51 protein-coding genes and 1 tRNA gene are annotated in these 57,671 nt (G+C 71.6%); 19 read left to right on the top strand and 33 right to left on the bottom strand.

Annotated features, from left to right (window positions below):
* Positions 1 to 945 precede the first annotated feature (945 nt).
* The gene (locus AB0K07_RS29510; protein WP_363760472.1) at positions 946 to 1,326 is read left to right on the top strand and encodes a VOC family protein; all 381 of its coding nucleotides are present in this window, start codon (positions 946 to 948) and stop codon (positions 1,324 to 1,326) included.
* Between the two features lie 839 nt (positions 1,327 to 2,165).
* Here AB0K07_RS29510 and AB0K07_RS29505 read toward each other — a convergent pair.
* On the bottom strand, positions 2,166 to 2,720 hold the full coding sequence (locus AB0K07_RS29505; protein ID WP_363760469.1) for a DUF4241 domain-containing protein: 555 nt from the start codon (positions 2,718 to 2,720) through the stop codon (positions 2,166 to 2,168).
* Positions 2,721 to 3,193: 473 nt separating this feature from the next.
* Between AB0K07_RS29505 and AB0K07_RS29500 the strand changes: the two genes are divergently transcribed.
* The 3 genes from AB0K07_RS29500 (at position 3,194) to AB0K07_RS29490 (ending at position 5,712) form a co-directional block, all read left to right on the top strand.
* Entirely contained in the window at positions 3,194 to 3,820 is a 627-nt protein-coding gene (locus tag AB0K07_RS29500) for a DUF2625 family protein (protein ID WP_363760466.1), read from the top strand.
* Positions 3,821 to 3,874: 54 nt separating this feature from the next.
* Positions 3,875 to 4,165 carry a tyrosine-type recombinase/integrase gene (locus AB0K07_RS29495; protein ID WP_363760463.1) on the top strand — a complete coding sequence of 97 codons (291 nt, stop codon included), beginning with the start codon at positions 3,875 to 3,877 and terminating at the stop codon, positions 4,163 to 4,165.
* Between the two features lie 818 nt (positions 4,166 to 4,983).
* The gene (locus tag AB0K07_RS29490) at positions 4,984 to 5,712 is read left to right on the top strand and encodes a hypothetical protein (protein WP_363760460.1); all 729 of its coding nucleotides are present in this window, start codon (positions 4,984 to 4,986) and stop codon (positions 5,710 to 5,712) included.
* Positions 5,713 to 7,311: 1,599 nt separating this feature from the next.
* On the opposite strand, the gene AB0K07_RS29485 is transcribed toward AB0K07_RS29490, so the two are convergent.
* The 6 genes from AB0K07_RS29485 to AB0K07_RS29460 form a co-directional block, all read right to left on the bottom strand.
* A complete protein-coding gene (locus AB0K07_RS29485) occupies positions 7,312 to 8,097 on the bottom strand; it encodes a hypothetical protein (protein ID WP_363760457.1) in 786 nt (261 codons plus the stop codon).
* A gap of 484 nt (positions 8,098 to 8,581) precedes the next feature.
* On the bottom strand, positions 8,582 to 10,447 hold the full coding sequence (locus AB0K07_RS29480) for a hypothetical protein (protein WP_363760454.1): 1,866 nt from the start codon (positions 10,445 to 10,447) through the stop codon (positions 8,582 to 8,584).
* A gap of 50 nt (positions 10,448 to 10,497) precedes the next feature.
* Positions 10,498 to 11,073, bottom strand: a complete 576-nt coding sequence (locus tag AB0K07_RS29475) for a hypothetical protein (protein WP_363760451.1) — start codon at positions 11,071 to 11,073, stop codon at positions 10,498 to 10,500.
* A complete protein-coding gene (locus AB0K07_RS29470) occupies positions 11,063 to 12,154 on the bottom strand; it encodes a dsDNA nuclease domain-containing protein (protein ID WP_363760448.1) in 1,092 nt (363 codons plus the stop codon). Before AB0K07_RS29470 ends, AB0K07_RS29475 begins: the two co-directional genes overlap by 11 nt.
* A 419-nt stretch (positions 12,155 to 12,573) precedes the next feature.
* Positions 12,574 to 13,065, bottom strand: coding sequence for a hypothetical protein (locus tag AB0K07_RS29465; RefSeq protein WP_363760445.1), 492 nt, complete (start codon positions 13,063 to 13,065; stop codon positions 12,574 to 12,576).
* Positions 13,062 to 13,667: a hypothetical protein gene (locus AB0K07_RS29460; RefSeq protein ID WP_363760443.1), complete on the bottom strand. Its 606-nt coding sequence runs from the start codon at positions 13,665 to 13,667 to the stop codon at positions 13,062 to 13,064. The genes AB0K07_RS29465 and AB0K07_RS29460 overlap by 4 nt, the downstream gene beginning before the upstream one ends.
* 437 nt (positions 13,668 to 14,104) lie before the next feature.
* Here AB0K07_RS29460 and cutA point away from each other — a divergent pair, with 437 nt between their 5' ends.
* A complete protein-coding gene (gene cutA / locus AB0K07_RS29455) occupies positions 14,105 to 14,452 on the top strand; it encodes a divalent-cation tolerance protein CutA (protein WP_363760554.1) in 348 nt (115 codons plus the stop codon).
* Between the two features lie 3 nt (positions 14,453 to 14,455).
* On the opposite strand, the gene AB0K07_RS29450 is transcribed toward cutA, so the two are convergent.
* Positions 14,456 to 15,760, bottom strand: a complete 1,305-nt coding sequence (locus AB0K07_RS29450) for an XRE family transcriptional regulator (RefSeq protein ID WP_363760440.1) — start codon at positions 15,758 to 15,760, stop codon at positions 14,456 to 14,458.
* Positions 15,761 to 15,985: 225 nt separating this feature from the next.
* Here AB0K07_RS29450 and AB0K07_RS29445 point away from each other — a divergent pair, with 225 nt between their 5' ends.
* The 10 genes from AB0K07_RS29445 to AB0K07_RS29400 all read left to right on the top strand — a co-directional run bounded on the left by AB0K07_RS29445 (position 15,986) and on the right by AB0K07_RS29400 (position 23,868).
* The gene (locus tag AB0K07_RS29445) at positions 15,986 to 16,837 is read left to right on the top strand and encodes a hypothetical protein (protein WP_363760437.1); all 852 of its coding nucleotides are present in this window, start codon (positions 15,986 to 15,988) and stop codon (positions 16,835 to 16,837) included.
* 87 nt (positions 16,838 to 16,924) lie between these two features.
* Positions 16,925 to 17,365 (top strand): single-stranded DNA-binding protein, encoded by a 441-nt coding sequence (locus tag AB0K07_RS29440; protein ID WP_363760434.1) that lies wholly within the window; start codon positions 16,925 to 16,927, stop codon positions 17,363 to 17,365.
* Between the two features lie 14 nt (positions 17,366 to 17,379).
* Positions 17,380 to 18,219, top strand: a complete 840-nt coding sequence (locus tag AB0K07_RS29435) for an FtsK/SpoIIIE domain-containing protein (RefSeq protein WP_363760431.1) — start codon at positions 17,380 to 17,382, stop codon at positions 18,217 to 18,219.
* Positions 18,216 to 18,545 carry a hypothetical protein gene (locus tag AB0K07_RS29430; protein WP_363760428.1) on the top strand — a complete coding sequence of 110 codons (330 nt, stop codon included), beginning with the start codon at positions 18,216 to 18,218 and terminating at the stop codon, positions 18,543 to 18,545. Before AB0K07_RS29435 ends, AB0K07_RS29430 begins: the two co-directional genes overlap by 4 nt.
* Positions 18,546 to 18,634: 89 nt before the next feature.
* Positions 18,635 to 19,051, top strand: a complete 417-nt coding sequence (locus AB0K07_RS29425; protein ID WP_363760425.1) for a hypothetical protein — start codon at positions 18,635 to 18,637, stop codon at positions 19,049 to 19,051.
* Positions 19,048 to 19,728 carry a hypothetical protein gene (locus tag AB0K07_RS29420; RefSeq protein WP_363760422.1) on the top strand — a complete coding sequence of 227 codons (681 nt, stop codon included), beginning with the start codon at positions 19,048 to 19,050 and terminating at the stop codon, positions 19,726 to 19,728. The genes AB0K07_RS29425 and AB0K07_RS29420 overlap by 4 nt, the downstream gene beginning before the upstream one ends.
* Positions 19,725 to 20,822, top strand: a complete 1,098-nt coding sequence (locus AB0K07_RS29415; protein WP_363760419.1) for a hypothetical protein — start codon at positions 19,725 to 19,727, stop codon at positions 20,820 to 20,822. Before AB0K07_RS29420 ends, AB0K07_RS29415 begins: the two co-directional genes overlap by 4 nt.
* A complete protein-coding gene (locus AB0K07_RS29410; protein ID WP_363760416.1) occupies positions 20,819 to 22,387 on the top strand; it encodes a replication initiator in 1,569 nt (522 codons plus the stop codon). Before AB0K07_RS29415 ends, AB0K07_RS29410 begins: the two co-directional genes overlap by 4 nt.
* Before the next feature lie 57 nt (positions 22,388 to 22,444).
* Positions 22,445 to 22,669 (top strand): helix-turn-helix domain-containing protein, encoded by a 225-nt coding sequence (locus AB0K07_RS29405; RefSeq protein WP_363760413.1) that lies wholly within the window; start codon positions 22,445 to 22,447, stop codon positions 22,667 to 22,669.
* Between the two features lie 173 nt (positions 22,670 to 22,842).
* Positions 22,843 to 23,868, top strand: a complete 1,026-nt coding sequence (locus AB0K07_RS29400) for a site-specific integrase (protein WP_363760551.1) — start codon at positions 22,843 to 22,845, stop codon at positions 23,866 to 23,868.
* Between the two features lie 26 nt (positions 23,869 to 23,894).
* Here AB0K07_RS29400 and AB0K07_RS29395 read toward each other — a convergent pair.
* From AB0K07_RS29395 to ald, 9 genes are all read right to left on the bottom strand, one after another.
* A tRNA-Pro gene (locus AB0K07_RS29395) sits at positions 23,895 to 23,968 on the bottom strand.
* Between the two features lie 194 nt (positions 23,969 to 24,162).
* Positions 24,163 to 25,566: a ribosome biogenesis GTPase Der gene (der, locus tag AB0K07_RS29390; RefSeq protein ID WP_363760410.1), complete on the bottom strand. Its 1,404-nt coding sequence runs from the start codon at positions 25,564 to 25,566 to the stop codon at positions 24,163 to 24,165.
* Entirely contained in the window at positions 25,563 to 26,243 is a 681-nt protein-coding gene (gene cmk, locus AB0K07_RS29385) for a (d)CMP kinase (RefSeq protein ID WP_363760548.1), read from the bottom strand. The genes der and cmk overlap by 4 nt, the downstream gene beginning before the upstream one ends.
* Positions 26,244 to 26,435: 192 nt before the next feature.
* Positions 26,436 to 27,206 (bottom strand): pseudouridine synthase, encoded by a 771-nt coding sequence (locus AB0K07_RS29380; RefSeq protein WP_363760407.1) that lies wholly within the window; start codon positions 27,204 to 27,206, stop codon positions 26,436 to 26,438.
* Complete coding sequence (gene scpB, locus AB0K07_RS29375; RefSeq protein WP_363760404.1) at positions 27,193 to 28,143, bottom strand: SMC-Scp complex subunit ScpB; 951 nt, start codon at positions 28,141 to 28,143, stop codon at positions 27,193 to 27,195. Before scpB ends, AB0K07_RS29380 begins: the two co-directional genes overlap by 14 nt.
* On the bottom strand, positions 28,136 to 29,116 hold the full coding sequence (locus AB0K07_RS29370; RefSeq protein WP_363760401.1) for a segregation/condensation protein A: 981 nt from the start codon (positions 29,114 to 29,116) through the stop codon (positions 28,136 to 28,138). The genes scpB and AB0K07_RS29370 overlap by 8 nt, the downstream gene beginning before the upstream one ends.
* A 41-nt stretch (positions 29,117 to 29,157) precedes the next feature.
* Entirely contained in the window at positions 29,158 to 30,081 is a 924-nt protein-coding gene (locus tag AB0K07_RS29365) for an AAA family ATPase (protein ID WP_334559639.1), read from the bottom strand.
* A 180-nt stretch (positions 30,082 to 30,261) separates the two neighbouring features.
* Positions 30,262 to 31,254 carry a site-specific tyrosine recombinase XerD gene (locus AB0K07_RS29360; RefSeq protein ID WP_363760545.1) on the bottom strand — a complete coding sequence of 331 codons (993 nt, stop codon included), beginning with the start codon at positions 31,252 to 31,254 and terminating at the stop codon, positions 30,262 to 30,264.
* A 12-nt stretch (positions 31,255 to 31,266) separates the two neighbouring features.
* On the bottom strand, positions 31,267 to 32,382 hold the full coding sequence (gene ald, locus AB0K07_RS29355) for an alanine dehydrogenase (protein WP_363760398.1): 1,116 nt from the start codon (positions 32,380 to 32,382) through the stop codon (positions 31,267 to 31,269).
* A gap of 292 nt (positions 32,383 to 32,674) precedes the next feature.
* Between ald and AB0K07_RS29350 the strand changes: the two genes are divergently transcribed.
* Positions 32,675 to 32,932: a TM2 domain-containing protein gene (locus tag AB0K07_RS29350; protein ID WP_089016518.1), complete on the top strand. Its 258-nt coding sequence runs from the start codon at positions 32,675 to 32,677 to the stop codon at positions 32,930 to 32,932.
* 89 nt (positions 32,933 to 33,021) lie between these two features.
* On the opposite strand, the gene AB0K07_RS29345 is transcribed toward AB0K07_RS29350, so the two are convergent.
* The 9 genes from AB0K07_RS29345 to recN form a co-directional block, all read right to left on the bottom strand.
* Positions 33,022 to 33,627, bottom strand: coding sequence for an NUDIX hydrolase (locus tag AB0K07_RS29345; protein ID WP_363760394.1), 606 nt, complete (start codon positions 33,625 to 33,627; stop codon positions 33,022 to 33,024).
* A 34-nt stretch (positions 33,628 to 33,661) separates the two neighbouring features.
* Positions 33,662 to 35,413 (bottom strand): CTP synthase, encoded by a 1,752-nt coding sequence (locus AB0K07_RS29340; protein ID WP_363760391.1) that lies wholly within the window; start codon positions 35,411 to 35,413, stop codon positions 33,662 to 33,664.
* Positions 35,414 to 35,576: 163 nt separating this feature from the next.
* A complete protein-coding gene (locus AB0K07_RS29335) occupies positions 35,577 to 38,030 on the bottom strand; it encodes a hypothetical protein (RefSeq protein WP_363760388.1) in 2,454 nt (817 codons plus the stop codon).
* Complete coding sequence (locus AB0K07_RS29330; RefSeq protein WP_363760542.1) at positions 38,030 to 39,184, bottom strand: glycosyltransferase family 4 protein; 1,155 nt, start codon at positions 39,182 to 39,184, stop codon at positions 38,030 to 38,032. Before AB0K07_RS29330 ends, AB0K07_RS29335 begins: the two co-directional genes overlap by 1 nt.
* Positions 39,185 to 39,210: 26 nt before the next feature.
* A complete protein-coding gene (locus AB0K07_RS29325; RefSeq protein ID WP_363760385.1) occupies positions 39,211 to 40,917 on the bottom strand; it encodes a lipid II flippase MurJ in 1,707 nt (568 codons plus the stop codon).
* A 1-nt stretch (position 40,918) separates the two neighbouring features.
* Positions 40,919 to 41,785, bottom strand: a complete 867-nt coding sequence (locus tag AB0K07_RS29320) for a hypothetical protein (protein ID WP_363760382.1) — start codon at positions 41,783 to 41,785, stop codon at positions 40,919 to 40,921.
* A gap of 121 nt (positions 41,786 to 41,906) precedes the next feature.
* A complete protein-coding gene (locus tag AB0K07_RS29315) occupies positions 41,907 to 42,848 on the bottom strand; it encodes a copper transporter (protein ID WP_363760379.1) in 942 nt (313 codons plus the stop codon).
* A gap of 27 nt (positions 42,849 to 42,875) precedes the next feature.
* The gene (gene steA, locus AB0K07_RS29310; protein ID WP_363760376.1) at positions 42,876 to 44,054 is read right to left on the bottom strand and encodes a putative cytokinetic ring protein SteA; all 1,179 of its coding nucleotides are present in this window, start codon (positions 44,052 to 44,054) and stop codon (positions 42,876 to 42,878) included.
* Positions 44,055 to 44,173: 119 nt separating this feature from the next.
* A complete protein-coding gene (gene recN / locus AB0K07_RS29305) occupies positions 44,174 to 45,931 on the bottom strand; it encodes a DNA repair protein RecN (protein ID WP_363760373.1) in 1,758 nt (585 codons plus the stop codon).
* A 101-nt stretch (positions 45,932 to 46,032) separates the two neighbouring features.
* On the opposite strand from recN, the gene AB0K07_RS29300 reads away from it, so the two are divergent.
* Positions 46,033 to 47,052, top strand: a complete 1,020-nt coding sequence (locus AB0K07_RS29300) for a helix-turn-helix domain-containing protein (RefSeq protein ID WP_363760370.1) — start codon at positions 46,033 to 46,035, stop codon at positions 47,050 to 47,052.
* Between the two features lie 45 nt (positions 47,053 to 47,097).
* Here AB0K07_RS29300 and AB0K07_RS29295 read toward each other — a convergent pair whose 3' ends face one another.
* The 5 genes from AB0K07_RS29295 to AB0K07_RS29275 all read right to left on the bottom strand — a co-directional run bounded on the left by AB0K07_RS29295 (position 47,098) and on the right by AB0K07_RS29275 (position 53,812).
* Positions 47,098 to 50,820 (bottom strand): S8 family serine peptidase, encoded by a 3,723-nt coding sequence (locus tag AB0K07_RS29295; RefSeq protein ID WP_363760367.1) that lies wholly within the window; start codon positions 50,818 to 50,820, stop codon positions 47,098 to 47,100.
* Between the two features lie 225 nt (positions 50,821 to 51,045).
* Positions 51,046 to 51,930, bottom strand: a complete 885-nt coding sequence (locus AB0K07_RS29290; protein ID WP_363760364.1) for an NAD kinase — start codon at positions 51,928 to 51,930, stop codon at positions 51,046 to 51,048.
* A 103-nt stretch (positions 51,931 to 52,033) separates the two neighbouring features.
* Positions 52,034 to 52,894 (bottom strand): TlyA family RNA methyltransferase, encoded by an 861-nt coding sequence (locus tag AB0K07_RS29285; protein ID WP_363760361.1) that lies wholly within the window; start codon positions 52,892 to 52,894, stop codon positions 52,034 to 52,036.
* Between the two features lie 38 nt (positions 52,895 to 52,932).
* Positions 52,933 to 53,169, bottom strand: a complete 237-nt coding sequence (locus AB0K07_RS29280; RefSeq protein ID WP_363760358.1) for a hypothetical protein — start codon at positions 53,167 to 53,169, stop codon at positions 52,933 to 52,935.
* Between the two features lie 28 nt (positions 53,170 to 53,197).
* Complete coding sequence (locus AB0K07_RS29275) at positions 53,198 to 53,812, bottom strand: hypothetical protein (protein WP_363760355.1); 615 nt, start codon at positions 53,810 to 53,812, stop codon at positions 53,198 to 53,200.
* A 110-nt stretch (positions 53,813 to 53,922) separates the two neighbouring features.
* Between AB0K07_RS29275 and AB0K07_RS29270 the strand changes: the two genes are divergently transcribed.
* Positions 53,923 to 54,261 (top strand): SCP2 sterol-binding domain-containing protein, encoded by a 339-nt coding sequence (locus tag AB0K07_RS29270; protein ID WP_363760352.1) that lies wholly within the window; start codon positions 53,923 to 53,925, stop codon positions 54,259 to 54,261.
* Between the two features lie 34 nt (positions 54,262 to 54,295).
* On the opposite strand, the gene AB0K07_RS29265 is transcribed toward AB0K07_RS29270, so the two are convergent.
* Both AB0K07_RS29265 and AB0K07_RS29260 read right to left on the bottom strand, forming a co-directional pair.
* The gene (locus AB0K07_RS29265; protein WP_363760349.1) at positions 54,296 to 55,321 is read right to left on the bottom strand and encodes an HAD-IIA family hydrolase; all 1,026 of its coding nucleotides are present in this window, start codon (positions 55,319 to 55,321) and stop codon (positions 54,296 to 54,298) included.
* The gene (locus AB0K07_RS29260) at positions 55,318 to 56,319 is read right to left on the bottom strand and encodes a hypothetical protein (RefSeq protein ID WP_363760539.1); all 1,002 of its coding nucleotides are present in this window, start codon (positions 56,317 to 56,319) and stop codon (positions 55,318 to 55,320) included. Before AB0K07_RS29260 ends, AB0K07_RS29265 begins: the two co-directional genes overlap by 4 nt.
* Here AB0K07_RS29260 and AB0K07_RS29255 point away from each other — a divergent pair.
* The coding region (locus AB0K07_RS29255) for a hypothetical protein (protein WP_363760346.1) at positions 56,308 to 57,671 on the top strand (1,364 nt) is incomplete at its 3' end. The genes AB0K07_RS29260 and AB0K07_RS29255 overlap by 12 nt on opposite strands.

Genomic DNA, 57,671 nt, shown 5'->3' with positions numbered 1-57,671 from the left:
GCGGGGCCGGCTGCCGCAGTGGACGACGTGGTGGGACGAGGACGACGTCGCACTGCTGTTCCTGGATCCGCAGACCAGGTGGGCCGTCTCGGCCGAGCAGCCCCGGCTCCCATTCAGCTACCACGAGCAGCAGATTCCTGTCCCCGCCGGCTGGGACCATCGGCCATGCGGGTATCTGCTGTTTGGGTCGCCGTACGACCGCATGGCGCAGGAGTCGTGCATGCGCGGCTGGGGCGTAGCCGAGGTGCCCGGCGGACATCTGCACCAACTCGTCGATCCAGACGCGGTGACCACGCGTGTCGCTGCCATGACCGCGAGGTGGGGATCCCCAGCCGGCTGAGCCGACACCCACTCATGCCGCCAATCGTGCGCGCGGGGCGGCAGTGCTCTGATCGTGTTGAAGGCGAGGAGTTGTTGGCCGCGTGTGCTGGGCGGCTGCTAGCGGTTACCTTGGCGCGCGGGGCCGCCGTAAAGATGGACACGGTTGTCGACATCGCGGTCCGGCTCGCCGGTCAGAAACCGGTCGTGTACAACATTGCCGTTGCTGACATGCACCGTCCAATCCTCGTAGTACCAGCTGGGGTCGCACGCGCAGTCGGTGAACCGGAACCGGAAGTTGGCTTTATACCGGCCGACCTGCCCGTGCGTGAGGATGACCAGCCGAGTAAAGGCGGCTCCACACAGTTGATGCTTACTGATCAATGCCGACGACTGGTGTTGTCGTCGGGGACTTTGCTGTGCCGTACCAACGGTTGACGGCTGTTGTCGCGCGTCTCGCTGACTTCCTGCTGACTGACGACCGTCAGGGCTCAGCCCGACGGGCACCCTCGTCCAGCCCCGCTCGCCTCGCCCAGTACGATCGCGAGCTTGTTCGCACTGCAGGGAGCCCATGAGATCCGCGTGCGGCCGCCCCGCCAGTTACCATGCTGAGAGTAGGTTTCGTCAATGGCATGCCGTATCAGTGAGCTCGTGCTCAAGTGCCGCGACCCCGAGGTGCTGGCGCGGTTCTGGTGCGAGGTCTTGGACTTCATAGAGCTCGATCGCGAAGAGGGGGTCTACATCGAGATAGGTCCGCGCGAAGGGTTCGGCGGCCCGCAGCCGACGATCTTCCTCATCCGCAACGACGAGCCGAAGAACGGGCATGCCCGGCTGCACATCGACGTCAACCCCACCGACCGCGATCAGGACGCCGAGCTCGAGCGCCTCCTGGCCGCCGGGGCCAAACTCGTCGACATCGGTCAGCCTGCGGATGCGTCCTGGCACGTCCTCGCCGATCCAGAAGGCAACGAGTTCTGCCTGCTCAAGCGCCGCCTCGACCCACTCTGACGGCCCTCGCCCAAACGATCGACGCAGCCGCCACCCCCGCAGCCGCCGACAAGATCTGGCGACCCCATCAATAGCTGGGGGGCCGGGTGGATGCTCGACCCGCCCCGTGTCGCATGCGTGTTGGTGAGGCATTGACCCAGCCAGCGGAACCTCGCCATCCCGTCGCCGTCGACCCAGCCCTTGTGGGAGCGGGCCGCCGTCGGGGCCGCCACGTCAAGACGGCCTTGACGCACGGACGGACGCTGGCGGTCCCGGCGGCGGTCTGCTCGGCTCGCCCCGGGTCTTCGGCGGTGGGATGGCGCTACCGCAACCACCCACGGACCGCGACCCGCCGACGGAGCCCCGGCCATCCTGGAGCCGGAGCGCCCCCGCCGGAGGCGCACTAGCCGCAACCCCGCGACCGCCGCCAGCTCGCCGACGCGGCCGGCGTGCGCTCCCTTACGCCGCGGGCACGTGGCCGCGCGGCCCGGCCGGCTGCCGGCCCACCCCTCACTCGTCAACGATCTGTCGTTCTGCGGCGGCCCCCGGGCTTCCCGCTGTCCGCGCCAGCCGCCGGGCGTCAGGCGTGACGGCCGCAGAGCGATAGCGGCAGCGGCCGGCGCGCGCCCAGGCGGCGGCGCGTGCGGCCCGTTGCGGGCCGCCTTGAAGACGTATAGAAAATTTGAACCGCTTCGCCGGCAGCCGGCTGTCGGGCTCCGCTTGATGGGTGACGGATCGATGTCAGATGTTGGGTGACACTTCCCTCGCATCACGGGCCTTCACTGCTACGCAGCGTCGCCGCGCTTCCAGGTCGGCCAGGGCCCCTAGGGACGACTGTGAGGCAACGCGGGTTGGCGGGCTTATCCGACGCGCATGTCGACGACGAAGCAGGCGATGTGTCGGTCTGCGGTGCGTCCGATCCACACGGGGTAGTGACCGTCGCCGAGGCCACTCTGGAACGCGATGAGGTTGGCCTTCGATTCGGTGTCAGCGACCTCAACGGGCTGATCAGCCTGCCATACCTCGAAGATCTGAGGCTGATCGTCGGCCTTGCGGGCCATCGTGGTGAGCACCGTCGCGTCGAAGAGGCAGACGGTGGCGACGTCGACGCCGACGCCGAAGAACTCATCTTCGGCCAAAGTTGCCGGGTTTTCACCAGGGCGTAGCGCTAACTCCCAGGTGGAGACGGGCGCATCACGAATCGTCAGCTTGGCCGCGGTGACCATCGCGGCCGGGCGCATTTGGTCGGTCTGAAACCTGACGAGTGCCAGGGTAACCGGGTAGGCCCCGGCGGGCACCGTGGTGGTGTAGGGCGCGATGCCCAAACGCTGCCAGCTTGGCAGCCAGCTGGGATCAGCAGCGATGAGACGTCCCGTAGGTAGACGCAGCACTCCTGCTCGGTGGATGTCGGTCATCCCTTGAACCCCGTCTGGCAAGACGAACTCGGAAGCTGGACGAAATAGAACATCGAGGTCCGACCGCAACGCCCGCCGACCCGATGGTTCAGCAGGGTCCGGCCGACGACGATTGCCCCCGCCTCGGGTTACTGCCACCAAGGCTGCACCAGCCGATCCGGCTGCGACGATCCCGGCCAGGAGCAGCATGCGGCGGTTCATCGGCATGGTCTACAGCATCCCGGACGCCCAGGACAGACGTCAGGCGGGGCAGCGAGGAGCGAGAGCGATGTTCGCCTTCACGCCACGTAGTCAACGAACCTCACCCCCACCTGTCACCCTTCAAATGAAGCCACGACGTAACGCATCAAGCGGAGTCTGACATCGCCGGCAGCCGGCTGTCGGGCTCCACTTGATGCGTGACGGATTGCGCTCAGTTGATCCGTGACAAGGCCGGCTAGACGATCATGCCTGTGTTCAGGCAAGCTACGGCCGTGGAGCAGTCGGCATGGATTGAGTTGTCCGCGGCGGTGACGGAGGCCCCGTACCCGGTTGAGGTGCTGCCCGCCGAGCCTGCGCGTGCGGAAGCCTGCCTGGCGGCGCTGGGAATCACGACTCGTTCGTGGCTTGGTGCGGTTGTCGCAAACACAGGCGGACTGCTGGTGGACCATGGTTGGCTACGCGTCCTCGGTAGCGGCCACGATGGGCTGCCGGACGTAGCAACGGAGTCGGACCCGACAGGCCCCTGGGTCGTCGTCGGTTACGACGTCATGGGCGGCCAGTACCTGTGGGTGCCGGCACAGCCTGGCGGTAAGCCGACCGTCCATTACTTCGGTCCAGATGATCTTGAGTGGCTGGACCTCGACCAGGGGTACGCCGACTGGCTGTATGCGGTCCTCGCTGGTTCGCTGACCGAGTTCTACGACACTTTGCGGTGGCCGGGGTGGGAAGCGGAAGTCGATGCGCTCGCCGCCGATCAGGGGATCAGCGCATGGCCGCCGCCGTGGTCAGAGGAGGGAAAGGATCTCTCCACAGCGTCCCGGAAGGCGGTTCCATTGCCGCAGCTGGTGTCGTTCTACCAGGACACAGCGCGCCAGATGGCGTCGGGAGAAGAGCGTTAGCGGCGCCCATCCGCTTCCCCGGGCATCCTCGTCTGTTCCACCAGCTCCCCGTCAGTGTCACCCATCAAGTGGAGCCACCGCGTAACGCATCAAGCGAAGTACGACACACTTGCTGGCGCGGATGCAGCCAAAGCGGGCCTCGACCCACGCGACTGGACTCCCCGCGAACTGCGGCACAGCTTCGTGTCCCTACTGTCGGACAGCGGCATGAGCCTCGAACAGATTGCGGACCTCTGCGGCCACTCCGGTACGACGGTCACCGAAAGCGTCTACCGGCACCAACTACGGCCGGTGCTTCTGGGCGGCGCAGTCGCGATGGACCGGATCTTCGACCCCGAGGCGTAGTCACTCAGTTAGTCACCCAGGTGCGACAAAGGGGCCGTCTCAATCTTCCGAGATGGCCCCTCACCTGCGTCGGGACGGCCGGATTCGAACCGACGACCCCTTGACTCCCAGGACGCTTCGCCACACCTCCACGCACGTCACACACGCTATCCCAAAGATCAGGCCGCGCGGTCGACGTCGTGCCGCGCACCATCGCGCAGGCCGTGTGGTCCCTACGTGGTCCCCGGGACGCTGACACGCTCAATGACCGCAGCGCACGGTTTAGGAAGTGTGGACACGGGCGGAAGCTGGTCGGCAATGGTCTGGCTTGACCTGCGTCGCCATGCTGGCTCGCACGTCCAGGAGCTGACCGCCATTAGCCCTCGACACCCGCCCCATCGGGCACGGAACGGGCACGCCACGCTCCCCTGCTTTGCAAAGATCGCGACTGCTCTCGGCCAGCGTCGACCAACGCCGCTGACCTGCTTGACTCGTCGGCTACGGTCGCTCACAACCTGTGCATGTCGGCCGACTTGGCTGTACGGATGGCTGTACAGGGCCCACAGTGACGACTGTCATGATGGCCCGCGTGGGCTCGGAGGACGTCACCATCGATCCGCAGTTCAACGGGTTTCGGCAAGTCTGGAGCCAGCATCCGAATGGGGCGGGCCCTATGCCGTCTACTGGGAAAGCGGCCCGATCCTCTGCATGAAGGGCCAGTACGTCGATGGCTCCCAAGAAGGACTCTGGACCTACTGGGACCGCGATGGGCGCATCGCATCAAGCAACCTTTGAGAACGACGCAGAGGCCGAGGTGCGGAACGCCCGACCTTGGCTCGGTGGGATGGCTGATCAGCGGTCCGCACACCGCCAGTTTGGAAGAGCGTGCTCAACCGGCCGTGATGCCAGAAACGCCTGCGGCCGGCGGGCGATCTGGTTGCATCTCGTGCCCGCTCGTGACCATCCAGGGACACCGTTACTGGCCCGTGGATGGCCCGCCGACCCTGGGCGGTACCGTCGCTGACGTGCAATCCGATCGCGCTCTGCTGGATCAAATCCGCGCTACGCCGTGGATCGAGGCCCTGTTGGCGCGGTTGTTCGACTTCGATGTCTCGCGGGCGGCATACGGACCGGTTGAGCCGGTCCACCTAGCCAATGGCGAATCCCTTGAGATGATCGCCGGGGATGCCTCGGGCGGAGCGTTCATGTTGGTCGGCTCAGGTAGTCAACGACCAGTTGTGTACGTCGGGTCAGAAGGCGAGGGCGGGTTAATCGCCGCGTCCCTGCGTGATGCGCTGGCACTCGTCGTTGGTCTGTCCAGTCTCCACGACGCGACCGCAAGACCGTTCGGGGATGATGGCAGCCAGCTACGGGACTGGCTGGCCCAAGCAAACCACTACATTCGCGCCGACTGGCCGCAGCTCGACATGGAACGGGACCGGCTCCGGGAAGCCCTCGATCTGCCGGCCGCAGACGAGCTCCTGGCCGCACTGCACGCAGCGGCAACCGACGAGCACTACCGCCCGATCAGCGACGCTGGCGACCGCTACAGGTCAATGCTTGAGTAGCCATGCGGGCCTGGCTGGAAAGCGGCGGATCTCCTCGTCGGGCAGTCGTAGACCGCCCAGCCTCCCCGGACGGGGACAAGGTGGAGCGCCTTACCAGCCGAACGACCTTGGCCCCGTCCGGGGAGGCTGGTAGCCCTGGGGGGGCCGGGGGGGTTTCCCCGCCGGGCAATAGGTGTGGGGGGCGGGGGGGGGGGGCGCCCCCCCCAGGTCTTCAAAGGTCTTCTCGTCCGCAGCGTGGCCGGCCGGCCCGGCCGCTGCCGGCCGGAGGTCGCCAGCAGGCCGGGGCCGGGCCGGCGCCGCCCGCTTTGCGGGCCGCCTTGATCCAGAGAACGAACAATTCGACAAATGACCCGGGTAGCCACCTGAAACTTGACCAGCGGTCAAGCAGCGCTAGACACGCTCCAACTTGACTGATCTTGGTCCCCAGAACGGCGAAGGGCTGACCCGATTTCCGGATCAGCCCTCTGACCTGCGTCGGGACGGCCGGATTCGAACCGACGACCCCTTGACCCCCAGGACGTCGCGTTAGACAACCCCGCACGTCGGCCACGGTGGGACGGTTCGCGCGACGTACGCAGCAATGCCAGTCGTGGGCGTCGGTTCCTGACGTGTGGTCCCCATCTGGTCCCCATAGGGTTGGGCCGGATCATTAGGGCCGCTGGCCGTGAACCAACGACCTCTTCGTCCCAAACTAGGTCAAGGTCGGCCGCTCGCTTGGCCACTTCGGATTGGGCGCTGGTCAAGCTGTTGGTTGCTGTCAGCATGAGGGAGTGCCAGTGGCGACGGACTGAAAGATCATCTCCCAGATTTCGCCTAGGTTTGCTATCCCGCCTCGGCGCCTGGCTCGTCCTCCTCCGGGTCCGCCTTTCCACTCGCAGGGCCTGTGTAGCCCAAGGCGAGAAGGTGGCTGTCGAGGATCTCGTAGAGGAAGTGACTTTCGCCCACCCAAAGCCGGCGTGTGCTCCCATCGGCGCGCCTCACGATGAAGTGGATGCGGCCCGGTTGGTTCTTGTGCCGCCATGCCCTCAGCACAACTCGGTCGGCGATTACAGGCACTATGGACCCCTCTCGAACAGCGGCGGACAGGCTTTCACGGCACCACATTTGATCGGCATCGTCCACAGGGACATCGCCGCGTGGCCGGACAGCGGGACGTGCTCCGGACCTCGTCGGCCGCGCAGTGGTACATCTCGAGCCAAGCGGGGCAGCGCCCGGGCCTCCGGCGATGGCCGGAAACTTGACATCGAGCAGGACATATCGTTCGGGTTCGTTGTCATCGTTCTTCGGCTCTTTGTGGCGGCGGTTGCGCCCTCGTTGGGCCGCGTGATCTTAAAGGGTGTTCGGCTCTTGATTGTCAAGACGGCGGGTGGCTCGTGTGCCGGTGTGGCATCCCGTCGCGCAAGCTTCGCTCGGCCGGGCCGCGCCTGCCCGGTCAAGGTGGAGCGCCCCACCGGACGAACGACCTTGACCGGGCAGGCGCGGGCTGGCTGCCTCCGGTGTGCGATGGGCCGCCGGGGATCGGACATCCCAGAGCCGCCCAGGGTCCGGGGGCGGAGCCCCGGCCGCCGGAGGCCCTCCCGGGTTGTAGGGCCGGAGGCCCTACCCGCCGGAGGCTGCGGGACGTTCTGGCGATTCGTCGGCCAAGGAGGCCCGGGGTTCGTCCAGATCAGTACCGAGTTTGGCAAGCCACCAGCACACGACGAAACCAAGGTCGGTCATCTTGTATGTGGCAGTTCCGCGATCCCGCAACTCGGCTTCCTTGAGAAATCCTTGGTCGCGAAGATCACGCCACAAGAGGACTGCGGAAGGTCCGATTCTCTTGTCGACTTCGAGAACCCCCTGAGTAGTGGTAGCGGTACGAGCGCCCTTTGGGTCGGGCCCGGTGAAGATCTTGTGAGCAGCCGCGAGGAAGCGCGCGTGAGGGACTTCAATGTTCCGGGTCGCTGCTATGAACATCTCCGTCTCATCGATGAGGTCGCCGTCTATTGCGCCTCTAACGAACGCGCGAGCGAGCACGCGCGTCTTCCAGTCGGATTGTGCTGCTGTCGCAGCGTCCACTACGCGACCCAAGAACTCGCGTTCTCTTGCACTTGTGACGTGCTTGTCGATGAAGTCCTCGATGGGTTCCGCAGCCTCTTCGTTTACGGCGTCTGCGAACTGCCCGACGCGCTCTGCAGGGTTCAGGAGCGTCCTCGTGACGAGAAGGATGCCCTGCTCCGTCATCGCGTCGGCCAGTGCGCCAGCTGGTACGGACAGCGCGACCAAGTCGGGGTTATGCGTCACTGCGGCCGCGGTCGCCATCAGCGCTGTCACCGTCGGTCCCACCGTTCCGCCTGCTGCACTTGCAGCAACATCGATCGCAGTCCGCTTCGTAAGATCGCTCACGGCGTCCATTGTGACCGCGTCCTCCAATGAGTGTCGGCCTTGGCGGGCATACGAGACGTAAGGGCGTTCCGGAGGGGCCGTAGACGGGAAGGTTGAAGCCCTGGCTGCCGCCGGTGACGGTCGGCCGGGGCTTCGGCGTGTCCGCCGGGACTCGCAGTATCCACTGCCAGCCCGCGCCGGGAGCGAAGCGGCAAGGCGCGGGCGGCCGGCGAGTGGCCCGCGCGGCGGCCCGCAGGGCCGCCCTTGAAGACGTATGGAAAGTTCTCACCGGCAGGAGATCGGTCCTTGTCGTACTCCGCTTGATGCGTTACACGGTGACTTCAATTGTCGGGTTACACGGGCCTTGAGCATGCCGGATACGGGCCGTGACGCCGACTGTCCACGACGGCTGGTGTGCCAGGCATCCGCTTCTGCCGATGTCGGTGCACTTGATCATACCCGCGCAAACTTTGAGGACGCGCCGCAATGTAACTGTGACTGTCAATTAGGTGGCGTATTCCTGCGGCATCTGGATTGAGGCATGCGGTGCGGTGATGCCTGAGACCGGCCGGGCTTGGGTGAGAATGACTTGGCCGCCCACCTGGTCTGCGGCTGTACCGATGCGGCCAATGGCGTGTACGACGACGTCGGCCGGTAGCCCTTGTTGGTATGGGTTGTCCAGTAGCAAGATGCCAGGTGGGCAGGTGCGCCGGTCCTCGGCGTCGGTGAGCCTTAGGATGGCGTAGCTGTAGGCGAGAAAGAAGAGAACCCTAGCTTCAGCGCCGAGGCTGTGGTCCCACGGTCTGGTGCCGACATAAAAGGCGAGTTCATCGCCAGAGATTGTGACCTGACCGGCGACCCAGCCCCGGTCGCGGAAGTGCCGCAGAAAGCTGTTCATGTGATCGGCGAGGACGCCACAGCGGTCCGGGATGTCTGCGGATGCGTCAGCGTCGAGAGCGGCTAGGCGAGTGAGCCGCGCCACTTCCTGCCGGGCAGTCTCCACCGCATGCTCAGCTTGCTGCCGACGGGCCAGAATGATCTCCAGTGCGGGCAGGGCGTTGCGCTGCTGTTCGATAAGCCCGATCTCTCGGGCGGCATCCTCGAGGGCAGCGACGAACGGTGCCAGTTGGGTCACCCGTTCGTCGTGGAGGCGCCCGGCTAACCGGACTCGGCGTTCGGATGCCTCCGCCTCGTTCTGCCGCGCCTGTCGCAGGTCGCTGGCTGCTCGCGCGAGGGCGTCGGCCAGGTCGGACTGCTCCGCGGCGAGTGCCTGTTGCTCTCGCTCGGCCCGGCGTCGCCGAGCATCTCCGACAACTGACTGGCTACAGAGGTAGCAGCTGGCTTCGTCATGCACGCGGCGAGGGTCGACGTCTTGTTCGCAGGCAGGGCAGATGCGCACCGGAACCGCATCAAAGGCGTCGACTGCATCGGTCAGGCGATTGAATCGCTCTAGGTCGGCGGCAACGAGCCTCATCGACCGCTGGTGCTCGTCGATAACCTGCAGGAGGGACGCGACGCGTCCGGCGGCGTCGGCGGCCTGCGCGGAAGCCTCCTGGAGTTGTGCTGGCAGCCCCGGGTCCAGGCCGGGGGCGGTTTCGTCGGCCTGGCGTGCCCGCGCGGCTGCACCCGCCAGCGCGTCGCGTTCGCTCTGGGCGGCCGTGAGGCGACGGTCGATCTCGTCGCGAACGCCTTGCAGACTGTCGGCGTTGACGACGGGCGGCAGGCCCAGCTGGTGCACGACAGCCCGGGTCGCCTCATCTGTGCTGGCCAGTACATCGCGGAGTACCGCTTCAGCGGCGGCCAGCTGTCGTTGCGCTCTGCCGAGCTCGTACTCGGTCGTTTCATAACGTTGCGGGGCGAAGCCAAGGAAGAGGCTTACCACCGCCCGGCGTAGATACTCCTGTTCCTTAGACGCAAACTCTGTCCAAGAGTCCTCGCGTCTGTAGATGTGCCGTAGTGCGCTGCGAAAGCTCAGCGGTGTCTGCTGGGTGGCGGTACCTGCGTTGCGACCCAGCGGAATGGTCAGCCGGGGCCAGCCGAGTTTACCGAGCAGCCAGTCGGACATTTGGACGACGGGGACGGCGGTGTCATCGTCGATCTGGACGACTCCGCGTTGCCCGAACCCAAATTCGCGGGTCAGCCAATGCGGCTGTCCGTTGATGGCGATCTGGATGGACAGTGCGGCGTACTTTTCGTCGATGGGGGCGCCGAGGTCCTCGGCGACGCTGCCACGGCCGCCGAGGCAGTAGTCGATAACTTTCAGCGTGGTGGTCTTCGAGCTGTTGCGAGGCCCGGTGAGGATCGTCATGGCGGACTGGCTGAGGTCGAAGCGTTCGAGTTCGCCGGTTCTCTGCACCAGCTCGACGTTCATCACCCTGAGGCCGCGTCCCAGACGCAGTGGCTGGGGCGGAGTCGATTCGGTCACTGCCTGATCTCCGCTCGCATCTCAGCCTCACCGACTTCGCCGGGGAAAAGGTCATAGACCAAGTCCTTGAGTTCTGTGCCTGTCAGAACTGCAAGATTGCCGACCATGGCGTCGCATCGTTCCACGATGGGCCTGAAGGATGGCTTGGTGGCCAACTGCTCAGCGAGCCGGCGTCCGGCTGCGGTGAGCGATACCCGCTCCGGCTTAGTAACTGTGATCCTGATCAGCTGGCGAGCCTCGAGGAAGGCCAGGTACTGCCGGTATCGCGGGTCCCAAGGGCCGAAGCGATACCGGATCATCGGCGCTTCGGTCTCGGCGCCATGAGCGTGCCACACCGATGTGGTGCGGCCTTCGGCGTGCAGGACCTGCATTGCCCGCTGCAGGAATAGCGGGTAGCGGACAAAGAAGTCGAGTTTCGCGAGTTTCGTGCGGCCCTCGATCTGATACCGGGGTTGGCTTCCACAACGCCTGAACAGGATAAGTAGCCTTGCCGCGTGGAAGTCGACACTGTCGTCCGGGTCCCACGGCCGGTGCAACGGCGGGACCACAGAGCGCCCGAGTTCACGTGCCATCCGTGTAGCGATTCTGGCACCGTGCCGTCACATCAGCGAGCGCGGCGAGACGATCGTGCAGCGGCAGCGATGGCGAGGGTAGGAAGGGCTCTCGGGTGACTGCGTGAACTGTGGCGGCGTACGCGGCCGGGCCCGGTTCGATGTGCCCCGCCCGCCGCCGTGCCGACACCTCGCTGCAGAGGGCGAAAACGTGGTCGTTCAGATCGTCCAGCAGCCGCCGCTCACCGCCGACGGCCGAGCGATAGCGCCGCCGATAGCGCAGCAGCAGGTCCAGATGACCCTCCGCCTCCTCGGCGGTCAGCCCAGCCGGTTGCAGCTTGCTCCGTAGCCGCTGCAGCGGCTCCGTGCTGCCGTCGGACCGACGCCCCGTCGACGCTGCGATGGCTTGAAGCAGCGACGCCTCAAATGTCGCTGCATCCCAATGACGGCTGATCTTCTGCGATGCTTCGCGGGCTAGCAGTATGGATAGCCGAATAAGGACGTCCTCAAGCTCTCGCCACAGGGCCGGCTGGCCGAGGACCGCTGCGACTGGGCCGTCGAGGCGACGCAGGATGGCGTCCTCCACCTGCTCGATGGTGCGCGCCTCGACCAGCACCTCGAAACGGTCGATGAGAAGGTCGATGGACCGACCTGGGGCGACCGGCAGGTCTTTTAGACGCTGGGCGAGGTCATCGCGATGCTTCTGCGGTACTGGACCTCGGGTGGCGCCTCGTTCGGTCCGGAAGCTGTCGAGATCGGCCTGCGGCGTCTCGTTCACCACGAGACAGAACCGTGATTCGGCGGTGCAAGGCTTGCCGGAGAACAATCGTCCGAGGATGCTGGTCTCGACGCGGTCCTTCAGTTCTGGCCGGCATACGGATGCGAGGGTATGTCGTGTCGCGTCTTCCTTCGTTTTCACCTGCCGGTACGTCGTCCCGTCACGTGCTGTGCAGACGATGTCGTCGAGGTCTTCAAACCCAACCGAGTCGTACGCTCCGGCATACATGTCCAGGCAGTCGAGCAAGGTTACTGCGTCTTGATATTGGAAACCGCGGCGGCTGCGGCGGCCGCCGTCCAGCGCTGACGAATCCACCCAGGCCACTCCAATACAGGCCACCTTGCCTCGGACCACACAGCGTTTCGGAACGTACGCGCTCCGTCAGTACGGTACTGGTTGCCGGCGCGGTGATCAATACCCTTGGTGCGTCGCTGGCCATGTCGGCGAATGCAATCCGCGATAGTTGATAGGCAACGATCCACCTGTCGCCGAGGGATGACCGTACAGCGGTGCGCGCTCATGCCGCTGACCGGCGTCTTGACCGGCATCGAGGATCGCATGCCCCAGCCATAGACGGCACGCCAGTTACGCAGCGTGACAGCCGAGCCCGGAGAGAGCCGGCCAACTGTCACCCTTCAAGTGAAGTCGATGTGGAACGGATCAAGTGGAGCCCGACAAGGAGATCGGTCCTGAGTGCCCAGTTCGGAGCCCCAGTCCCGGGCTGATCCGACGAGCTGTTGGGTTCAGTCCCGGCCGAGGGTATACGCGTAGAGGAACAATCCAATTGCGAATGGAATCGTGAAGATGATGAAGTTCTTCCAAGTGTAGTCGTCTGAAATGGCAACGTTGCCCAGATATCCCAGCGCTGCACCGACGAGCAAGGTGCCCATCTCGGATAGTCTTCGATCCCGCTTCGATCCGGATGTCCCCAGCGACTCTGCCGCAAGCCTTACGTGGTGTGCGGACACGTCATCGGACTGCTTTTGATCGGCGATCGCTCTGCTGATCAGTTCGAGGCTGGAGATGTACTTGGCGATGGCGGCAGCGTGCTCGGCGGCTGCTTCCGGGCTGAACCTGAGCGAAGCCGTGGCGACCAGTGGTGCGCTGACGGGGGCAGTCGGAGCATTTGCCGGCCGTCGATCGCCGCTACGAGGAGAGCCTTGTGCCGCAGGTGAAGCTGCCTTCTCAGGGGCCTCACTCGCCGCCGGGCGAGGGCGCATACGGCCGGTGGTCACAGCCCGCCCCCGCTGCGACGGTCCTGCTGCATCGCCTGCACTTGGCGGTTAAATTCCTCCAGCCGGCGGCGCAGCATGTCCATCTCGCTCTCGACCCGCCTTCGATCGGCATATTCGCGGTCCCGCACGGTCTCCAAGCGCGCCACGATGTCGGATTCTTTCTCCTCCAGGGCCCCGAGATAGTCATGCAAGACGTGCGCGGCCCCCTCGATCACTCGCGCCCTCGCCCGCGCTTCCGATTGTCTGAGGGTGAGCCCGATGAGCCCTGAGAACAGACCCACCAGGCCTGCCGCGACAGCAGCCAGTGGCGCGCCCAATAGCGGCACTTTTGTTCCCGACGTCAAAAGGAACACGAAAACGAAGACGAGAGCCAGCAGACCCATGAGGAATATCAATGTGCGACGACGGCCAAAGCGGGCGCGGCGGCCCTCCTCAGGTTGAACGGCCGCCTCCATCCGTAGGATGGCGTCCCTCGCCGCGTCATGCTCGGACTGGAGTTGGACGAGTTCGCGGAGGAGCTGTTCTTGCTCCGATACCGCCCTCTCGTCGCCCGCCCGCAACTTCGAGGTCCCCGGTGGCGGTTCGCCTGCTTCTAGCGACACAGGTCAACGATACGGGCCTATGAGCGGCAACGGCTAGCGCCGGGCAGGGCGGACAGAGCGTCGGAAGTCTTAGTCCTCATCGGACGCGACGCCGTCGATCGGCCAGGTCTTCATCGCCGACATCGCGCGTCATGTCGCCGGACGAAGGACAACCTGCCGGCGAGCGCTCGACGGGGCGAGGGCATGCATAGGTGCGTTGATAGCCCAACGCAGGCAGAATGACGTACGTGACGAGCCCTGATCCAGGCGCGGAGTGGTGGACGACGTCGGAGGTCGCCGAGTACCTCGGCGTCCAGGTCGGCACCGTGAGTTCCTACCGGAACCGCGGCCAGATGCCGGAACCTGACAAGACCCTCGGCCGCACCCACCTGTGGCGCCCGCAGACGATCACGTCCTGGCATGAGGGTCGGCCCCGGCTCGGAAGTCGCGCCGCTGACGTGAGCAATGATCGGCCCTGGACGGTCTTGCAGGTCTCGACGGCGGTGGAGACGCGGGACGCAGCCGTCGAGCTGGCGCGCCTTGTCGTTGAGGCGAGGCTCGCGGCCGGCGCGCAGATCGTCGGGCCGGTCATCTCGGCCTTCTGGCACCAGGGCGAGTTCGGCACCGGCGAAGAGTGGCAGCTCCTCTTGAAGACGCATGCACAGCGCTTCGAGGACCTGCGGGCCTTCCTCCAGGACCACCACCCGTGGCAGAACCCCGAGATTGCGGCCGTGCCGATCGTGATGAGTTCGGACGAGTACGCCGCCTGGGTCAGCAGGACGCTCCTGCTCGACGTGGAGCCGTAGCAGCTACGCCCTGGCGCGCTCCAACACCTCTCGTACTCCCGGCACGGCGGCATGGTCCGTGAGCCGTTGTAGGACCGGGTTGAGACGTTGGCGTGGTCGCACGGACGCGACGCCTTCGGAGAGGTCGAGCACGCGACCGGCGACCCGGGCAGCCTCCTCCGGCTCCCCCGCCGTGGCGTAGGCGTCAGCCAGCCAGCATGAGTACAGGGCCTTGTCTCGGGCGTGGGCGTCGTCGAAGCCTGCTAGTACGTCCTCCAAGAGAGGAACAGCGCGCAGCGGCCGGCCAAGCTCCGCCCAGCAGCGGCCCGTCATGATGGTCACCTCCTGGTCGTCAACCCACGTCGACCAATCGGGTTCCTCGGTCGCGTTGCGGCGCTGCAAGGCAGCGCGCGCCGTCGCCAGTGCCGCATCAGTCTCACGGGCGTTTCCGACGACAGCGTGTGCCCAGGCTCGACGCTCGTGCAGCAGAGCCGTGACGGTGGCCGGGGCTTCGTCGCCTGCTGCGGCGCAGGAAGCCTCCGCGATCGCCACGGCTTCGCGGGGATCGCCGCCAACTGTCTGGTACGCCAGGAACGCCAGAGCGTTTCCGGCCAGGTGAGGTGCGTGCGCTTGATTGGCTATCCCGTGGCTTTCGCCGTACAGCCGCTTCGATAGGTCCAGATTCCCTGCGTCGAATGCAGCCCACCCAGCTTGTTGCGCCTGTTCTGCGAGAATTGCGAGCAGTCGCTGTTGGACCTTCTCGGTGTAAGTGCCGCCCTGAACGAGTTTCTTGGTCATGTCGTATTCGGACAGGTAAAGGCGAACAGTGTCGCCTCCGCCCAGGATGTCATCGAGTCGACGGAGCCGCGCAGTCCGTCGCGCGAGAACCTTCGGCAGCTCCTCGCCGAGGCGTCGCCCGGAGGAGAGGTCAGCGACGTCAACGGCACCGAGCAGGGTGCCGGCACCGACGGCCGATACGCGCAGGAAATCACGCCGATTCACGGTCTCACCTCTGGCATCTTGGGCCACCGCTTGGCTGGCCTCCCAGTCTCGGGGAGCCAAGCCCAGCATATGACCCGGAATTCGCATCGCATCTGCGATTAGGCTGATCTTTTCGTATGTTGCGATACTGCCCTGCCCACGGGCAAGCGCTCCGACTCTTTCAGGCTTTATTGAGCACGCATCCGCAATTCGCGAATAGCTGATGCCAGCCCATTTCCGAGCCAGCATGAACACTGTCCCGAAGTCATGCCGCGCGAGTGCGGCGCGCATGTCCTCGCGCTCCAGGACATGGCGCGGGATAGCGATACCGCTGACTCGCTGCGACATGTACGCCTCCACCCCGTCGGTCGCTCCTCATCCACATCCGTCAGTGGCCTACCCATCATGGGTACCCCCAGCGGAGGGTCGAAAGAGCACTTGCCAGCCTCGCACTCTTACACCCAGGGATCAACACAGCGCGATGCGTCACCGCCTTGACGTGTACTGAGTCAGTCAGTACGGTCGAGTGAGTACTGAGTCGCGCGGCTGTCCCACAACAAGGGGAGGTTGGGCATGGCGAAGTCAGGGATGTTCGGTGAACGCCCGGTGGGCGCGGTGACGCTGGTGGAGACGCCGGTGTCGCGGTCGTACGCGCAGAAGGCTCGGGTGGCGTTCCTCGTCGTGGCGGCGTCGATCGCCTTGGTGGTGGCCGCCACCGCGTCGGTGGCGCTGCCGCTGGTGCTTGCGGTGGTGGTCGGGCTGTTGTCCGGCGGGGCGTGCGGCTTGGTGGTTGCGTGCGTGGTCCGGGTGTGGCCGGTACTGCGGGTGCTGTGGTGGTGGGCGTTCGAGATCGTCGCTGCGGTCACGCTCTTCGTGGGCATGGCGTACCTGTCTCGGGCGACGCATCCGGCGGTGCCGCTGGTGCTCCTGGCCGTGGTGCTCGGCGTGGTCTTCGGCGTCGGCCGGGTCCGTCGCCGCGTGTCGGCGTGGGTGTGGTGCGTGGTGGTGCGACACCGGCTGCGGCTCTGCTTCGCGGAGTTCATCCGGTCCGCGTCGCGGCTGCACCCGGGTCGGTTGCCGCTAATCCTGTGGGCGCGGCCGACGCCGGCCGGGGAGCGGGTGTGGGTGTGGCTGCGGCCAGGCCTGGAACTGACGGACCTCGACGGGAAGGCGGACAAGCTCGCGGTGGCCTGCTGGGCGGGCGAGGCGCGGATGGTCCGCGCGTCCGCCCGGCACGCCGCGCTGGTGCGGGTGGACATCACCCGTCGTGACCCGCTGACCGGCCTGGTGGCCTCGCCGCTGTCGGCCTGGGTGGCGTGGATGCGCGACGAGGACGCCCCGGTGTCGCCGGCCATGCCGCCGCTGGGCCTGGACCTGCTCGACGTGCCGGAACCGGCACCGGAGCAGCGCAACCCGCGCCGCTGAAACCAAGACTCACACGCCCTGACCGGGGTGTGTGCGGTGACCGCCAGCAGGGCGGTGCACCTCCAACAAAGCTCAAAGGAGATCGCAATGGCAAACGACACGACCGTGACGGTGGTCGGCAACCTGACCGCCGACCCGGAGCTGCGGTTCACCCCGGCCGGGGTGGCGCTGGTGAAGTTCACCGTGGCGTCCACGCCTCGGGTGTTCGACCGCAACTCGGGTGAGTACCGCGACGGGGACCCGCTGTTCCTGACCTGCACCGCGTGGCGGGACCTGGCCGAGCACATCGCCGAGTCCCTGGCCAAGGGCACCCGCGTGGTGGTGGCCGGGCGGCTGCGGCTGTCACGGTGGGAGAACGAGGAGGGCGAGAAGCGCTCCGCGTACGGCTTGGACGTCGACGAGGTCGGCCCGTCGCTGCGGTTCGCCACCGCGACGGTGAAGAAGATGGCCCGCAGCCGCAACGGGGACGGGTTCACTCCGGAGACGCCGGCGGATGACCCGTGGTCGACCGCCGCGCCGGCGGCCTGAGCGGAGGATCGCTGATGTCGACGCTGATCGCCTCCGCCGTACCGGGTGGCATGCCCGCCGACCCGCCTGTGTCGATCTTCGACCCGGTGCATGTCGGGGTGGACGAGTTCGGCCACCCGGTGCGGGTCCCGCTGATCTACCGCAACTTGTTGATCGGTGGGGAGCCGGGCGGCGGCAAGTCGACCCTGCTGAACCTGATCGTGGCTCACGCCGCCCTGTCGCTCGACTGCCGGCTGTGCCTGCTCGACGGCAAGCAGGTCGAGTTGGGCCAGTGGAAGAGCTGCGCCGACGTGTTCGTCGGCCCGGATATCGCGCATGCCCTGGCCACGCTGCGGCGGATGCAGATCGTGATGGACAACCGGTACGCCTACCTGGAAGTCGCTGGCCGCCGGAAGACCCAACGCGATGACGTATTCAGCCCGATCCTCGTCGCCATCGATGAGATCGCCTACTTCTCGGCCACCGTCGGGGACAAGAAGACCCGGGAGGACTTCGCGGGTCTGCTGCGGGACCTGGTGGCCCGGGGCCGGGCGGTCGGCATCATCGTCGTCGCGGCGACGCAACGCCCCTCGTCCGACATCATCCCGACGAGCCTGCGGGACCTGTTCGCCTGGCGGTGCGCCTTCCGGTGCACCACCAACGTGTCCTCCGACATCGTCTTGGGGCACGGGTGGGCCGACCGCGGCTGGTCGTCCAACACGATCAGCCCGACCAACCCGGGTGTCGGCCTGCTCATCGCCGAGGGCGGCACCCCGCAACTGATCAAAGCCGCGTACCTCGATGACGCGGCCTGCGCCCGCATCGCCATCCACGCCGCCCGCATGCGGGCCAACCGTGGGGAGCGTGCGGCATGAGTATCCGTATCCGACCCCGGCCGGCCACGTCGCCAACCTGGCCTGCCACCGACGACCACCTGCCGCACCCGGACTGGTGCGCCCGAGGGCACGCCTGCGGCCTGGGCGAGCACCGGGCACAGCCGGTCACGCTCCGGGTTCCCGGTCACGGTGTGGTGGTCCTGACCCGGGTGCTGGCCGCCGACGGCAGCCAGCACGCCGAGATCCGTACCCGCATCAGCCTCGCGGCCGGCGAGACCAACGCCCGGGCGCATCTGATCTGGATCGTCACCGAGTTCGACGCGGCCCTGCGGCGGATGGTCCGCCCCCAGCGCCGAACCCCATAGAAACGGGCCGGCAGCAACGGGATTCGCCCTGAGAAAGCACCCCGAAGTCGCCGACCCGCCCCATCAACAGCCCGGAAGGAGCTGCCGTCATGCACGCTACCCAAAACCCGGTCGCCGAGCAGGTGACCACCCCGGCCCGCACGCTGCGGGACGCCGCCCTGTACCTGTCCCGCCACGGCTGGACGCAGGGCGCCTACTACGACGCCACGTCGGGGTCGTTCACGCCCCCGGCCTGCACGGTCGGCGCGGTCGGCATGGTCTGCTACGGCGGACCCGTCGACGCCCCGGCCCAGATGTTCGATGCCCCGGAGTTCGCCGACTTCGAGGCGGCGTTGACCTTCCTGGACTGGTACTTGGCTTGTCGGTTCTCCGACGGCCAGTACTACCAGGGGCTCGACAACGCCTACGACTTCAACGACGCCAAGGGCCAGACCGCCGACGCTGTCATTGCCGTCCTCAACGCGGCGGCCGACGCGTGGGACCGCACCAACGGTGGTGCGGCATGAACAAGAACACCGTCAAGTCCGGCTTGACGCGCACCCGCACCAAGCACGCCAAGCGGTCGGTGGAAACCACCGAGTTCGACGCGTTCGTACGGCGCATCCTGCGGGCGTACGCCCGTCGGGTCGCTGCCGGCGACATCGAGGCGCTGCGGTCACTCGCGGTTTTGTCCACCGAGGTGGACGCCGTGACCCGGCTCGCTGTCACCGGTCTGCGCCAGCCTCCGTACCGGTACTCCTGGTCGGAGATCGCCGACCGGCTGGGCGTGTCCCGGCAGGCGGTGCAGATGCGCTACGGCGACCGCGCCGACCGCGTCGCCCTGGACGAGCGGATCATCCGCGCCGGCCTCGGTGTCACGGTGGCGACCCTCGCCAAGGTGTTCGCCGACCATCACCCTGGTAGCCCGGCACCGTCGCTGTGCCCGGGCTGCGGCTTCCGCTACCCCGACGGGGTGACGGACTGCCCGACCAACGCCACGGTTCGTCCGCTGCTGTACCGGCGGCGCGGCGAGGACAAGCAGGCGCTCAACGTGCTGACGCCTGACCAGCTCGCCGACCTGCACAACCTCAAGACCGCCCGGACCAACCGGACGGCCACCCGCAGGGCGGCCCAACCCACGCCGCTGCCTTCCGGCGAGGAACCGACCCTGTTCGGCCTCGCTGACGGGAGGGCCACGGCATGACCAACAACCCGACGAACCTTCGGCCGGCGGCTGGTGAGCCCCGGTTGGCGTCGATCGCCTCGTGGGCGGTGCTGGCCGCGTCTTTCGGCCTGTCCGCCTCCACCTGGATCGCGCTGGCCGAACTAGCCGGCTTCACCGCCCGCATCACGGTCCCCGGCACCTCGGTCAGCCTCGCCCTGGCCTGGCTGATGCCCATCGCGGTCGACGGCTACGTGGTCGTCGCCCTGGTGCTGTGGATGGCTCCCGTGCCCGCACGGGTCGCCGCGTTCGCCAAGAAGAACACCTACGGTGCGGCCGGGATCGGCATCGCCGCCCAGTCGGCGTACCACCTGCTCCAAACCAACGCCAACACCGATGAGACCTGGCGCGTGGCCATGGCCGCGATCGTCGGCGCACTGCCGCCGGCCGTCGCCGGCCTGGCCGTGCACATGCGCGCCCTGATCCGCCGGGAAAGCGGCCGAACCCTGACTGCCACCACCGGCACCGTCCCGGCACCCGCCGAGACGCCATCCCCAACTGTGACCATTCCCGCCGTCCCGGCACCGACGCCGGCCCGGCCCAAGCTGCCCATCGTTCCCGCCGTCCCGGCACCGACGCCCGGCCGGCCCGAGCTGCCCACCGTCCTCGACAACCAACCGGCCGTCCCGGCACCGACGCCGGCCCGGCCCGAGGTCCCGACCCCGGCTCAGGTCGCCACCCGGATCACCGCACCGCGACCGGCCTCCAGCCCGGAGCCGTCGACGCCCGCGCCCGATGCGACTGCCCGCCCCGCCCGTCCCGGACCGAGCAAGCCCGACACCACCCCGGCACCGACGTTGGCACCGTCCACCACCGACACTCCTGTCACCGCGTCTGACGCTGCCCAACTTCCGCTGCCGATCGTGGCACCGGACCTGCTCGCACGAGCGACCCGCGTCGCGAAGCAGTACCGCACCGAGCACGGCACGCCGATCACCCCGGGCCAACTGGCCGTCCGCCTCAAGGTGACCTCGGATGAGGCCACGCAAGCCCTCGCGGTCCTGGACCTCGACCCCAACACCAGCAACCGACCCGTCCGATCCGCCAACGGCCACCCTGTGAAGGCGACCCGTTGACCGTCTCGACGCTGACCGCCGTACCCGAAGCACCTGCTTCGGGTACGGCCCCGTGCGCCGAGCCGACCGCCCCGCCCTGGTACGCCACCTCCGCCGACGTCCGGCTCCAGGCCGCCGCCCGGCTCACCCAACCCGACCTCGCCGGCTGGCTGCGCCACGTCCGGCCGGCTGCCGGCTGCACCCGCCCCATCCGCCTGGTCGGCACCATCGCCACCGTCGAGGCCGCCACCGGCCGCCTCCTGTCCGAGCGGTCGACGGCCGACATGCCCGACGGCGTCATCTACAAGCCGTGCGGCAACCGCCGCGCCGCCGTGTGCCCGACCTGCTCCAAGCTCTACCAGCGCGACGCCTACCAGGTGGTCCGCGCCGGCCTCGTCGGCGGCAAGGGCGTGCCCGAGCAGGTCGCGCACCACCCGGCGGTGTTCCCCACCTTCACCGCCCCGTCCTTCGGCGAGGTCCACACCCGCTACGTCAAACGACACACCTGCACCCGCCGCACCTCCTGCGACTGCCGGCCCGAGCCCTGCCACGCCCGCCGGGCACTGGCCGTCTGCCCGCACGGGGTGCGGCTGGTCTGCTTCGCCCGCCACGAGGACACCGACGCCCGATTGGGCACCCCGCTGTGCCTGGACTGCTACGACCACGACGCCCAAGCGGTCTGGAACCTCTCGGCCGGGGAGCTGTGGCGGCGCACCACCATCGCCATCAACCGCTACATGCACCGCCTGGCCACCGCTCGCGGCATCCCCGACATCCCCGTGACCTCGCCACGAACCGGCAGGACCCGGTGGGTGTCCCCGGTAAGGCTGTCGTTCGGCAAGGCCGCCGAGATGCAACGACGCGGCGTCGTGCACTTCCACGCCATCATCCGCCTCGACGGCCGCGACCCCGACGACCCGGACGCAATCGTGCCGGCCCCGCCGCAGCTCGACGCCGCCGACCTCGTGGCCGCCGTCGACCACGCCGCCGCTACCGTCGGCTTCACCACCGCCGACCACCCCGCCCACCCCGGCGGCTGGCCGATCAGCTGGGGCACGCAGGTGCTCACCAAAGTGATCACCGTCGCGGGGCGGGGCGAGGTGACCGACGCCCAGGTGGCCGCGTACCTGGCCAAGTACGCCACCAAGTCGACCGAGGTCACCGGCCACGCCTCCAACCGGCTCACCGCCGACAGCATCGACATCTACGCCGACCCGGCCGGCAGCCACACCGAACGCCTGATCGACGCCTGCTGGATGCTCGGCACACCGCGCGACTGGCGGCGGCTGCGCCGCTGGGCGCACATGCTCGGCTTCGGCGGCCACTTCCTCACCAAGTCCCGCCGCTACTCGATCACCTTCGCGCTCCTGCGCAACCAACGCGTCGTGTTCCGCCGCACCCAGAGCAGCGGGCCGCAGCAAGCCGCGGCCGGCACCGAGCCCACGACGCTCGTGGTCAATTTCCTGCAATTCGTGGGCGCCGGGTGGCACACCACCGCTGATGCCCTGCTCGCCAACGCGTCCGCCGCGATGGCCCGAGAGCACCAGGACGCGGCACGCGAGTACCTAGAGACCCTCGTCGCCTGACGCGCGATCCAGCGTCAAGCCCACCTTGACAGCAGAACCGACAACATTGGGGATCCGATGAGTATCGATGTACCGGCAGCCCCGGGCACGCTGCTGACCACTGACGAGCTTGCCCGACTCGTGAAGGTCGACCCGTCCACCGTCCGGCGGTGGCGCACCGCCAACCCCGTCCAGGGGCCGGCGTTCATCCGGTTGTCCGCCCGGGTCGTCAAGTACGACCCGGAGGACGTGCGGGCGTGGTTGGAGCGGCACCGGACCGACCCCGAGGAATCAGCTCGGTGACCACTCCCCTGCTCCCGATCGGCGTCGCCGTCTCCACGGACGTCGAGCACCGTCCCGGCCGGCCGAACCCGTACCGTGCCCGGGTCCGGTGGGTCGACCCGGCGTCGGGCCGACGCCGCTCCAAGTCGCAGGCGTTCGGTGATGCCGAGCAGGCGCAAGCCTGGCTCATCACCATGCAGCGCGCGGCGAGGGGCGGCGTCGACCCCGACGCGGCGTCGATGCGGCTGGAGCAGTACGGCGAAAGCGTGATGCGCCTGGCGCTGCGCGGCCTGGAGGGCAAGACGCTCGACCCGTACCTGGCGGGGTGGCGCAGGCGGGTCGCACCGACGCTCGGCCACCTGCCCGTGCGGCTGATCACCAACGGTGCGGTGGACCGGGCCGCGCACGGCTGGATCTCCGAGGGCTGCGGGCGGTCGACGGTGAAGAACAGCCTTGCCGTCCTGGTGCGGGTCTTGGAGCAGGCGGTGCGTGACGGTCTGATCGACCGCAACCCGGCGCGACTGACCGGGTGGCAGCGGGAGTACCAGCGAGCCGAGGACGAGTTGGACAACCCGCGTTCCCTCGCATTGCCGGACTGGACCGCGCTCGCCACCCTGGCGGCGGCGTTGGTCAAACGCTCACACGGTCACTACCCCGGTTGGGGTGAGGTGGTGATGTTCGCGGCCGGCACGGCGGCGCGGATCGGCGAGGTGTCCGGCGTGCGCAAGGGCGACATCGACCGCGACACCTGGCTGTGGACGGTGCGCCGGCAGACCACCACCGGCCCCGGCGGCCTGGTCGACAAGGGCACCAAGGGCAAGCGGGCGCGGCAGGTGCCCATCATCGAGGAGCTGCGGCCAATGGTGGCCGCGAAGCTCGACCGGATCACCGAGGATGACGGCCGGCTCTTCGTCGGTCCTCGCGGCGGCCGGATCAGCACGGCGGTGCTCCGCGATGCGACGCACTGGGATGAGGTCGTCGGCTCGGTGGGCTTCGAGTACCTGCGGCGGCACGACCTGCGGCACACCGGGCTGACCTGGATGGCGGATGCCGGCGTGCCGGTTCACGTCCTGCGGAAGATTGCCGGTCACGGCTCGCTGATGACGACTCAGCGGTATCTGCATCCGGATCGACAGTCGATCCGCGCCGCCGGTGAGGCGCTGTCGTTGCATCTCACCGGCCTGAGGTCCCCAAATGGTCCCCAGCGGGGCATCGCATGATCGCGAGAAATGCCCCTCTACCTCTGTCGGGACGGCCGGATTCGAACCGACGACCCCTTGACCCCCAGTCAAGTGCGCTACCAAGCTGCGCCACGTCCCGCCCCCGCGTGGTCTCCCCCGCGGCAGCCGGTACAGCTTAGCGCAGCAGCCCCGCTCTTCCGCACAGGCCCCACCCGCGTCGCGGCGCCACCGAATCACCCCACAACCCCTACGGCATCCTAGGAGGGTGGGTGGGAGGGTGGGCGCGAAAATGCCGGATGGGCTAACCCCATCCGGCATTTTCTCAGGAACAGATCAGCCGTGCGCCTTGCCTCGGCCGCCCGGGCCGAGCTTCTTGCGCGGACGGACCGAGATCTCGATCGGGCTGCCCTCGTACCCGAACTCCTCGCGGAGCTTGCGCTCGACGAAGCGCTGGTAGCCGGCGTCCAGCGGGCCGGTGGTGAAGAGCACGAACCGCGGCGGCGCCACCCCGGCCTGGGTGGCGAACAGGATGCGCGGCGCCCGCCCACCGCGCACCGGGTGCGGGGTGGCCTGCACCAGCGCGGTCAGCCACTGGTTGAGGTGCGCGGTCGGCACGCGGGTCTCCCAGCTCGCGAGGGCCTTGTTCAGCGCCGGGGCCAGCTTGTCGACGGCGCGGCCGGTCATCGCCGACAGGTTCAGCCGGATCGCCCAGGGGATGCGGCGCAGCTCCCGGTCGATCTCCTTGTCCAGGTAGTACCGGCGGTCGGCGTCGACCAGGTCCCACTTGTTGAAGGCGATGACCAGGGCCCGGCCGCTCTCGGTCACCATCGACAGGATGCGCTGGTCCTGCTCGCTGATCGGTTCGCTGGAGTCCAGCAGCACCACGGCCACCTCGGCGGCCTCGATCGCGGCGGCGGTACGGAGGCTGGCGTAGTACTCGGTGCCGCTGGCCTTGCCGACCCGCTTGCGCAGCCCGGCCGTGTCCACCAGCTGCCAGGTCTGACCGCCGATCTCGACCAGGCTGTCCACCGGGTCGACGGTGGTGCCGGCGACCGAGTCGACGACCGCCCGCTCCTCGCCGGAGAACCGGTTGAGCAGGCTGGACTTGCCCACGTTCGGGCGGCCGACCAGCGCCACTCGACGCGGCCCGCGCGGCCGGTTCTCCACGATCGCCGGTGCCTCCGGCAGCGCGGCGAGGATGGCGTCCAGCAGGTCGCCGGAGCCCCGCCCGTGCAGCGCGGAGACCGGGAACGGCTCGCCGAGGCCGAGCGACCACAGCGAGGTGGCCTCCATCTCGATGGAGGTGTTGTCGGCCTTGTTGGCCACCAGGATCACCGGCTTGGCGCTGCGCCGCAGCATCTTCACGGCGGCCTCGTCCACGTCGGTGGAGCCCACCATCGCGTCGACCACGAACAGCACCACGTCGGCGGTGACCACCGCCGTCTCGGCCTGCGCCGCGATGGCCGCGGCCCGGTCCTTCGCGTCCGGTTCCCAACCGCCGGTGTCCACCACGGTGAACGCCCGGCCGTTCCATTGCGCGTCGTACGGCACCCGGTCCCGGGTCACCCCGGGGACGTCCTCGACGACCGCCTGCCGGCGGCCGATGATCCGATTGACCAGCGTGGACTTGCCCACGTTGGGACGACCGACGACGGCCACCACCGGCTGCGGGCCGGTCGGCTCCTCGACGGCGACGTCGGGCTCACGCAGCTCGACCCACCCTGCACCCTCGGTCATGCCACCCCCCGTTCGGTGAGCAGGTCGCGCAGCCGCACCACGACCTCGTCGATGCCCAGTTCGGTGGTGTCCAGCACCACCGCGTCCGGCGCCTGGGCCAGCGGGTTGACCTTGCGGGTGGAGTCGAGCCGGTCCCGGCGGGCCAGGTCGGCGGCGGTGGCCGCCACGTCGGCCGCGTCCTCGGCGCTGCGCCGGGCAGCCCGGGCCGCCTCGGAGGCGGTCAGGAAGACCTTCAGGTCGGCGTCCGGCGCCACGACCGAGCCGATGTCCCGGCCCTCGATCACCATCCGGCCGGCGTTGGCGATCATCTCGCGCTGCCGGGCGACCAGCAGCTCGCGGACCGCCGGCACCGCGGCGACGGCGGAGACCGCCCCGGTCACCTCGGGACCGCGGATCTCCGCGTCCACGTTCACGCCGTCGGCGGTCACGCCGTACCCCTGGGGGTCGGTGCCGATGCGCAGGTCCACCTCGCCGGCGACCTTCGCCACCGACGCGGTGTCCGCGAGGTCGACGCCGGAGCGCAGCACGGCCCAGGTGATCGCCCGGTACATCGCCCCGGTGTCCAGGTAGCGCGCACCGATGCCAACGGCGAGCCGCCGCGAGACGGTGGACTTACCCGAACCGGACGGCCCGTCCACAGCGACCACACATCGCCCGGCCCGTACGTTTTCCTCCACCGTGTCCTCCTCAGCCCGTACCTCGCGGATCGCCCGGTGCTGGCGCCGCAAGCGGTTGTCCATCGTCATCAATCATGCCCGCAACTCGCGGTGCACCGCGCGCGGTGCCGCGCGACGCGACCCGCGCCACCCGCGCGGCCGGCGTCCGGGCCGTCCGGGAGCCTACCGAAGGCCGTACCCCGAACTCCGGGGTCAGTCACCCACCGCGCTGAACAGCGCGGCGACCTCGGCGTTGGTCAACCGCCGGATCCGCCCGGTACGCAGCTCACCCAGCCGGATGGGTCCGATCGAGGTACGCACCAGCCGGGTCACCGGGTGCCCGACCTCGTCCATCAACCGCCGGACGATGTGCTTGCGGCCCTCGTGCAGGCTCATCTCCACCTGGGCGCTTTTACCCAGCGCGTCCACCACCTTGAACGAGTCGACCTTGACCGGCCCGTCCTCCAGCTCGACGCCGGCCATCAGCCGCTTGCCCAGGTTGCGTGGGATCGGCCCGACCACCTCGGCGAGGTACGTCTTCAGCACCTCGTACGACGGGTGCATGAGCTTGTGCGCGAGGGTGCCGTCGTTGGTGAGCAGCAGCAGGCCCTCGCTGTCCGCGTCGAGCCGCCCGACGTGGTAGACCCGCTGCTCGACGCGGTTGCCGATGAACTCGGCCAGCTCGTTGCGGCCCTTGTCGTCCGCCATGGTGGTAACCACCCCGCGCGGCTTGTTCATCGCCACGTAGACCAGGCGGGTGTCGACCTGGAGGCGCTCGCCGTCCACGTGGATCACGGCGGTGGCCGGGTCGACCTTGTCGCCGAGCTTGGCCACCCGGCCGTCCACCGTGACGCGGCGGCGGAAGATCAGGTCCTCGCAGGCACGCCGGGAACCCACGCCTGCGGCGGCGAGCACCTTCTGGAGGCGCTCGGCACCCTCGTAGACGGGGGCGTCGGGTTTCGGGGAACGGTTATCGGGTCGCATCGGCAAGCTCTTCTACGTCGTCGGGCAGGAAGGGTGCGAGTGGCGGCAGCTCGTCGACGGTGTTCAGCCCGAGTTTCTCGAGGAACAACGTGGTCGTCCGGTAGAGGAACGCCCCGCTGTCCGGTTCGGTGCCACACTCCTCGACCAGGCCGCGGGTAACCAGCGTACGGATGACCCCGTCGCAGTTCACACCCCGGATGGCCGAAATGCGCGATCGGGTCACCGGCTGCTTGTAGGCGACCACGGCGAGCGTCTCCAGCGCCGCCTGGGTCAGCCGTACGGACTGCCCGTCCAACACGAACCGTTCGACATAGGTCGCGTATTCCGGCCGGGTGTACAGCCGCCAGCCGCCGGCCGCCCGGCGCAGCTCGAACCCGTGCCCAGCCGCGGTGTAACCGGCGGCGATCTCATCGAGCATCGGCCCGACCCGCTCGGCCGGCTGCTCCAGCACCTGGGCCAGGATCAGCTCGCTGACCGGCTCGTCGACCACCAGCAGGATGGCCTCCAGCGCGCCGCGCAACTCCGCGTCGGACAGCTCCGGTGCGGGCTCCGGCGCGGCCGGCGCCCTCCGCCGCCCCACAGCCTGCCGAGGGGGTACGTCCCCAGCCCCGTCCTCCCCCACAACCGGCGCGACCGTCTCTCCCCTGCCGTCGCCCGGCTCAACCGCCTCGCCCGCCTCGCCCGCCGCGCCGGTCGCGCCCGCCGCGCTCGCCGCGCTCGCCTCGCCCGCGATCGTGGAGGATTCCGGGCCCTGGAGGGGCGGTTCGGCTCCACGATCCTCCGCGACCGGCTGGGCGGGGACAGGGTCGCTGTCGGTTTCCGCGGTGGTGTCGTCGGCCTCGGAGGCGGTGGGAGCGGGCGGGCGGGGGCGCTCCCACGGGGGCACCCAGGCGGCGGCCTGATCGGCCAGGGAGTCCCGGCGTTCCTCGTCACTCATCCCGCTCCCCCTCCGTCGTTCCCGTCTCGCCCGGCCCCGCCGGCACACTCGTCGGCTCCGCGTCGGCCGGGGTGCCGGCGTACTCGTCGACGTGCAACTCGGTGTCGCCGTCGGACGGGCCGGTCCAGCGCACGGTCAATTCCTCCAGAGCCTGCTCCTGCACGAAGGCCACCAGCCCCTCCCGGTACAGCTCCAGCAGCGCGAGGAACCGGGCCACCACCTCCAGGGTGGCCTCACAGTCGGCGCAGAGCAGCGAGAAGGTGGCCGTGCCGGCCCGGCGCAGCCGGGCGGCGAGGATCGCCGCGTGCTCGCGGACGCTGACCCGGACCATGTGCACGTGGGCGATGGAGACCTCCGGCACCGGCTTCGGGGTCATCGCCTTCACGGCGAGCTTCAGCAGCCGCTGCGGGCCGATGCCGAGCACCAGGTCGGGCAGCGCCTCGGCGTAGCGGGGCTCCAGGCTGACCGCCCGCGGGTACCGCCGACCCCCGACCGCCTCCAGCTCGGCGATGTGCGCCGCCGCCTCCTTGTACGCCTTGTACTGCAACAGGCGGGCGAAGAGCAGGTCCCGTGCCTCCAGCAGGGCGAGGTCCGCCTCGTCCTCCACCTCGGCGGCGGGCAGCAGCCGGGCCGCCTTCAGGTCGAGCAGGGTGGCGGCGATCAGCAGGAACTCGCTGGCCTCGTCGAGGTCCCACTTGTCGCCCATCGCGCGGATGTAGGCGATGAACTCGTCGGTGACCTTGTGCAGGGCCACCTCGGTGACGTCGAGCTTGTGCTTGCCGATGAGTTGCAGCAGCAGGTCGAACGGGCCGGTGAAGTTGGCCAGCCGGACGGTGAAGCCGGAGGTCTCCTCGGCGGCGACCGCCGGGTCGGCCGGCAGCACGCCGTCGACCTCGGCGGCCAGCTCGGCGGCGACCGCCGGGGCGGCGGCCTCGTGCGGCCCTGCCGGCGGGTCGAGGGGTGGCGCAGTCACCGGACGACCGTAGTCCACGAGGCGGGCACCGGGCGTTCCGGCTACCGCTCCGACTGGGCGGCGATCACCTCACGGGCCAGCTGCCGGTAGTTGCGCGCCCCGGAGGACGCCGGGTCCAGCGTGGTGATCGGTGCACCGGCCACGGTGGACTCGGGGAACTTCACCGTCTTGGTGATGACCGTCTGGTAGACCTTGTCGCCGAATGCCTCGACCACGCGCTGGAGCACCTGCCGGCAGTGGGTGGTGCGGCTGTCGTACATGGTCGCGAGGATGCCCTCGAGCTCCAGGTCGAAGTTGAGCCGTTCGCGCACCTTGTCGATGGTGTCCAGCAGCAGCGCCACACCGCGCAGGCTGAAGAACTCGCACTCCAGCGGGATGAGCACGCCGTGCGCGACGGTCAGCGCGTTGATCGCCAGCAGGCCGAGAGACGGCTGGCAGTCGATCAGGATGTAGTCGTACTCCTTGCGGACCGAGCGCAGCACCCGGGCCAGGGCCATCTCCCGGGCGACCTCGTTGACGAGCTGGATCTCGGCGGCGGAGAGGTCGATGTTGGCCGGCAGCAGGTGCAGGCCGGCGACGTCGGTCTTGATGAGGACGTCCTCGGCGGTCACGTCGTCCTGCATGAGCAGGTTGTAGACGGACAGGTCGAGGTTGTGCGGGTTGACCCCCAGCCCCACCGAGAGCGCGCCCTGGGGGTCGAAGTCGACCAGCAGCACCTTGCGGCCGTACTCGGCCAGCGCCGCGCCCAGGTTGATGGTGGTGGTGGTCTTGCCGACGCCGCCCTTCTGGTTGGCCATCGCGATGATGCGCGCCGGGCCGTGCCGATCGGTGGGCATCGGCTCGGGGATCGGCTTGCGCATCGTGTAGGCCGCCGGGTCAGCCGGGCCCAGGTCCGCGCCGAGCGTGGCCTGCTGCTCGCGGAGCTCCGACGTCCAGGTCTCGGCACGGTCACCGTTGCCAGCCATGTCCTCGTTGCCCCCTCCCGACGACCCACCCGGCGTCGGAGCCGTCCGACGTCCTTCGCGGCGCCGCTGCGCACCCCGGTCGTGTCGCCCCAGGAGGTCCGCGCCGATGCCGACTGTACGCCACCGACCAGCAGGGGGTTCGGCACCGGCCCGGCGTGTCGGGACCGACCGCGACCGGGCTCAGCCCCGGGCGCGTGGGTGGGCGGTGGCGTACACCTCGCGCAGCCGCTCGACGGTCACCAGTGTGTAGACCTGGGTGGTGGTCACCGACGCGTGCCCGAGCAACTCCTGGACTACCCGCACGTCCGCGCCGCCGTCGAGCAGGTGGGTGGCGTACGAGTGGCGCAGGGTGTGCGGGGACACCGCGGCGGGCCCGTCGACCGGCAGCCCGGCGCGGCCGGCGGCGCGGCGCAGGATGGCCCAGGCGCCCTGGCGGGACAGCGCGCCGCCACGGGCGTTGAGGAAGACCGCCGGGGTGCCCCGGCCGGCGGAGGCCAGGTCGGGCCGGGCCTGGACCAGGTAGGCGCGCACGGCCTGCACGGCGTACCCGCCGATCGGCACCAGCCGCACCCGGCCGCCCTTGCCGCGCAGCAGCACGGTGCCCTCGTCGGCGTCGAGGTCGTCCACCGCGGCGCCGACCGCCTCGGAGATCCGCGCGCCGGTGCCGTACAGGAACTCCAGCAGCGCCCGGTCGCGCAGCGCGAGCGACGCACCGTCGCCGGTCGCGGTGACCGGGCCGGCGATCTCCAGCAGGCGGACCACATCGTCGACCGGCAGCGCGCGGGGCAGCCGGCGCGGCGGGGTGGGCGGGCGGACGTCGCGGCTGGGGTCGGCGCCGGCCAGCCCCTCGCGCAGCGCGAAGCGGTGCAGGCCGCGTACCGCGCTGGCCGCACGGGCGGCCGACGAGACCGCCAGCGGCGGGTGCGTGTCGTCGCCGGCGCGCAGCCGGGCCAGGTGCGACTCGACGACGCCCGCGCCGACCGACGCGAGGTCGGCGATGCCGGCGTCCACCAGGGTCGTGAGATAGCGGTCCAGGTCCCGGCGGTACGAGGCGAGGGTGTTCGCGGACAGGCCCCGCTCGACGGTCAGGTGGTCGAGGTACCCGCGCACGGCACGGCGCAGGGCCGGCGCGGGCTGCTCGCCCGCGCCGGCGGAGTCCGGGATGCCGGTCAGCCCGCCACCGCTTCAGGCCAGGACGTCGGCCAGCGGGAGCACGCTCATGCCGTGCGACTCGGCGACCGGGCCGTAGGTGACCTGGCCGTCGTGGGTGTTCAGGCCCAGCGCCAGCGCCGGGTCGCGGCGCAGCGCCTCGCGCCAGCCCTGGTTGGCCAGCTCCAGGGCGTACGGCAGGGTGACGTTGGTCAGCGCGTAGGTGCTGGTGTTCGGCACCGCGCCGGGCATGTTCGCCACGCAGTAGAAGATCGACTCGTGCACCTTGTAGACCGGGTCGGCGTGCGTGGTGGGACGCGAGTCCTCGAAGCAGCCGCCCTGGTCGATGGCGATGTCGACCAGCACGCTGCCCGGCTTCATCCGGGAGACCAGCTCGTTGGAGATCAGGGTCGGGGCCTTGGCGCCGGGCACCAGCACCGCGCCGATGACGAGGTCGGCGTCGAGCACGGCCCGCTCGATCTCGTACGCGTTGGAGGCGACGGTCTGCAGGTGGCCCCGGTAGATGGCGTCGGCCTGACGCAGCCGGGCGACGTTCTTGTCGAGCAGCAGCACCTCGGACTGGAGGCCCAGCGCGATCGCTGCGGCGTTCATGCCGGAGACGCCGGCGCCGATGACCACGGTCTTGGCCGCGTACACGCCGGAGACACCGCCGGGCAGCACACCGCGCCCACCGCCGGTGCGCATCATGTAGAAGGCGCCCACCTGCGGGGCGAGTCGGCCGGCGACCTCGGACATCGGGGCGAGCAGCGGCAACGACCGGTCGGGCAGCTCGACGGTCTCGTACGCGATGGCGGTGACCTTCCGGTCGATGAGCGCGTCGGTGCACTCCTTGGAGGCGGCCAGGTGCAGGTACGTGAAGAGCACCTGCCCCTCGCGCATCCGGTGGTACTCCTCGGCGATCGGCTCCTTGACCTTGAGCACCAGCTCGGCGGTGTCCCACACCTCGTCGGCGGTGGGCAGGATCGTGGCGCCCGCCGTGGCGAACTCCTCGTCGCTGATGCTGGAGCCGACCCCGGCGCCGGACTCGACGAAGACCTGGTGACCGCTGCGGGTGAACTCGTTGACGCCCGCCGGCGTGATCGCCACGCGGTACTCGTGGTTCTTGACCTCGCGTGGGATTCCGACCTTCACGATGCAGACACCTCTCTTCGGGGCTGCTCTCCCCCGACTGCTCGGTGCCGCGACGGCCCCATTGCCACCGCGGTCCACCGGTCCCGCCGGCGGCAGTCTAGGCGCGCCCGGCCCCGCCGCGAGCCAGCACAGTGGCATCCGGTGCCCGGGTGACCTGACGGAGTGTCAGGGCCTCGACCGGGCCGGCGGTGGGAGGCGTCCTCAGCCGACAGGACAGTGTTCACCCATTATCGTCCCATCCGGCGTGTCCCGCTGCGGACAGCGGGCGAGTGGATCACTAGTGTGTCGGCCCATGACCACTCCTCCTTACCAGCCGGGGTACGCCCCCGGTTACTCCGACAAGAGCAAGGTCGTCGCGGGCATCCTCGGCATCCTGCTCGGCACCTTCGGCGCCGGTCGGTTCTACACCGGACACACCAAGATCGCCGTGCTGCAGCTCGTGGTGAGCTTCGTGACCTGCGGCTTCGGCGCGCTCTGGGGCCTCATCGACGGCATCCTCATCCTGGTCAACGGCGGCACGGACGCGCAGGGCCGGCCGCTGCGCGACTGATCCACCGGACGACGACGAAGGGCCCCGCGGCATGCCTGCCGCGGGGCCCTCTCACGCGTACCCTCCGCCGGCTGGACCGGCGGTGACGCTCAGCGAGGCAGCGGCGCGTCCGCGCGGCGCAGCGCCGACCAGCCGGTGTCCCGGGCGCGGGCCGCGGCCAGCAGCCCGGACACCGCGGAGGCGTTGGTGATCTCGCCGGCCAGGACCATGCCGACCGCCTCGTCCAGGTCGATCCGGACGACCTGGAGGTCGGCCTCCTCGTCCCGGCGGTCGTGGCGCTCGGCGGCCGGCACGTCGGCCAGGTCCCGGGCCAGGTAGACCCGGACCAGCTCGTCGGTGAACCCGGGCGAGCTGTGCAGGTCGACCAGCACGTCGATCCGCCCGGCGGTCAGGTCGGCCTCCTCGGCCAACTCCCGCAGCGCGGCGGCCGGCAACTCCTCGCCAGAGACGTCCATCAGCCCGGCCGGCAGCTCCCACAGGTGCCGGCCGACCGGGTGCCGGTACTGGCGGATCAGCACCACCTGGCCGGCGTCGTCGAGCGCCACCACGGCCACCGCCCCGACGTGCCGGACGAGGTCACGGGCGGCGGTCCCGCCGCCCGGCATGGTGACGTCCTCGCTGACCACGGTGAAGATCCGACCCCGGTAGCGCTCCTCGCGGGAGCGCACCTCGTAGCGGTGCTCGACGGCGCTCACGCCGTCACCTCGTTGCGCCCGGTGGCTCGCTCGCTCACGACGCGGACGACGCCTTCGTCGCGGCGCCGTTGCGGGCGGCCCGCCGCGCCGTCGGGGCCTCCGTCGCCGCGTCCAGGTCGACCGGAAGCTGGTCGGCCTGCGAGTACGCCACGGCCGCCTTGACGAACGAGGCGAACAGCGGGTGCGGGCGGGTGGGGCGGCTCTTCAGCTCCGGGTGCGCCTGCGTGGCCACGAAGAACGGGTGCAGGCCCCGGTCCAGCTCGATGAACTCGACCAGCCGCCCGTCCGGCGAGGTGCCGGAGATGTGCAGGCCCGCCTTGGTCAACGCGTCCCGGTAGGCGTTGTTGACCTCGTAGCGGTGCCGGTGCCGCTCGCTGATCTCGGTGCTGCCGTACGCCTCGGCGACGATCGAGCCCTCGGTCAGCGTCGCCGGGTACGCCCCGAGCCGCATGGTGCCGCCCAGGTCGCCCTTGCCGGCGACGATGTCCTCCTGGTCGGCCATCGTGGCGATCACCGGGTGCGCGGCCTGCTCGTCGAACTCCAGCGAGTTGGCGCCGTCCAGGCCGGCCAGGTGCCGGGCCACGTCGATGGTCATGCACTGCAGCCCGAGGCAGAGGCCGAGCAGCGGGATGCCGTTCTCCCGGGCGTACCGGGCGGTGCCGATCTTGCCCTCGATGCCGCGCACGCCGAAGCCGCCGGGAATGAGGATGCCGTCCACGCCGGCCAGGGCCGCCGCGGCGCCGGCCGGGGTGACGCACTCGTCGCTGGGCACCCAGCGCAGCTGCACCCGGGCCCGGTGGCCGAAGCCGGCCGCCCGGATCGCCTCGCTCACCGACAGGTACGCGTCGGGCAGGTCGACGTACTTGCCGACCACCGCGACGGTCACCGTGTGCCGGGGGCGGTGCACCCGCTCCAGCAGGTCGTCCCAGCTGGCCCAGTCCACGTCCCGGAAGGAGAGCCCGAGCCGGCGCACCACGTACGCGTCCAGCCCCTCGCGGTGCAGCACCTTCGGGATGTCGTAGATGCTCGGCGCGTCCGGGGCGGCGACGACCGCCTCGGCGTCCACGTCGCAGTAGAGCGACAGCTTCTCCTTGAGCTTCTCCGGGATCTCCCGGTCGCAGCGCAGCACGATGGCGTCCGGCTGGATACCGATGTTGCGCAGCTGCGCCACCGAGTGCTGGGTCGGCTTCGTCTTCAGCTCACCCGACGGCGCCAGGTAGGGCACCAGCGAGACGTGCAGGTAGAAGCAGTTGTCCCGGCCCAGGTCGTGGCGGACCTGACGGATCGCCTCCAGGAACGGCAGCGACTCGATGTCGCCCACCGTGCCGCCGACCTCGGTGATCACCACGTCGGGGAGGAGGCCGTCGTCGTCCGGGTCGGCCATCGCCAGGATCCGCGACTTGATCTCGTTGGTGATGTGCGGGATGACCTGGACGGTGTCACCCAGGTACTCGCCGCGCCGCTCCTTGGCGATCACGTCGGAGTAGATCTGGCCCGTGGTGACGTTCGCCTTGCCGGACAACGCCCGGTCCAGGAACCGCTCGTAGTGCCCGACGTCGAGGTCCGTCTCGGCGCCGTCCTCGGTGACGAAGACCTCGCCGTGCTGGAACGGGTTCATCGTCCCCGGGTCGACGTTGAGGTAGGGGTCGAGCTTCTGCATCGCGACGCGCAGCCCGCGCGCGGTCAACAGGTTGCCGAGGCTGGAGGCGGTGAGGCCCTTACCCAGCGAGGAGGCGACGCCCCCGGTGACGAAAATGTGCCTGGTCGTCCGTGCTGATGGGGCCAAGGCCTGCTCCCGTGTCGTCTGTCGCGGTCATGCAGACCGCCGTGCTTGATCAGCAAAGTGATCACGCGATCCACGGGATTCCACGGTAACACCTCCCGGGCGGGTACTCGCAGGCCGCACCCCGGGTGGGTCACCACCGGTCCACCACGGCGACGCCCGGCGCTCAGGGAGCGGCAACCTCGGTCGATGATCGGGTGGCCTGCCGGGGCGGCCCCGACGGGGGCGGCACGGTGTCCGACGGGTCGGCCTCCGACGGCTCGGCGGGCCGTTGGGCCGGCGCGGCGGGCGGCGCCGCCGGAGCGTCCGGCGTCGGCTCCGCCGGCTCGTCGGGAGTCTGGTCGGCCGGCGTGGCCGGTGTCGGTGGCCGCCCGACCATGGCGGGCGGACCGCTGATCGGGCGGGGATGACCCGCGCCCAGTGGCCCGCCACCGCCGGTCGGGCCGTCACCCCCACCGGCCGGCCCGTTGCCGCCGAAGCCGGAGTCGTCGCCGGCGCCGTCGTCGCGGGAGCGGCCCCCGCCCGGGCGGGTGCGGTCCGCGGCGTGCCCGAGCACCCGCAGCGAGGCCAGCGCGGCCATCGGCACCACCACCGCGGCGGCTGCGCCGGCGATGTCCAGCGCCGCGCCGTCGAGCAGGCCACCGAGCACCGCGGCGACCGCGGTGCCGGCCAGCGCGGCCCGCACGGCCGGGTAGATGCCGAACAGTCGCGTCAGGCCGCCCCACGGCTGCAACAGGGCGAACCACACCAGCAGGCCGCCGGCCAGGGCCAGCACGGTCAGCGGGCTGTTGACCAGCGTCTCGAAGTTCTCAGTGCTGGACCGGTGCACGGTGAACCCGCCGGTGCCGTCGCCCACGGCGGAGAGGAACCGGCCCAGGCTGCCCCGCTCGGCCGCCGGACGGCGCAGCTCCACCACGGCGAAGCCGATGCCCACCGCCAGGGCGGCCATGGTGGCCCAGGCCAGGCGGCTGATCGTCAGCCAGCCGCCGGCGCTGATCGCGGCCGCCACGCTCAGGCCGGCGGTCAGCGCGATCGCGCCGACCGGGTCGGAACCCAGGTACGGGCTGCCGACCACGACCACGGCCAGGCCACCCACGGCCACCATCACCGCCGGCCGCCAGCGACGGTGCACCCGCTGGGCGAGCCAGCCCGCGCTCAGCAGCGCGCCGGCGAGGAACACCCCCAACCCGACCGTGCCCAGGCCGGCGTACCGGCCACCCTGCAACGCGGAGTAGCCGACCACGCCGTTGAGCTGGAGCCGGGCCCCGGTGAGCACGTCCAGCCCGACGACGAGGGTGGTGAGGCCGGCCACCGCGCCGAACGGGCCGAGGGTGGCGGCGTACCCGGGGACGAACCGGACCGCCGCGGTGCCGGCCACCACCAGTGACGCGGTCACCCCGGCGAAGATCCACGCCGGGTGCTCGCCCCGCCACCACGGCACGGCGTCGGCGAGCAGCGCGGCCGGCACGGTCAACGCCGCGGCGACCAGCAGCAGCTCCGCCACCGCCACGACGCGCGCGGGCGCCGGCGTCGGCCCCGAGGGCCCGGCGTGCGGGCGGGCCCGGCGCAGCAGCGGCAGCACCGCGAGGGCCAGCAGCACCTGCAACCCGGCGAGGAGGGTGAAGAACCGGCCGGAGACGTTCCGCTGCGCGGCCGCCTCCCGGTCCGCGTCGGCCGGCGCGTTGATCGCCTCGGTCAGGTCGGCGGGGCGGCCGCCGGTGCTGACCGCCGGCCGGCCGATGAAGAGCCGCTCCGGCATCGGCCGGCCCAACGCGGCCAGCGCGGTCGGCGCGAGGTCGACAAGTTGCAGGTACCCGTCCCGGCCGGTGCTGGCCGAGGTGAGCCAGCCGCGCTCCCAGCCCGGCCCGTCGGCGACGGCCACGTGCAGTCGGGACGGCTGGGCGGTGTCGGAGATCCCGGCGACCAGCACCAGTGACCGCGGCGGCCGGGCGGCCAGCACCCGGGCCAGCTGGGCGTCCGCCACGCGGGCCGCCTCGGCGCGGGCCGTCGGGTCCTCCCCGTCGACCGTGCCGAGGTCGACGATGCTGAGCACGCACGACCCGAGCAGCGTGCGCGGGTCGGCTGGCAGCCCCGAGGCGTACCGGTCGACCCGGCCGAACGGGCGGGCGGCGGCCACCGCCGCACCGGGACCGATCGCGACCGAGCAGCGCACCGACTCCGACAGCGACCCGGGCAGGGTGCCCCAGGGCAGCCGCTGCTGGTTGTACTGGACCACGCTCTCCTGGTCGGGCAGATTCGCGCCGATGCCGTCCGGCTGCTCCACGGCCACCCCGGCCGACGGGCAGCCACCGGCCGGCCGGCTGCCGTTCCACGCGGCGAAGCTGCCCGCGCCCAGGGTCAGCCAGCCGTCCACCGGGCAGGTGGGCCGGTGCGCGGAACGCACCGACAGCGAGCCGATCGAGCCGTCCTGGGCCATCCGCCACAGTGTGGGGGTGGTCTGCGGATCCACGTCCTCCCAGCGCAGCCCGGCGATCCCGGCGAGCACCACGAAGTCGGCGGTGCGCTGCGGGGTGCCCTGGGGCGGACGGGCGGCCAGCGCCGTGACGCCCAGCGCCACCACGAGCACGGTCAACAGGGCGGGGGCGAGTCGGCGCAGCATCACCGGTGTCCCGTCATCGGGGCGTCGGGGTCCGGGGCCGCCGGACCGGTGGGGGCAACGGCCAGCTCGGCGTAGAGGGTTGCCAACGCGGCCACCGTGTCCGCCTCGGTGGGCCACGTCGCCGCCCGCTCGGCGCCGCGCCGGCCCAGCTCGGAGCGGGCCGCCGGGTCGTCGAGCAGGGCGCGCACCGCCGCGTCGACGGCGTCCACGTCGCCGGCGGGGACCAGTCTGGCGGCGTCGCCGACCAGCTCGGGCAGCCCGCCGACGGCGGTCGCCACCAGCGGTACGCCGGCCCGCAGCGCCTCCTGGGCGAAGAGTTGCCGCGCCTCCCAGTCGCTGGTCACCACGGCGAGGTCGGCGCCGGCGAGCAGATCGGCCACGTCGGTGCGGTGCCCCAGCAGGGTCACCGGGGCGCGGGCCGCCGAGGTCCGGGCGGCCAGCGGCAGGTACGCCGGGCCGCTGCCGGCGATCACCACGACCGGCGGCGGAGTGCGGGTGCGCCAGTGGGCCGCCGCGTCGATCAGCACGTCGTACCGCTTCTGCGGGTGCAGCCGGCCGACCGAGACGATCAGCGGCTGGTCGGGGCGGACGCCGAACTCGGCCCGGACGGCGGCACGGCGTCGGCGCGGCGCGGGCAGCGTCGGCGCGGCGACCGGGGCGAGCCGGGCGTCGGCGGCGCCCAGCGAGGCGGCCCGTTCCACCAGGTCCCCGGAGGCGCCGAGAGCCACCCGGGCGCCCCGGGCCACGATCCGCTCGACGAGTCGGGAGACGCCGCCACGCAGCCCGCCGGCGAGCACCGCGTTGTGCCACGTCACGACCAGCGGGGCGGCCGGACGGGCCAGCACGGCGACCAGCCCGGCGCGCAGGCCGTGCGCGTGCACCACGTCGACCCGGGCGGCGGTGAGCGCCCGGCGCAGGGCGAGCACCGCGCGAGCGTCGGCCGGCGTCGGGCTGGCCGGGATCTCCACCGGCTGGAAGCGCGCGCCGACCCCGGTGAAGTCGAACTGCTCCTGCGTCGCCGCCGGCCCGCACACCAGCACGGTGGCACCGGCCGCGACGAGCCCCCGCGCCACCGACCGGACGTGCTGGCCGACCCCGCCGGTGCTGGAGGCGAGCACCAGCGCGACGCTGCCCGACCATTCGGTGGGCAGGATGGGCAGACTCGGCTCACTTCTCGCGCTCACCGGACCACCGTCTCCTTCCCGTCGTCCTGCTCCGGGGGAACCGCGCCCGACGCCGGCGTAGCGGCGCCGTCCCGCGACCCCCGCCGGCCCGCCCGACCCAGGCGCCGCAGCACCCCGCCGAGCAGTGGCCGTACGTCCCGCCGGTCGACGAACCAGACCACGGCGAGGAACACGGCCCCGACCAGAACCCCGGACAGCATGCCCTGACCGAGTGCCGCCGCCATCGTCGGGGTGCCGCCGCCCGGCGTGTCGAACCACCGGGTGAGGCCGAGCCCGGCGAGCGCGGCGAGCACTCCGGCCAGCGCGCCGGCCACCCCGGCGCGGGCGGCGCCGGCCAGCGCCGGACGGCCGGCGCCGCGCAGCACCGCCGCGACCAGCAGCGCCCCGAGCACCAGCATGCCCACCGAGTTGGCGGACGTGACCGCGAGGACCCGGTCGCGCAGCGGCAGCACCGCGCCGAGCAGCAGGACGGCACCGGGAACCACCAGCCAGCCGACCGCGGTGGCGACGGTCGCCGCCCGGGTCTCCCCCCGGGCGTAGAGCGCCCGGGTGAGCACCGCGAACAGGCCGTAGCCGAGCAGGCCCGGTGCGAAGCCGATGATCGCGGCGGCGGCCGTCGAGGCGGCGGACGGGTCGCTGAAGAAGAACCGCGCCACCGGCCCGGCCGTGCCGATCAGCGCGGCCGCGCCGAGGCAGCTGAACAGGAGCACCCCGCGCACGGCCGGGGCGAGGGTCGACCGGTAGGTGTCCTCGTCGCCGGCGGCCCGGGCGGCGGCCAGGGTCGGGTACGCGGCGATGGCCAGCGGCACCGCCAGCACCGCCCAGGGCAGCAGGTAGACGGTCTGGGCGAGGTTGTACACGCCGGGGTTGGTCTGCGCGCCGTAGGTGACCTGGTGCAGGCTGACGATCAGCGCGATCTGCTGCGCGGTGACGGTCACCGCGCCGGCCACGGCCAGCCCGCCGACCCGGGCCCGCGCGTCGGCGGGGAAGCCGAACCCGGGCCGCAGCCCCAGGCCCAGCCGCCGGACCGGGATCAGCAGCGACAGCGACAGCACCACCACGCCGGCAGTGGTGCCGGCCGACAGCAGCAGCTCGCCACCGGGACTCACGCCGCCGACGGTTGCCAGCCGGCCCTGGGTCGCGGTGAATCCCAGGTAGACGACGATGACGGTGAGGCTGGACAGCAGCGGCGCCAGCACCGGCCAGGCGAAGCGTCGGTGCGCCTGGAGCACCCCGGTGAGCACGATGCCGACGCCGTACAGCGGCAGTTGCGGTGCGAAGACCCGCAGCATCCGGGTGCCGCTCTGCTGCTGGGCGGCGGTCAGCCCGTCGCCCAGCAGCCCGACGACCGGGCCCGCGGCGAACACCACGAGCAGCGCGAGCGGCACCAGCAGCGCCAGCGTCCAGGTCAGCAGCGCGCCGGTGGTCCGGGCGACCGCCGCCCGGTCACCGGCGGCGACCGCGCCGGCCAGCAGCGGTACGACGAGACTGGCCAGCGCTCCCCCGGCGACGATCTCGAAGATGAAGTTCGGCACCGCGTTGGCCACCACGTAGGCGCCGCCGAGGTCGGTGGGTGCCAGGCTCCAGGTGAACACGGCGGTACGGCCGAAGCCGGCGAGGCGGCTGAGCACGGTGAGGACGGCGATGAGCGCGGCTGCCCCGGCCAGCCGGCCGGCGCCGGCGAGGGGTGCCGGTCTGGTCACGTCAGTCGGCGCGCCGGCCCAGTGCGTCAAGCTCCCGCAGCCCCGGGGTCCGCTGGATCACCGACGTGAAGCTGACCTTCTCGCTGGCGGCGGTGAGGCCGGCGAGCACGGCGAGCAGCCCGGCGCGGCCGAGCGGGCCGGTCCGGGCGGCGAGCGCGACGCCGAGCACCGCGCCGAGGGCGTTCGCGCCGCTGTCGCCGAGCATGACCTCCTCGGCTAGGTCGTCGCGGAGCAGACCGCCGGCCGCGCCGGCCGCGCCCGCGGCAATCCCGCCGTGCGGGCCGCCGGTCAGCGGGGCGCCGAGCAGCAGCCCCGACTTGATGGCCCGGCCGGGCCGCAGGTCGAGCAGGTTGAGCAGGTTGGCGGTGCCGGCGATCACCCCGGCGCCGAGCAGCACGTCGACGCCGCGACCGAACGCGCCGTGGCGCTGGCGGCGCGGGTGCCCGGCGACCCGGGAGTCGGCGGCGAGCAGCGCGGCGGCGCCCAGCCCTGCGGCGCCGACCCCGATGACCTTGACCAGCCCGGCGGTGACCCGCCCCTCGCGCAGCGCGGCGAGGTGCCCGGTGAAGCCCTTCGCGGCCTTCTGCTCCGGGCGCGCGCCGACCACGTCGTCGTACAGCCCGACGCCGCCGGCGCCGAGGCCGGCGACCAGGGCGGCTCCGCCGGAGGCGGCGCTGGTGGCGCCGAACGCGCCGGCGGCGGCCACGCCGGCGGCGAGCGCCGGCCCGGCGGCCAGGGTCACCGTCCGGCCGCGGAAGTTGGTGCGCTCCAGCGCGGGCCCGACCGGGGCGGTACGCACCTCGCGCAGCGCGTACCGGGCGGCGGCGGCTCCGGCTCCGGCGATCAGCAGCCGGCCGAGCGCCCTCACGCCGTCGCCCCGCTTCGCTCGGCAGCGGCGTGCGACGCCGCCCTGCGGTGCCTCAGGTTCGCGCGCTGCGCTCGCTCACGCGCCGCCTCGTCGGTTTCGGACACGGGGGTACGTCGTTCGCTCACTGGGGCAGTCTAGGCAGCAGCGAGGCGGCGTTGTCCCCGACGCCGTACTGACCGGCCTTCTTCTCGGTGAGCTGCTGCACCAGGGCGAGGCTGGTGACCAACTGACCCTGCACGGTGTTGGCGTTGTCGACCGTGGAGATCGTCTGGGACAGCACCGGGTCACCGCGGACCACGGCGACCAGGTTGCCGCCGACGGAACCGTTGCCGCCCACCACGATCGCTCCGGTCCGGTCGAACTGCTCGGCGATCTTGACGACCGACTGGTCCCGCTTGTCGGAGTCCTTGTCGACGTACGGCTGGCCGCTGACCACGACGACTGCCTCCGCCGGCCCGGTGACCTTGTTGTCGTCGGTGGTCAGGTAGCCCGCGTTGTTGTACGCGGCGAGCACCGCCCGCCGGTCGGCGTCGCTGACCGGCGTGGTGCCCTGCGCCCGATCCAGCAGGACGCTGGCCAGCAGCGCGCTCGAGGTCTCCACACCGTGCCCGTTGCCGGGCAGACCGGTGGTCTGCGCGGTCGGCCGGGCGGCGGTGACGGCCAACTCCAGGAGGTTGGAGTTGTTGTCCGGGTTGATGAACTTGTCCTGCAGGTCGACGCGGCCGGTGATGGTGGCCCCGGAGAGCTGGAGCTTCTTGAGCACCCCTTCGGTGTGGTCGCGCCCGTTGGGCAGGCTGAGCACCACCACCCGGCGCCCGGCGAGGGTGCCCGGCAGGACGACCTGGGACATCTCCTCGGCGAACTCCTCCTCCAGCCCGAGCTGCTTCTCCATGTTGTTGACCGTCTGGCGCCAGTGCTGGTTGTCCTTGCGCAGCCCGGCGACCTGCCCCTCGAGCGAGTCGGCGACCGGGCCGTTGAGGGCGGCCGTGCCGACCACCAGGCCGATGGCCAGAGCCAGGAAGACCGCGGTGAGGGACACCACGTGGTACCGGAAGTTGATCACGCTTGCAGCCTCTTGATCGGTCGGGAACTAGAAGAGCCGGTACAGCTGGAACACGAAATTGTCCCACCACTCGGCGACCACGCCCAAGTACGCCTTCCCGACGGTGGAGACGGCCACCGCGGAGGCCATCGCGGCGATCGCCGAGAGCACCAGCAACAGCAACGACGAACCGGAGATGCTCTGCCGGTAGAGCCGGCTCACGCCCTTGGCGTCGACCAGCTTGCCGCCGACCTTCAACCGGGTCAGGAACGTCGAGGCCATCCCGCCGCGACCCTTGTCCAGGAACTCGACCAGCGTGGCGTGGGTGCCCACCGCGACCAGCAGCGAGGCGCCCTTCTCGTCGGCCAGCAGCATCGCCAGGTCCTCGCTGGTCGCCGCCGCCGGGAACGTCACCGCCGGGACGCCGAGGCCGTTGACCCGGGGCAGGCCGGGCGCCCGCCCGTCCGGGTAGGCGTGCACGATCACCTCGGCCCCGCAGCGCAGCACGTCGTCGGTGACCGAGTCCATGTCCCCGATGATCATGTCGGGGGTGTATCCGGCCTCGACCAGCGCGTCGGCGCCGCCGTCCACGCCGATCAGCACCGGCTTGAACTCCCGGATGTACGGACGCAGCACGTCCAGGTCGGCCTTGTAGTCGTAGCCGCGCACCACGATCAGGCAGTGCCGGCCCTGCATCTGGGTCTGGATGTCCGGCACGCCCACGCCGTCGAGCAGCAGGTCGCGTTCCTGACGGAGGTAGTCCATGGTGTTGGCGGCGAACGCCTCCAACTGCACCGAGAGCCCCTCCCGGGCGTCGGCCATCGCCTTGGCGACCGACTCGGCGTCCTGCAGGCTGCCGTGCGCCACCGGCTCGTCGCCGGCGAAGACCGTGTTGCCCTCGATGCGCACCTGGTCGCCCTCGCGGATCTGCTCGAAGACGCCCTCCCCCAGGTCGTCCAGGAGCGGGATGCCGGCGGCGATCAGCACCTCCGGGCCGAGGTTCGGGTAGCGGCCGGAGACCGAGGGCCTGGCGTTGAGCACCGCGGCGACACCGACGGCGACCAACGAATCGGCCGCCACCCGGTCCAGGTCGACGTGGTCGATGACCGCGATGTCACCGGGGCGTAACCGACCGACCAGGCGTTTTGTCCGGCGATCGAGGCGCGCGGTGCCGAGGACTCTGCCCGGCTCCGCGATCCGGTTCCGGCGCAACGTGGGTAGACGCATCGTGACCATCCTGGCATGTGAGGCAGGCTTTTCTGTCGCGACATGCCTGAGCAGGGCCGCCTACCCAGGGAAGCACACGTCGGCGCAAGCCGGTGTGCTTGCGCTCACAATACGCGGCGTCACGGGCGCCTTTCCTTGGCCGCCACGGCCAGAAGCTCCTCGGCGTGCGCGATACCCAGATCCGAATCGGGCAAACCAGCGAGCATCCGAGCCAGCTCCCGGGCGCGCTCAGTGTCCTCCACGACCCGGACCCCGCTGGTGGTCACCGCGCCGCCCGTGTCCTTCGCCACCACGAGGTGCCGGTCGGCGAACGCCGCCACCTGCGGCAGGTGGGTGACGACCAGCACCTGGTGGCTGCGGGCCAGCCGGGCCAGCCGCCGGCCGATCTCCACCGCCGCCTGACCGCCGACCCCCGCGTCGACCTCGTCGAAGACCAGCGTGGGCGGACCACCGGAACCGGCGAAGACCACCTCGATGGCGAGCATCACCCGGGACAGCTCACCGCCGGAGGCGCCGCGCTGCAACGGCAGCGACGGCGCGCCCGGGTGGGCCAGCAACCGCAGCTCCACCTCGTCGCCGCCGTCCGGGGCGACGCCCACCTCCACGCCGTTGACCGACAGCGCCGGCTCGGACCGACCGGCCGGCCGGGGCAGCACCGCCACCTCGATCCGGGCGTGCGGCATGGCCAGCCCGGCCAGCTCGACGGTGACCTGCTCGGCGAAGCGGACGGCCGCCTCCTGCCGGGAGATTGACACCCGACCGGCCAGATCGGCCACCTCACCGGCCAGCCGCTGCCCGTCCCGCTCCAACTCGTCGAGCAGGTCGTCGGAGGTGTCCAGGTCGGACAGTCGGGTGCGGGCCCGCTCGGCCCACGCGATCACCCCGTCGACGTCGTCGGCGTACTTGCGGGTCAGCGCGCGCAACGCGGCCCGCCGCTCGTAGACGTGCTGCAACCGGGCCGGATCCGCGTCGAGCGTCGCCAGGTACGCCGACAGCTCGGCGGAGACGTCGGTGACCAGCGTGGCCGCCTCCTCCAGCCGGACCGCCAGCTCACCCAGCGCCGGATCCGTGCCGGCCTGCGCCTGCAGGGTGCGCCGGGACGTGCCGAGCAACGCCGTCGCGTCCGGTGTCTCGTCGGTCGCCTCCGCGCCGCCGGCCAGGCACTGCTGGGCCAGCTGCGCCGCCGTACGCAGCCCCTCGGCGTGCTCCAGCCGCTGCGCCTCGGTCTTCAGCTCGTCGTCCTCACCCGGCTGCGGATCGACCCGGGTGATCTCGTCGAGGCCGAGCCGCAGCAGGTCCGCCTCCTGGTTGCGCTCGCGGGCGTTGCGGCGCCGGTCGGCCAGGTCGTCGACGATCCGCCGCCAACCGGCGTACGCCTCGCGCAGCGCGTCGAGCAGCTTCTCGTGCTCCGGGCCGGCGAACCGGTCCAGTGCGGCCCGCTGCTCGGCGGGGCGCAGCAGCCGCAGCTGGTCGGACTGGCCGTGCACGGCCACCGCCTGCTCACCGACCTCGCCGAGCATCGACACCGGCATGCTCCGGCCACCGAGGTGGGCGCGGGACCGGCCCTCGACCGTCACCGTGCGGCTCAGCAGCAGCGACCCGTCCTCGTCGGGCTCGCCACCCGCGTCGGTGATCCGGGCGTGCACCGCGTCGGCGACGCGACCCTCCAGGCGCAGCCGCCCCTCGACCACGGCCCGGCCGGGCTGGGCACGGACCCGCCCGGCGTCGGCCCGGCCCCCGAAGAGCAGGCCGAGGCCGGTGACCACCATCGTCTTGCCCGCACCGGTCTCGCCGGTGATGACGTTCATCCCGCCGGTCAACGGCAGCGTGGTGTCCTCGATGACGCCCAGTCCGGTGATGCGCAGCTCTTCCAGCACAGCAACCGACAGTAGACGCGAGGCCCGACACTTGACCAGCCGACGGACCCGCGGGCAGGTCGCGGCGCGGCCGACACCGCGCCGACGTACAGTTCTGCCCCGTGTTGGACGTGATCGGCCTGACCCCGGCTGAGGAGGAGCTCTACCGCTGCCTGCTCCAGCTCACCACGGCCCGGATCGACGAGCTGGTCCGCCGGCTGCACCGCCCCCGCGAGCAGGTCGTCGCGCAGGTCGAGGCCCTGCGGATCAAGGGCCTGGTGCTGCCCACCGACACCGACCCGGACGCGCCGCTGCGCCCGACCGCACCGGACGTCGCCCTCGGCGCGGCGCTGCTGCGCCGGCAGGAGGACCTGGAGGCGGCCCGGCGGCGGGTCACCCAACTGGCCGAGGAGTACCGGTCCGGGCTGCGCCGCCACCACGGCGACCACCTGGTCGAGGTGATCACCGGGGCCGGGGTGCTCCGCGATCGGCTCCGCGACCTGCAGAACTCGGCGCGTACCGAGGTGCTCTGGTTCTGCCGGGCGAACCCCCTCGCCATGGCCGGCCCGGAGAACGTCGAGGAGTTCGACGCGCTGGCCCGCGGGGTGAGCTACCGCGCCATCTACGAGCGGGACCTGCTGCTGGAGCCGGGCGCGCTGGCCGACCTGACCAAGGGGGTCGCCGCCGGCGAGCAGGCCCGCGTCCTGGACCGGCTGCCGGTCCGACTGGCCATCGTGGACGCCCGTACCGCCGTCTGCCCGCTGGTGCCCGACCGCGACGGCGGCGAACCGAGCGCCGCCGTGATCGGCCGCAGTCAACTGCTCGACGCGCTGCTCGCCCTCTTCGAGAGCCACTGGCGGGTGGCGACCCGCCTGCGGCTGGACGACCCGCTCGCCGTGCCGGCGACCGAGGGCCGGCGATCCGACCCGGACGACCACCCCGGCGACGGCTACCGGCCGGACGCCGACGAGGCGCGACTGCTGTCGCTGTTCGTGGCCGGGGTGCCGGACAAGTCGATCGCCTCGCAGCTCGGAGTGAGCCGGCGGACCGTCCAACGACGACTCGCCGACCTGATGGCCGTCGCCGGCGTGGACACCCGCCCCGGGCTGGCCTTCCAGGTCGCCCGGCGGGGCTGGATCTGAGCCGGACGGGGCGGGACGGCACCCGGCCGCCCCGCCCCGCGCGCGTCAGCGCAGCCCGTACGCGTCGACCACGGTCTGGTCGACGGTGTTGCCGGCCCGGTCGCTGCCGTGCACCCGCAGGGACACCGCGCCCCGGCCGGCCGGCACGGTGGCCGTGAACCGGGTGCCGGAACCCTTCACCGGCACCGCGCGCCAGTTCTTCCCGCCGTCGAAGGACACCTCGACGCGCAGGCTGGTGCCGGTCGGCGCCGGTACGCCCGCCGGCTGGCGCAGGGTCAGACCCAGCCGGTGCGTCCGACCGTCGGCCACCCGGCCGCGCAGGTCGGCCGGGACCTGGTAGTCGACCTGGAGCAGCGGCAACGGCTTCGCCGCGTCCCCGGTCGGGCGGGCCGAGGTGAACTGCCACGCCGTCTCGGTACGGGTGGCGTAGCGCCACTCGTCCGAGGAGCGCTGCGTGGCCAGGTCCAGCCGGTAGCGGGCCGGCTCCGCGGTGGTGGGCACCGCTGCCCACCCGCCGGAGAGGTCGGCGATCTGCTTCCCGTCACGGCTGAGCCGGGCCTCGACGGTGTCCGGCTCCTCGCTTGCGCCGGCCGAGCTGTAGTTCCCGTCGGCGTCGACGAACTCGGCCACCCGCAGGTTCAGGGTGTCCCCGGTACGGGTCGGCACCGGGGCACCGGCGCCGGCCGGTACCGCCGGCCGGATCACCGGGGCGTGCCAGGTCTCGGTGTCCCGGTCGTCGGCGGCGTACTGCCGGGGCTGCTGGGTGAGCCCGCCGAGCAGGCGCCCCCAGGACCAGGTGATCTTGTGCAGGACCTGGTGCTGCCACCAGGCGTCCCCGGAGCTGACGAACTCCTGCCGGGTGGTGCCGGTACGCACCAGCCGCTGGTCGTCGTTCCAGGAGGTCTCCTGCCACGGACGCCAGCCGAACCGCTGCTCGGTGGCCCACTCCGTACCGCCGACGTCACCGTAGTTGGCGCTCACCTCGGCCGTGTTCTTCGCGGTGACCGTGTGCAGGATCCGCTCCGGCACCCGGCCCTTCGAGACCTGCCACACGTCGTACAGGTAGGGGCTGTCCACGGTCAGCGTCAGGTCCAGCGTCGCCCGGCCCTTGCGGACCGTCGCGATCAGCCGCTGCCCGTCGTCGTACGCCACCACCATCGCCGGGACGGGAAGCCGGTCTCCCACCGGGTTCCAGACCGTCCACGCGCTCCAGTCCGCCGGCCGGACGATGAGCACCGACTTCGCACCGGCCGCCGCGGCCGCCGCGATCTGCTCCTCCTCGGAGACGTCCGGGCTGGCGGTGAGCAGCGCCGCGGCGCCGCGCACCCGGGCAAGTTCGGCGGGGGTGCCGGTGCCGGCCCAGACCAGCGGCAGCTTCTGCCGGCCGGCCGGCGCCGGCGAGTAGCCCATCAGGTTGATGTCGAGCGGACCGGAGAACCCGCTGATCCGGGCGTCCACCATCGGCGCGACCAGCTGCCAGCGCGAGGCGAACTCGAACTCGCCCTGGCGCACCTGACGGGTCGGCGTGACGTTGACCTGCTGGATGGTGCTGAAGGTCATCACACCGTGGTCGACCTGCCGGCCGTTGCCGAAGATCCGGTGCTCGTAGAAGCTGATCGCTGCCCGCTGCTCGGTCGGCTTCGGCGTCTCGATCCGCACCGGGGTTCCCTTGCGCGGGTCGAGCACGACGGTGACGTCCCCGGTGACCATCAGCTCCGGGTCGGTGACCAGGGTGATCTGCTCGTCCAGCGGGGCACCGTGCTCGATCAGCGCCTCGACCAGATACGGGCCCTCCTCGACCTGCACCTGCGTCTCGCCGGGGATCCAGCCCATGAAGTCGGACTCGGGCTGCTCGCCGAAGAGGGTGAGCACCGGTGCCAGGCCCGGCTTCCCCTGCATGTCCAGCGCCTTCAGCGTCACCGTGTGCACCGGGCCGCTCAGGGTGAGCCCGACGGCGGTACGCACCGCGACGCCGTCCGCGCCGGTGGCGACCAGCCACCCGCCGTGCGGGCCGCGGGCCAGCTTCGCCGGGTCGGCGCGCAGCGGCACGGCCACGCTGCCGCCCGCCGGGACGGTCACCTCGCCGCCGCCGGCGGTGACCCCGTCGGGCTCGGCCGCGCCAGTGTCCAGGTTGCGCAGCTCCAGGGCCAGCCGCAGGGTCTGCGGGGCCGTGGTGCCGTTGGTGTACGTGACGGTCCGCTCGACCGCCGCGCCGCCGGTGGACACCCGACCGAAGTCGGCGGTGGCCGAGCCGTACACCCGCTGGCTGAGTGCCCGGGCCACGTCGACCCGGCCGCCGCCCTGCTCGAAGACGGTCAGCTCCGGGTTCGCCTTGGTGGTGCTGACCAGGGCGTCCTTGAGCTTCCCGGCGGTCCAGTCGGGGTGGTCCTGGGCGAGGATCGCGGCCGCCCCGGCGACGTGCGGAGTCGCCATCGAGGTGCCGGACGCCGTCGTGTACGCGTCCCCCACCGGCGTACCCATGGTGGTGCCGGCCGCCCGGGCGGCGATGATGCCGACGCCCGGCGCGGTGATCTCCGGCTTCAGGCCGTTGTCGCCGAGCCGCGGTCCGCGGCTGGAGAAGGTCGCGAGGTTGTCGTCGCGGTCCACCGCGCCGACGGTGAGCGCCGCGGTGGCCGCGCCCGGCGAGCCGACCGAACGCGGCGCGCCCTCGTTGCCGGCGGCGATGACGAAGAGCGCCCCGGTCTCGGCGGTCAGGTCGTTGACCGCCTGGCTCATCGGGTCGGTGCCGTCGGTCGGGGAGCCGCCGAGGCTCATGCTGACCACCTTCGCGCCGGAGTGGGCGGCCCACTCCATGCCCGCGATGATGGACGAGCTGGAGCCGGAGCCGCCGTCGTCGAGCACCTTGCCGATCAGCAGCTGCGCGCCGGGGGCGACGCCCTTGCGCAGCCCGTCCGAGGCGGCGCCGCTGCCGGCGATGGTGGCCGCCACGTGCGTGCCGTGGCCGTGCCCGTCCCGGGCGCTGCCGCTGCCGGAGAAGTCCTGCGCCTCGGCGATCCGGCCGGCCAGGTCGGGGTGGGTCGCGTCGACACCGGTGTCGAGCACCGCCACCCGGACGCCCTTGCCGTCCCGTCCGGCGGCCCAGGCCGCCGGCGCGCCGATCTGCGGCACGCTGTGCTCCAGCGCCGGGCGGACCTTCCCGTCCAGCCAGATCCGGGCGACGCCGGCGCCGAGCCGGGCGGTCGTTCCGGCGGTACGCGCCTGCGCAGCGCCGCGCAGCGTCGTCCACAGACCACCGAGGTCGCCCTGGGCGACCCGCAGGGCCGCGCCGTTGATGCTCTCCAGCGGCCGGGCGTCGGTGGCGCCGGCCAGCGGCCGGACCCGGCCGGCGGCCGGCTCCTGGTAGCGCACGATCAGCGGCAGCGTGCCCTGCGCGGCGTCGCCGTACCCGTCGGCCGCCAGCTCCTGCACGTCGAACAGGTTGGGGTCGAGCACACCGGCCGAGAGGTACGGCACGACGTCACTGGGCAGCACCCGCAGCCCACCGTCGGCCTCCACCGTGTGGAAGGTGATCCGCTCGCGGCCGGGACCGGGGTGGACGGTGGCGGCCAGCCGGCCGGGCGCCGCCTGAACGAGTTCGACCTGGTCGCCGGTGATGAGGGTGATGTGGACGGGCGCGGTACCCGGGACGGCCGGTCCCGGGTTCGGGCCGGTGGGCCGGGCGGACGGTGCGGCGGACGCCGGTGCGGCGAGCCCGACGACCAGCGCGCCGACCGCGCCGGCGGTCAGCCAGCGTGGGGGCCAGTGCATGCGATGCGCTCCTCTACTCCAGGGGGCCGGTCTCAGGGAGATCAACCGATCGGAGTCTGCGACGGAGCGCGTCGGGTGGTCACTAGGTGCGGCGCGCCGCACCAGCGACATGTCGCCAGGTGGACATCGAGCGGCGGACCCGGGGCCGTCGGATGGCCGGCGGGTTTCCGCCGGACATCCCGGACCTGCTGACCCGCTGAGGGCGACGCCCTGCCGGACGGTGGGTCAGCGACGCGAGCCGCGCCAGCCGTGCACGGGCAGCCCGAACTTGGCGACCAGCCGGTCGGTGAACGGGCGCGCCCGCAGCCGGACGATGCGCACCGGCAACGCGCCCCGCCGCACCGTGACCCGGGCGCCGGGCGGCAGGTCATAGACCCGCCGGCCGTCGCAGCAGAGCACCGCGAGGGTGGTGAACGGGTCGACGGTGATCACGAACGTGGACGTCGGGGCGGTGACCAGCGGGCGACTGAACAACGCGTGCGCGCTGATCGGCACCAGCAGCAGCGCCTCCACCTCCGGCCAGACCACCGGCCCGCCGCCGGAGAACGCGTACGCGGTGGAGCCGGTAGGGGTAGCGCAGACCACGCCGTCGCAGCCGTAGCGGGACAGCGGCCGACCGTCCACGTCGACGAGGAGTTCGAGCATCTGCGCCCGCTCGCCCTTCTCGACGCTGATCTCGTTGAGCGCCCAGGACTCGATGGTCGGACCACCGTCGAACTCGGCCGTGACGTCCAGGGTGAGCCGCTCGTCCACGGTGTAGTTGCGCCCGACGACGTCACGGACCGCGGTGTCCAGGTCGTTGATCTCGGCCTCGGCCAGGAAGCCCACCTTGCCGAGGTTGATGCCGAGCAGGGGCGCCTTCGCCGGGCGGGCCAGCTCGGCCGCGCGCAGGAACGTGCCGTCCCCGCCGAGCGCGAAGACGATCTCCGCGCCCTCGGCGGCCTCCGGCCCGACGACCGGCACCACGCCGGGCAGGTCGAGGTCATCGGCCTCGTCGGCGATCACCCGGACCTCGAAGCCCGCGGCGATCAGATCGGCGGCGACCGCGCGGGCGTGCTCGGTGCTGCGCCGACGGCCGGTGTGGGTCACCAGCAGGGCGGTCCGGCTCATCGGAGGGGCCACCCGTCCACGAGGGGACGACGCCCTGCCGTCTCCGACACCCCGCAGCGGCGGCGTGTCCCGCGCGCCGTTGCGCAACGCTCGCTGCCCGCGTTCATCCTGCGACCTCCTCCGCCGCCGCGTCCGGCACGTCGCCGGCCGTCGTCCGGCCGTCCGGCCCCGCCTCCACCACGGCCCGCACCCGCTGCGGGTCGGCCGGCGGTGCACCCCGGCGCAACCATACGAAGAACTCCACGTTGCCGCTCGGCCCGGGCAGCGGGCTGGCCGCCACGTCGGCCAGACCGAGGCCGAGCTGCGCGGCGGCGGCGGCCACGTCGAGCACCGCCTCGGCGCGCAGCGCCGGCTCGCGCACCACACCGCCGGCACCGACCCGGTCCTTGCCGACCTCGAACTGCGGCTTCACCATCAACGCCAGGTCGCCGTCGTCGCGGGTGCAGCCGGCCAGCGCCGGCAACACCAGCCGCAGCGAGATGAACGACAGGTCGGCCACCGTGAGGTCGACCGGCCCGCCGATCACCTCAGGGTCGAGCGTACGGACATTGGTGCGCTCCAGGACCCGGACCCGCTCGTCGGTGCGCAGCGACCAGGCGAGCTGCCCGTAGCCGACGTCCACGGCCACCACCTCGGCGGCGCCGGAGCGCAGCAGCACGTCGGTGAAGCCACCGGTCGACGCGCCGGCGTCCAGGCAGCGCCGGCCGGCGACGCCCAGCCCGGCGGGGCCGAACGCGGCCAACGCGCCAGCGAGCTTGTGCCCGCCCCGGGAGACGTACTCCTCGGTCGGGTCGGCGCCGGTGACCAGCAGCGGGTCGGCGGGGTCGACCATCGCGGCCGCCTTCCGCGCGGGCACCCCACGCAGCTGGACCCGGCCGGCCTCCACCAGCGCGGCGGCCTGCTCTCGCGAGCGGGCGAGACCGCGGCGGACGAGTTCGGCGTCCAGCCGGTTGCGACGTGCCATGGGTGGTTCTCCGGTCTGCTCAGGCCTGGTCGTCCCGCTCAGGTCTGGTCGATGGTGACGAGGGTTTCCCGCAGCGTCTCGTAGGCCGCCTCGTACTGCGCGATCTGGTCGGCCGGGGCGAGCGTCGCCGCGTTGGCCATGGCCCGCACGGCGGCGTCGACGGCCGGGTGCCGCGCGTCGTCGTCCCCGAGATCCGGCGGCGGACCGGGCCGGACGCCCGGTGGCGGTCCCGGGCGTGCGCCGGGCGGTGGGCCCGGACGCGCGTCGCCGGTCACCGCAGGCTCCGGCCGGTCGGCGCGGCGCTCACGAGGTGCCGTCCGGTCGCGGCTGGCCGACCGTCTTCTTGGCCGGCATGTCCGACGGGGTCGGGGGCTCCTCGGCGGTCCGGCTGATCGTCGCGGGGGGCTTCTTCGCGATCGCCTTCTTGGCAACCGCCTTCTTGGCCACGGCCTTCTTCGCGACGGCCTTCTTGGCCACGGCCTTCTTGGCCACCGGCGCGGAGACCGGGGCTCCCAACTCGCCGTCCGACGGCACCAGACCCGCGTCGGGCTGGGCGGCGCGGGTCGGGTCGGGCTGCCCGGTGGGACCGGCGGGCGGCGCGCTGGACGGCTCGGCGGCCCGCGCCTCGCGCAACTGCCGTTCCAGGTCGCGCACCCGCCGGGTCAGCTCGGCCACCTCGTCGGCGGTGGCCAGGCCGACCGCGCCGAGGGCCCGGTCGACCTCGAAACGGACCAGCTTGGTCAGCGCCTCCCGGTTGGCGGCGCTGGTGGTGACCAGCTCCTCGCCGAGGGCCTGGAGTTGGGCGGCGGTCGCGCCGCCGGAGCCGACGAGGCGACGTGCCACGTCCTGGGCCTTCTTCCGGGGCGCCTCCGCCAGGCCCATGGCCAGTTCGAGGTAGGCGCGCCACGCGTCCTGCATGCCTGAGTCCTTCCGCGGGGCGGGTGTGCAGGTGTCACGCTACCGGGCACCCCGGACCGTCCTGTGCGGTACGGTGCCGAGGACGGCGTGGCGATCAGCGAGGGGGAGACGTGGCCAGCGTGGACGAGTGCCGGCAGGCGTTGCACGAGCTGGCCGCCCGGCTGGATCGCAACGCCGAGACGGTGCGCGAACGGATCGACCTGGACCGGACGCTGGCCTGCCGGATCACCGACCTGGACGCGGCCTTCCACGGCCGGATCAGCGACGGGCGGCTGGTCGAGCTGACCGACGGCGACGACCCGAAGGCCAAGATCGCGCTCAGCACGTCCAGCGACGACCTGCTCGCCCTCGTCCGCGGCGACCTGGACGTCACCAGCGCCGTGACCTCGCGCCGGGTGTCGATCAAGGCGAACCCGTTCGACCTGTTGAAGCTGCGCAAGCTGCTCTGACGAGCGCCCACGCGTCCGGGCCAGCGACCCGCGGTCACCCGCCCGTGGGCAGACCGAAGCTCTCCAGCGCGCGGGCCGCGTCCGGGCCCGCCGGGCGAATCCGCGCCGACGCCGGGCCCGACCAGGCCGCCGCGCAGAGTGCCGCCAGGGCGTCCAGCGGCCGGCCCGAGCCGGCCAGCTCCAGGGTGCCGTCGCGGTCCGTCACCGACCAGCCTCCGGCGTCCGCCGGCCCCGGGACCCGCACCACGGCCGCCGGGTCGAAGAGCCCCGCCAGGTCCCGCGCGACGTACGTGGGACGACGCCCTGGCTCGGCCGCGAGCAGCTCGGGTACGCGGCTGACACCGGTGAGTACGAGCAGGCTGTCCAGCCCGGCCCGGCGTGCGCCCTCGATGTCGGTGTCCAACCGGTCGCCGACAACCAGGGTGCGGCCCCCGCCGCTGCGCCGGGCTGCGGTCTCGAACAGCGCCGACTCCGGCTTGCCGACCACCACGTCGGGATCCCGCTCCAGCGCGGTCCGCAACACGGCGACCAGGGCACCGTTGCCGGGCAGCGGTCCCCGGCCACTGGGCAGCGTCCGGTCGGTGTTGGTGGCGACCCAGATGGCGCCGGCCCGCACCGCGAGCGACGCCTCGGCCAGTTCGGCCCAGCCGACCTGCGGACCGTAGCCCTGCACCACCGCTGCCGGCTTCTCGTCGACCCGGGACACCGGGGTCAGCCCGACGGCGCGCAGCTCGGCACGCAGCGCCTCCGCGCCGACCACCAGCACCGGCGCGCCGGCGGGCAGCCGGTCGCGCAGCAGCTCGGCCGACGCTGCGGCAGAGGTGAGCACCTCCTCCGGCCGGGCTGGCACGCCCATCCCGGTCAGCAGGTCGGCGACCTGGCTGGACCGGCGGGAGGCATTGTTGGTGGCGTACGCCACCGCCCGCCCCTCGGCGTGCAGCCGGGCCACCGCCTCGACGGCGCCGGGGATCGGCCGGTCGATCAGGTAGATCACCCCGTCCAGGTCGAAGACGACCAGGGTGTACCCGTCGATCAGCCGATCCCCGGCGTCCGCGCTCACCGCTGCGTCGGCCCCGACTCGTCGCCCTTGGCCGGGGCGTTCCCGTCGGTGTTCACCGCGTCGCCGTCGCCGGCCGCCACGGTCCGGTCGCCAGCGGCGTCCGCCTCGGCGTGCCCGCTCTCGTCCGGGTGACGGTCCTCGTCCTCGCCGTCGAGGTCGTCCTCGTCGTCGCGGTCGTCGTCCTCGTCCTCGTCGTCGAAGTCGTCCTCGTCCTCGCCGTCGAGGTCGTCCTCGTCGTCGCGGTCGTCGTCCTCGTCCTCGTCGTCGAAGTCGTCCTCGTCGTCGCGGTCGTCGTCGTCGTCGTCGAAGTCGTCCTCGTCGTCGTCACCGGTGGTGAGCTCGGTGTCCGGGTGAGCCGGCACCGCGCCGGGAGTACCCGGGCCAGCCGCGATCTCCTCGGCCGCCTCGTCCTCGTCGTCGCCCTCGATGACCACGCCGTCGAGTTCCAGCAGCCGCTCGGCGGCGTCGGTCTCACCCTCGGTGTCCACGTCGGCGGCGCGGGAGAACCACTCGCGGGCCTCCTCACGGCGGCCCACCGCGAGCAGCGCGTCGGCGTACGCGTACCGCAGCCGAGCCGTCCACGGCACGGTGGCCTCGCTGGTGAGGTCCGGGACCTGGAGCATCGCCACCGCGGCGTCCTTCTGCCCGAGGTCGCCCCGGGCGCCGGCGGCGACGATCAGCAGCTCGATCGCCACGGCCTGGTCCAGCTTCTCCCGGTCCGCGCCGCGGAACAGGTCGATGGCCCGCTCCGGCCGGCCCAGGGCGCGCTCACAGTCCGCGAGCACGGCCAGGTGGCTCTGCAAGCCGCTCATCCGGTGGTACGTGCGCAGCTCGGCGATCGCCGTCTGCCACTCCCCCGCGTGGTACGCGGCCAGACCGACCGCCTCACGGACAGCGGAGATGCGCGATGCGAGCCGCCGGGCGGCCAGCGCGTGCGCCAGCGCCTCGGCCGGGTCCTCGTCGATCAGCTGGCCAGTGGCGACCAGATGCCGGGCCACCGTCTCGGCGACCGGCTTGTTCAGCGAGAGCAACTCGGCGCGAACGTCCTTGTCGAGGTCGGTCGCACGGATCTCGTCCGGCAACGCCGGCGCCTGGATACGCCCGCCCTCGAACGACTCGGAGCCCGCACGGTCGTCGCGGCGGAACTCGCCCTCGCGACGCGGCCGCTCGTCGGCCCGGGAGCCACCCTCGCGGTCGCCACCGCGGTAGCCACCCTCACGGCGGTCGCCGCCCCGGAAACCACCGTCACGACGGTCGCCGCCCCGGAAACCACCGTCACGACGGTCGCCGCCTCGGAAGCCGCCCTCACGGTCGCCGCCCCGGAAGCCGCCCTCACGGGGAGCACTTGGCCGCGAACCGTCGCGGTCGCCCCCACGGAAGCCGCCGCCTTCGCGACGCTCGCCACCACGGAAACCACCCTCGCGGGGCGCGCCGCCCTCACGACGGTCACCGCCACGGAAGCCACCCTCACGGTCGCCATCGCGGAAGCCACCCTCACGGCGGTCACCGCCACGGAAGCCACCCTCGCGGTCGCCGCCGCGGAAGCCACCCTCACGGCGGTCACCGCCACGGAAGCCACCCTCGCGGTCGCCGCCGCGGAAGCCACCCTCACGCGGCGCACCCGGACGGGAGCCGCCACGGTCGCCACCACGGAAACCACCCTCACGGGGCGCGCCGCCCTCACGACGGTCACCGCCGCGGAAACCACCCTCACGGTCGCCACCGCGGAAACCACCGTCGCGGTCACCGCCCCGGAAGCCACCCTCACGCGGGGCGCCCGGACGGGAGCCGCCACGGTCGCCACCACGGAAGCCGCCGCCTTCGCGACGGTCGCCACCACGGAAACCACCCTCACGGGGAGCGCCGCCCTCACGACGGTCACCGCCACGGTAACCACCCTCGCGGTCGCCGCCACGGAAGCCACCCTCACGGTCGCCGCCACGGAAGCCGCCGCCTTCGCGACGCTCACCACCGCGGAAGCCACCCTCACGGGGCGCACCGGGCCGGGAGCTGTCACGGTCACCGCCACGGAAGCCGCCCTCCCGGCGGTCGCCGCCACGGAAGCCACCTTCGCGGTCCCCGCCACGGAAGCCGCCCTCGCGGGGCGAGCTGGAGCGGCTGCGGTCGCCGCCCTGGTAGCCGCCCTCACGACGGTCACCACCGCGGAAGCCGCCGCCCTCGCGGTCACCACCGCGGTAGCCGCCCTCGCGGCGGTCCCCGCCACGGAAGCCGCCCTCTCGGGGCGAGCTGGATCGGCTGCGGTCGCCGCCCTGGTAGCCGCCCTCACGACGGTCACCACCGCGGAAGCCGCCGCCCTCGCGGTCACCACCGCGGTAGCCGCCCTCGCGGG

Source organism: Micromonospora sp. NPDC049301 (assembly GCF_040678715.1).
GTDB lineage: Bacteria > Actinomycetota > Actinomycetes > Mycobacteriales > Micromonosporaceae > Micromonospora.
Note: the sequence above shows the minus strand (reverse complement) of the source record. Positions and strands in the feature narration are given on the sequence as shown.

What these genes read in the sequence shown, in the direction of transcription:
- AB0K07_RS29510 (WP_363760472.1), top strand. Translation starts at nt 946, where the DNA reads ATGGCATGCCGTATCAGTGAGCTCGTGCTCAAGTGCCGCGACCCCGAG.
- AB0K07_RS29505 (WP_363760469.1), bottom strand. Translation starts at nt 2,720, where the DNA reads ATGACCGACATCCACCGAGCAGGAGTGCTGCGTCTACCTACGGGACGT.
- AB0K07_RS29480 (WP_363760454.1), bottom strand. Translation starts at nt 10,447, where the DNA reads ATGAACGTCGAGCTGGTGCAGAGAACCGGCGAACTCGAACGCTTCGAC.
- AB0K07_RS29475 (WP_363760451.1), bottom strand. Translation starts at nt 11,073, where the DNA reads ATGGCACGTGAACTCGGGCGCTCTGTGGTCCCGCCGTTGCACCGGCCG.
- AB0K07_RS29450 (WP_363760440.1), bottom strand. Translation starts at nt 15,760, where the DNA reads ATGTCGCAGCGAGTCAGCGGTATCGCTATCCCGCGCCATGTCCTGGAG.
- AB0K07_RS29445 (WP_363760437.1), top strand. Translation starts at nt 15,986, where the DNA reads ATGGCGAAGTCAGGGATGTTCGGTGAACGCCCGGTGGGCGCGGTGACG.
- AB0K07_RS29440 (WP_363760434.1), top strand. Translation starts at nt 16,925, where the DNA reads ATGGCAAACGACACGACCGTGACGGTGGTCGGCAACCTGACCGCCGAC.
- AB0K07_RS29435 (WP_363760431.1), top strand. Translation starts at nt 17,380, where the DNA reads ATGTCGACGCTGATCGCCTCCGCCGTACCGGGTGGCATGCCCGCCGAC.
- AB0K07_RS29430 (WP_363760428.1), top strand. Translation starts at nt 18,216, where the DNA reads ATGAGTATCCGTATCCGACCCCGGCCGGCCACGTCGCCAACCTGGCCT.
- AB0K07_RS29425 (WP_363760425.1), top strand. Translation starts at nt 18,635, where the DNA reads ATGCACGCTACCCAAAACCCGGTCGCCGAGCAGGTGACCACCCCGGCC.
- AB0K07_RS29420 (WP_363760422.1), top strand. Translation starts at nt 19,048, where the DNA reads ATGAACAAGAACACCGTCAAGTCCGGCTTGACGCGCACCCGCACCAAG.
- AB0K07_RS29415 (WP_363760419.1), top strand. Translation starts at nt 19,725, where the DNA reads ATGACCAACAACCCGACGAACCTTCGGCCGGCGGCTGGTGAGCCCCGG.
- AB0K07_RS29405 (WP_363760413.1), top strand. Translation starts at nt 22,445, where the DNA reads ATGAGTATCGATGTACCGGCAGCCCCGGGCACGCTGCTGACCACTGAC.
- AB0K07_RS29400 (WP_363760551.1), top strand. Translation starts at nt 22,843, where the DNA reads ATGCAGCGCGCGGCGAGGGGCGGCGTCGACCCCGACGCGGCGTCGATG.
- der (WP_363760410.1), bottom strand. Translation starts at nt 25,566, where the DNA reads ATGACCGAGGGTGCAGGGTGGGTCGAGCTGCGTGAGCCCGACGTCGCC.
- AB0K07_RS29380 (WP_363760407.1), bottom strand. Translation starts at nt 27,206, where the DNA reads ATGCGACCCGATAACCGTTCCCCGAAACCCGACGCCCCCGTCTACGAG.
- scpB (WP_363760404.1), bottom strand. Translation starts at nt 28,143, where the DNA reads ATGAGTGACGAGGAACGCCGGGACTCCCTGGCCGATCAGGCCGCCGCC.
- AB0K07_RS29365 (WP_334559639.1), bottom strand. Translation starts at nt 30,081, where the DNA reads ATGGCTGGCAACGGTGACCGTGCCGAGACCTGGACGTCGGAGCTCCGC.
- AB0K07_RS29350 (WP_089016518.1), top strand. Translation starts at nt 32,675, where the DNA reads ATGACCACTCCTCCTTACCAGCCGGGGTACGCCCCCGGTTACTCCGAC.
- AB0K07_RS29335 (WP_363760388.1), bottom strand. Translation starts at nt 38,030, where the DNA reads ATGCTGCGCCGACTCGCCCCCGCCCTGTTGACCGTGCTCGTGGTGGCG.
- steA (WP_363760376.1), bottom strand. Translation starts at nt 44,054, where the DNA reads ATGCGTCTACCCACGTTGCGCCGGAACCGGATCGCGGAGCCGGGCAGA.
- AB0K07_RS29295 (WP_363760367.1), bottom strand. Translation starts at nt 50,820, where the DNA reads ATGCACTGGCCCCCACGCTGGCTGACCGCCGGCGCGGTCGGCGCGCTG.
- AB0K07_RS29290 (WP_363760364.1), bottom strand. Translation starts at nt 51,930, where the DNA reads ATGAGCCGGACCGCCCTGCTGGTGACCCACACCGGCCGTCGGCGCAGC.
- AB0K07_RS29285 (WP_363760361.1), bottom strand. Translation starts at nt 52,894, where the DNA reads ATGGCACGTCGCAACCGGCTGGACGCCGAACTCGTCCGCCGCGGTCTC.
- AB0K07_RS29275 (WP_363760355.1), bottom strand. Translation starts at nt 53,812, where the DNA reads ATGCAGGACGCGTGGCGCGCCTACCTCGAACTGGCCATGGGCCTGGCG.